Annotated in this window: 65 protein-coding genes and 1 pseudogene (1 of these 66 only partly in view); 21 read left to right on the top strand and 45 right to left on the bottom strand. The window is 57.3% G+C overall.

Features of this window, described 5'->3' with window-relative positions; translation table 11 throughout:
- Positions 1-496 (top strand): GNAT family N-acetyltransferase (locus DCC24_RS03390; RefSeq protein ID WP_146206266.1); only part of this gene is annotated, 496 nt, incomplete at its 5' end.
- Positions 497-677: 181 nt separating this feature from the next.
- On the opposite strand, the gene dtd is transcribed toward DCC24_RS03390, so the two are convergent.
- Positions 678-1,130, bottom strand: coding sequence for a D-aminoacyl-tRNA deacylase (dtd, locus tag DCC24_RS03385; RefSeq protein WP_110098485.1), 453 nt, complete (start codon positions 1,128-1,130; stop codon positions 678-680).
- 49 nt (positions 1,131-1,179) lie between these two features.
- Between dtd and DCC24_RS03380 the strand changes: the two genes are divergently transcribed.
- The 6 genes from DCC24_RS03380 (at position 1,180) to DCC24_RS03355 (ending at position 5,472) form a co-directional block, all read left to right on the top strand.
- A complete protein-coding gene (locus tag DCC24_RS03380; protein ID WP_110098484.1) occupies positions 1,180-2,733 on the top strand; it encodes a replication-associated recombination protein A in 1,554 nt (517 codons plus the stop codon).
- Positions 2,734-3,026: 293 nt separating this feature from the next.
- Positions 3,027-3,653: a 30S ribosomal protein S4 gene (rpsD, locus tag DCC24_RS03375; RefSeq protein WP_110098483.1), complete on the top strand. Its 627-nt coding sequence runs from the start codon at positions 3,027-3,029 to the stop codon at positions 3,651-3,653.
- A gap of 367 nt (positions 3,654-4,020) precedes the next feature.
- A complete protein-coding gene (locus DCC24_RS03370; RefSeq protein ID WP_110098482.1) occupies positions 4,021-4,266 on the top strand; it encodes a hypothetical protein in 246 nt (81 codons plus the stop codon).
- Between the two features lie 83 nt (positions 4,267-4,349).
- Positions 4,350-4,742 (top strand): helix-turn-helix transcriptional regulator, encoded by a 393-nt coding sequence (locus DCC24_RS03365; RefSeq protein WP_110098481.1) that lies wholly within the window; start codon positions 4,350-4,352, stop codon positions 4,740-4,742.
- Positions 4,739-4,936 (top strand): helix-turn-helix domain-containing protein, encoded by a 198-nt coding sequence (locus DCC24_RS12600; RefSeq protein ID WP_110098480.1) that lies wholly within the window; start codon positions 4,739-4,741, stop codon positions 4,934-4,936. Before DCC24_RS03365 ends, DCC24_RS12600 begins: the two co-directional genes overlap by 4 nt.
- 110 nt (positions 4,937-5,046) lie before the next feature.
- Positions 5,047-5,472 (top strand): hypothetical protein, encoded by a 426-nt coding sequence (locus tag DCC24_RS03355; protein ID WP_110098479.1) that lies wholly within the window; start codon positions 5,047-5,049, stop codon positions 5,470-5,472.
- Positions 5,473-5,540: 68 nt separating this feature from the next.
- Here the strand turns inward: DCC24_RS03355 and DCC24_RS03350 are convergent, their stop codons facing one another.
- From DCC24_RS03350 to DCC24_RS03215, 28 genes are all read right to left on the bottom strand, one after another.
- Positions 5,541-5,891, bottom strand: coding sequence for a hypothetical protein (locus tag DCC24_RS03350; RefSeq protein ID WP_110098478.1), 351 nt, complete (start codon positions 5,889-5,891; stop codon positions 5,541-5,543).
- A complete protein-coding gene (locus tag DCC24_RS03345; RefSeq protein ID WP_110098477.1) occupies positions 5,891-6,886 on the bottom strand; it encodes a peptidoglycan recognition family protein in 996 nt (331 codons plus the stop codon). The genes DCC24_RS03350 and DCC24_RS03345 overlap by 1 nt, the downstream gene beginning before the upstream one ends.
- A gap of 85 nt (positions 6,887-6,971) precedes the next feature.
- Positions 6,972-7,247 carry a hypothetical protein gene (locus tag DCC24_RS03340; RefSeq protein WP_110098476.1) on the bottom strand — a complete coding sequence of 92 codons (276 nt, stop codon included), beginning with the start codon at positions 7,245-7,247 and terminating at the stop codon, positions 6,972-6,974.
- 15 nt (positions 7,248-7,262) lie between these two features.
- Positions 7,263-7,727, bottom strand: coding sequence for a hypothetical protein (locus tag DCC24_RS03335; RefSeq protein ID WP_110098475.1), 465 nt, complete (start codon positions 7,725-7,727; stop codon positions 7,263-7,265).
- Positions 7,724-7,933, bottom strand: coding sequence for a hypothetical protein (locus DCC24_RS03330; RefSeq protein ID WP_146206265.1), 210 nt, complete (start codon positions 7,931-7,933; stop codon positions 7,724-7,726). Before DCC24_RS03330 ends, DCC24_RS03335 begins: the two co-directional genes overlap by 4 nt.
- A gap of 95 nt (positions 7,934-8,028) precedes the next feature.
- Positions 8,029-10,152, bottom strand: coding sequence for a hypothetical protein (locus DCC24_RS03325; RefSeq protein WP_110098473.1), 2,124 nt, complete (start codon positions 10,150-10,152; stop codon positions 8,029-8,031).
- Positions 10,133-11,647, bottom strand: a complete 1,515-nt coding sequence (locus DCC24_RS03320) for a hypothetical protein (RefSeq protein ID WP_110098472.1) — start codon at positions 11,645-11,647, stop codon at positions 10,133-10,135. The genes DCC24_RS03325 and DCC24_RS03320 overlap by 20 nt, the downstream gene beginning before the upstream one ends.
- A complete protein-coding gene (locus DCC24_RS03315; protein ID WP_110098471.1) occupies positions 11,647-12,642 on the bottom strand; it encodes a hypothetical protein in 996 nt (331 codons plus the stop codon). Before DCC24_RS03315 ends, DCC24_RS03320 begins: the two co-directional genes overlap by 1 nt.
- A gap of 993 nt (positions 12,643-13,635) precedes the next feature.
- Positions 13,636-19,104: a tape measure protein gene (locus DCC24_RS03305; RefSeq protein ID WP_110098469.1), complete on the bottom strand. Its 5,469-nt coding sequence runs from the start codon at positions 19,102-19,104 to the stop codon at positions 13,636-13,638.
- Between the two features lie 194 nt (positions 19,105-19,298).
- Positions 19,299-19,904 (bottom strand): hypothetical protein, encoded by a 606-nt coding sequence (locus tag DCC24_RS03300; protein ID WP_110098468.1) that lies wholly within the window; start codon positions 19,902-19,904, stop codon positions 19,299-19,301.
- A gap of 226 nt (positions 19,905-20,130) precedes the next feature.
- Entirely contained in the window at positions 20,131-20,631 is a 501-nt protein-coding gene (locus DCC24_RS03295) for a phage tail tube protein (protein ID WP_110098467.1), read from the bottom strand.
- A gap of 30 nt (positions 20,632-20,661) precedes the next feature.
- Positions 20,662-21,099 (bottom strand): minor capsid protein, encoded by a 438-nt coding sequence (locus DCC24_RS03290; protein ID WP_110098466.1) that lies wholly within the window; start codon positions 21,097-21,099, stop codon positions 20,662-20,664.
- A gap of 2 nt (positions 21,100-21,101) precedes the next feature.
- On the bottom strand, positions 21,102-21,440 hold the full coding sequence (locus tag DCC24_RS11950) for a hypothetical protein (protein WP_146206263.1): 339 nt from the start codon (positions 21,438-21,440) through the stop codon (positions 21,102-21,104).
- A gap of 350 nt (positions 21,441-21,790) precedes the next feature.
- Positions 21,791-22,165 carry a hypothetical protein gene (locus DCC24_RS03285; protein ID WP_110098465.1) on the bottom strand — a complete coding sequence of 125 codons (375 nt, stop codon included), beginning with the start codon at positions 22,163-22,165 and terminating at the stop codon, positions 21,791-21,793.
- A gap of 209 nt (positions 22,166-22,374) precedes the next feature.
- On the bottom strand, positions 22,375-23,340 hold the full coding sequence (locus tag DCC24_RS03280) for a P22 phage major capsid protein family protein (RefSeq protein WP_110098464.1): 966 nt from the start codon (positions 23,338-23,340) through the stop codon (positions 22,375-22,377).
- A 20-nt stretch (positions 23,341-23,360) separates the two neighbouring features.
- On the bottom strand, positions 23,361-24,026 hold the full coding sequence (locus DCC24_RS03275) for a hypothetical protein (RefSeq protein WP_110098463.1): 666 nt from the start codon (positions 24,024-24,026) through the stop codon (positions 23,361-23,363).
- A gap of 6 nt (positions 24,027-24,032) precedes the next feature.
- Entirely contained in the window at positions 24,033-25,190 is a 1,158-nt protein-coding gene (locus DCC24_RS03270; protein WP_110098462.1) for a phage minor capsid protein, read from the bottom strand.
- A gap of 30 nt (positions 25,191-25,220) precedes the next feature.
- On the bottom strand, positions 25,221-26,759 hold the full coding sequence (locus DCC24_RS03265) for a phage portal protein (protein ID WP_110098461.1): 1,539 nt from the start codon (positions 26,757-26,759) through the stop codon (positions 25,221-25,223).
- A complete protein-coding gene (locus tag DCC24_RS03260) occupies positions 26,746-28,047 on the bottom strand; it encodes a PBSX family phage terminase large subunit (RefSeq protein WP_110098460.1) in 1,302 nt (433 codons plus the stop codon). Before DCC24_RS03260 ends, DCC24_RS03265 begins: the two co-directional genes overlap by 14 nt.
- A 25-nt stretch (positions 28,048-28,072) precedes the next feature.
- Positions 28,073-28,522, bottom strand: a complete 450-nt coding sequence (locus DCC24_RS03255) for a hypothetical protein (protein WP_110098459.1) — start codon at positions 28,520-28,522, stop codon at positions 28,073-28,075.
- Positions 28,523-28,544: 22 nt separating this feature from the next.
- On the bottom strand, positions 28,545-28,955 hold the full coding sequence (locus DCC24_RS03250) for a DUF732 domain-containing protein (protein ID WP_110098458.1): 411 nt from the start codon (positions 28,953-28,955) through the stop codon (positions 28,545-28,547).
- Positions 28,956-29,033: 78 nt separating this feature from the next.
- Entirely contained in the window at positions 29,034-29,651 is a 618-nt protein-coding gene (locus tag DCC24_RS03245; protein ID WP_110098457.1) for a hypothetical protein, read from the bottom strand.
- Positions 29,652-29,750: 99 nt separating this feature from the next.
- On the bottom strand, positions 29,751-29,936 hold the full coding sequence (locus tag DCC24_RS03240; protein ID WP_110098456.1) for a hypothetical protein: 186 nt from the start codon (positions 29,934-29,936) through the stop codon (positions 29,751-29,753).
- Positions 29,937-30,274: 338 nt separating this feature from the next.
- Positions 30,275-30,940, bottom strand: coding sequence for a helix-turn-helix domain-containing protein (locus DCC24_RS03235; protein WP_110098455.1), 666 nt, complete (start codon positions 30,938-30,940; stop codon positions 30,275-30,277).
- On the bottom strand, positions 30,937-31,290 hold the full coding sequence (locus tag DCC24_RS03230) for a helix-turn-helix domain-containing protein (protein ID WP_110098454.1): 354 nt from the start codon (positions 31,288-31,290) through the stop codon (positions 30,937-30,939). The genes DCC24_RS03235 and DCC24_RS03230 overlap by 4 nt, the downstream gene beginning before the upstream one ends.
- 2 nt (positions 31,291-31,292) lie before the next feature.
- A complete protein-coding gene (locus DCC24_RS03225) occupies positions 31,293-31,679 on the bottom strand; it encodes a helix-turn-helix domain-containing protein (protein ID WP_110098453.1) in 387 nt (128 codons plus the stop codon).
- 53 nt (positions 31,680-31,732) lie between these two features.
- Positions 31,733-32,218 carry a hypothetical protein gene (locus DCC24_RS03220; RefSeq protein WP_110098452.1) on the bottom strand — a complete coding sequence of 162 codons (486 nt, stop codon included), beginning with the start codon at positions 32,216-32,218 and terminating at the stop codon, positions 31,733-31,735.
- Positions 32,219-32,494: 276 nt separating this feature from the next.
- Positions 32,495-32,905, bottom strand: coding sequence for a hypothetical protein (locus DCC24_RS03215; protein ID WP_110098451.1), 411 nt, complete (start codon positions 32,903-32,905; stop codon positions 32,495-32,497).
- Positions 32,906-33,031: 126 nt separating this feature from the next.
- On the opposite strand from DCC24_RS03215, the gene DCC24_RS03210 reads away from it, so the two are divergent.
- Positions 33,032-33,616: a hypothetical protein gene (locus tag DCC24_RS03210; RefSeq protein ID WP_110098450.1), complete on the top strand. Its 585-nt coding sequence runs from the start codon at positions 33,032-33,034 to the stop codon at positions 33,614-33,616.
- A gap of 4 nt (positions 33,617-33,620) precedes the next feature.
- On the opposite strand, the gene DCC24_RS03205 is transcribed toward DCC24_RS03210, so the two are convergent.
- From DCC24_RS03205 to DCC24_RS03130, 16 genes and pseudogenes are all read right to left on the bottom strand, one after another.
- A complete protein-coding gene (locus DCC24_RS03205; RefSeq protein WP_110098449.1) occupies positions 33,621-34,148 on the bottom strand; it encodes a TFIIB-type zinc finger domain-containing protein in 528 nt (175 codons plus the stop codon).
- On the bottom strand, positions 34,145-34,504 hold the full coding sequence (locus tag DCC24_RS03200; protein ID WP_110098448.1) for a hypothetical protein: 360 nt from the start codon (positions 34,502-34,504) through the stop codon (positions 34,145-34,147). Before DCC24_RS03200 ends, DCC24_RS03205 begins: the two co-directional genes overlap by 4 nt.
- A 3-nt stretch (positions 34,505-34,507) precedes the next feature.
- Positions 34,508-34,927, bottom strand: coding sequence for a hypothetical protein (locus tag DCC24_RS03195; RefSeq protein WP_110098447.1), 420 nt, complete (start codon positions 34,925-34,927; stop codon positions 34,508-34,510).
- Between the two features lie 20 nt (positions 34,928-34,947).
- Complete coding sequence (locus tag DCC24_RS03190; protein ID WP_110098446.1) at positions 34,948-35,565, bottom strand: hypothetical protein; 618 nt, start codon at positions 35,563-35,565, stop codon at positions 34,948-34,950.
- A gap of 461 nt (positions 35,566-36,026) precedes the next feature.
- A complete protein-coding gene (locus tag DCC24_RS03185; RefSeq protein ID WP_110098445.1) occupies positions 36,027-36,251 on the bottom strand; it encodes a hypothetical protein in 225 nt (74 codons plus the stop codon).
- Positions 36,252-36,279: 28 nt separating this feature from the next.
- Positions 36,280-36,723, bottom strand: a complete 444-nt coding sequence (locus DCC24_RS03180) for a hypothetical protein (RefSeq protein WP_110098444.1) — start codon at positions 36,721-36,723, stop codon at positions 36,280-36,282.
- Between the two features lie 88 nt (positions 36,724-36,811).
- A complete protein-coding gene (gene ssb / locus DCC24_RS03175) occupies positions 36,812-37,333 on the bottom strand; it encodes a single-stranded DNA-binding protein (RefSeq protein WP_110098443.1) in 522 nt (173 codons plus the stop codon).
- A 3-nt stretch (positions 37,334-37,336) separates the two neighbouring features.
- Positions 37,337-38,117 (bottom strand): annotated as a pseudogene (gene bet, locus DCC24_RS12595) (phage recombination protein Bet).
- A gap of 55 nt (positions 38,118-38,172) precedes the next feature.
- Positions 38,173-38,298, bottom strand: coding sequence for a hypothetical protein (locus DCC24_RS12490; protein ID WP_255410791.1), 126 nt, complete (start codon positions 38,296-38,298; stop codon positions 38,173-38,175).
- Positions 38,299-38,314: 16 nt separating this feature from the next.
- Positions 38,315-38,695 carry a hypothetical protein gene (locus tag DCC24_RS03160; protein WP_146206262.1) on the bottom strand — a complete coding sequence of 127 codons (381 nt, stop codon included), beginning with the start codon at positions 38,693-38,695 and terminating at the stop codon, positions 38,315-38,317.
- 24 nt (positions 38,696-38,719) lie between these two features.
- A complete protein-coding gene (locus tag DCC24_RS03155) occupies positions 38,720-39,001 on the bottom strand; it encodes a hypothetical protein (protein ID WP_110098439.1) in 282 nt (93 codons plus the stop codon).
- 16 nt (positions 39,002-39,017) lie between these two features.
- Positions 39,018-40,037, bottom strand: a complete 1,020-nt coding sequence (locus DCC24_RS03150; protein WP_110098438.1) for a YqaJ viral recombinase family protein — start codon at positions 40,035-40,037, stop codon at positions 39,018-39,020.
- A 19-nt stretch (positions 40,038-40,056) separates the two neighbouring features.
- The gene (locus tag DCC24_RS03145) at positions 40,057-40,263 is read right to left on the bottom strand and encodes a hypothetical protein (RefSeq protein ID WP_110098437.1); all 207 of its coding nucleotides are present in this window, start codon (positions 40,261-40,263) and stop codon (positions 40,057-40,059) included.
- On the bottom strand, positions 40,260-40,442 hold the full coding sequence (locus tag DCC24_RS12590; RefSeq protein WP_110098436.1) for a helix-turn-helix domain-containing protein: 183 nt from the start codon (positions 40,440-40,442) through the stop codon (positions 40,260-40,262). Before DCC24_RS12590 ends, DCC24_RS03145 begins: the two co-directional genes overlap by 4 nt.
- Positions 40,443-40,558: 116 nt before the next feature.
- On the bottom strand, positions 40,559-40,837 hold the full coding sequence (locus DCC24_RS03135; RefSeq protein ID WP_110098435.1) for a hypothetical protein: 279 nt from the start codon (positions 40,835-40,837) through the stop codon (positions 40,559-40,561).
- Between the two features lie 3 nt (positions 40,838-40,840).
- A complete protein-coding gene (locus tag DCC24_RS03130; RefSeq protein ID WP_110098434.1) occupies positions 40,841-41,092 on the bottom strand; it encodes a helix-turn-helix transcriptional regulator in 252 nt (83 codons plus the stop codon).
- Positions 41,093-41,289: 197 nt separating this feature from the next.
- Here DCC24_RS03130 and DCC24_RS03125 point away from each other — a divergent pair, with 197 nt between their 5' ends.
- The 13 genes from DCC24_RS03125 to efp all read left to right on the top strand — a co-directional run.
- The gene (locus tag DCC24_RS03125) at positions 41,290-41,754 is read left to right on the top strand and encodes a helix-turn-helix transcriptional regulator (protein WP_110098433.1); all 465 of its coding nucleotides are present in this window, start codon (positions 41,290-41,292) and stop codon (positions 41,752-41,754) included.
- A 26-nt stretch (positions 41,755-41,780) separates the two neighbouring features.
- On the top strand, positions 41,781-42,176 hold the full coding sequence (locus DCC24_RS12585; RefSeq protein WP_110098523.1) for an ImmA/IrrE family metallo-endopeptidase: 396 nt from the start codon (positions 41,781-41,783) through the stop codon (positions 42,174-42,176).
- Positions 42,169-42,510 (top strand): helix-turn-helix domain-containing protein, encoded by a 342-nt coding sequence (locus DCC24_RS03115; protein ID WP_158524581.1) that lies wholly within the window; start codon positions 42,169-42,171, stop codon positions 42,508-42,510. The genes DCC24_RS12585 and DCC24_RS03115 overlap by 8 nt, the downstream gene beginning before the upstream one ends.
- 305 nt (positions 42,511-42,815) lie before the next feature.
- Entirely contained in the window at positions 42,816-43,580 is a 765-nt protein-coding gene (locus DCC24_RS03110) for a site-specific integrase (protein ID WP_146206261.1), read from the top strand.
- Positions 43,581-43,869: 289 nt separating this feature from the next.
- Positions 43,870-44,217: a hypothetical protein gene (locus DCC24_RS03105; RefSeq protein WP_146206260.1), complete on the top strand. Its 348-nt coding sequence runs from the start codon at positions 43,870-43,872 to the stop codon at positions 44,215-44,217.
- Between the two features lie 130 nt (positions 44,218-44,347).
- Positions 44,348-47,035 (top strand): alanine--tRNA ligase, encoded by a 2,688-nt coding sequence (gene alaS / locus DCC24_RS03100; RefSeq protein ID WP_110098429.1) that lies wholly within the window; start codon positions 44,348-44,350, stop codon positions 47,033-47,035.
- 19 nt (positions 47,036-47,054) lie between these two features.
- Positions 47,055-47,624, top strand: a complete 570-nt coding sequence (gene ruvX / locus DCC24_RS03095) for a Holliday junction resolvase RuvX (protein WP_233491956.1) — start codon at positions 47,055-47,057, stop codon at positions 47,622-47,624.
- Positions 47,621-49,339, top strand: coding sequence for an endolytic transglycosylase MltG (gene mltG / locus DCC24_RS03090; protein ID WP_110098427.1), 1,719 nt, complete (start codon positions 47,621-47,623; stop codon positions 49,337-49,339). The genes ruvX and mltG overlap by 4 nt, the downstream gene beginning before the upstream one ends.
- On the top strand, positions 49,336-50,268 hold the full coding sequence (locus DCC24_RS03085) for a shikimate dehydrogenase (protein ID WP_110098426.1): 933 nt from the start codon (positions 49,336-49,338) through the stop codon (positions 50,266-50,268). Before mltG ends, DCC24_RS03085 begins: the two co-directional genes overlap by 4 nt.
- 97 nt (positions 50,269-50,365) lie before the next feature.
- Positions 50,366-51,610: a chorismate synthase gene (aroC, locus tag DCC24_RS03080; protein WP_110098425.1), complete on the top strand. Its 1,245-nt coding sequence runs from the start codon at positions 50,366-50,368 to the stop codon at positions 51,608-51,610.
- Positions 51,607-52,149, top strand: coding sequence for a shikimate kinase (locus tag DCC24_RS03075; protein WP_110098424.1), 543 nt, complete (start codon positions 51,607-51,609; stop codon positions 52,147-52,149). Before aroC ends, DCC24_RS03075 begins: the two co-directional genes overlap by 4 nt.
- A 68-nt stretch (positions 52,150-52,217) precedes the next feature.
- Positions 52,218-53,438 carry a 3-dehydroquinate synthase gene (gene aroB / locus DCC24_RS03070; RefSeq protein ID WP_110098423.1) on the top strand — a complete coding sequence of 407 codons (1,221 nt, stop codon included), beginning with the start codon at positions 52,218-52,220 and terminating at the stop codon, positions 53,436-53,438.
- A 112-nt stretch (positions 53,439-53,550) separates the two neighbouring features.
- Positions 53,551-53,642, top strand: partial view of an elongation factor P gene (gene efp, locus DCC24_RS03065; RefSeq protein ID WP_110098522.1) — the beginning only. The gene runs 472 nt beyond the window's last position; only the first 92 of its 564 coding nucleotides appear in the window; the start codon lies at positions 53,551-53,553; its stop codon lies off the right edge, out of view.

Below are 53,642 nucleotides of genomic sequence, written 5' to 3'. Positions count from 1 at the left end.
AAGCGCTGAGCGGTGGCTCGTCAGCACCGCAGTCGCCTACCGGTCAGCGCAGGAAGGTGGCAAGGTCATGACCGATGACTTCATCGTCGAACAGCCTCAGAAGAGTGACTTTGACGCTCTCCGTGGCTTGTTCGTCAGCACTCTGGAACCTCACTACGACGGCGATCACGACGCGCATCTCACTCGCCTGATCAACGCCCACCGCGCAAATGGACAAGACGCCAACGGCTTCAACTCTCTCGCCCAACTGGGATATGTCGCCAGACAAGAGCCTGGAGGCCGCCCGATCGGCTACATCAACCTCGTGATCAAGCGTCACGGCACTGCCAAGATCAGCCCCCTGATCGTCGACCCTTCAGCTCGGCGCCGTGGCGCAGGAGAGGCACTATTGAATGTGGCTCCCCATGACGTCCGGACCTTATTCTCTTGGCAGGGATTCGTACAGGTCGGGACAACACCGGACCAGTACGGTCGGGGAAAGACGGAACTGATCTGACAGCGACCACGATTGCGTGCAGGCGCGAAATCCGACGATCCGTTCAATTTGGTCCGTGTCCAAGATTCAGCACAGTGGCGACGGTTTAGGGGGCTCGCCCACTCCGCGCACGTGAACCACCCGGCTACCTACACCGCACATCCTGCCGAAAACCAGTGACACCTAAAAGGTAACGGGGGGCTTACCCACGGCGGGGGCGCTTGAGGTCATCAGAGTCAATCACGATCGTGAACGGCCCGGAATTGGTTAAGGAGACCTCCATCTTCGCCCCGAACTCACCGGTCTGCACATCGGCCCCCAGGTCCCGTAGCGTCGAGACAAAATACTCATACAGTGGTTTGGATACCTCGGGGCGGGCTGCCGCCGACCAGGAGGGGCGACGGCCCTTGCGGACGTCCCCGTAGAGGGTGAATTGAGAAATGACCAACAAGGGTGCACCGGTTGATTCCGCCGACGTTTCCCCCTCCAAGATCCGTAGCCCGAAGAGCTTTGTCGCGACAGCGGTCGCGTCCTGCTCGGTGTCTGTGGTGTTGATACCGAGCAGGACTACCAGCCCTGGTTGGTGCAACTGTCCAATAACCTCCTCGCCGACGGTGACCTGGGCCTGTGAAGCAACTTGAACCACTGCGCGCATAGCGCACAGTGTACCCAGTCGTTGGCGGGCGCTTACTAGAATGAAGACCATGGCTGATTTGTTTAGTTCGATGCACGATGATGCCGGTGATCAGGCTCCGGCAGGAATCGACACTCATCGAGCTGGGGGAGCCCAAGCGCCACTGGCGGTGCGGATGCGACCGCGAACCATCGACGAAGTCGTTGGACAACAGCACCTGTTGACCCCGGGCTCGCCACTACGGAATCTGGCCGGGGGAGAACCCAGCACCGGGGGACGTGCCGCCGGACCAGCCTCGGTGATTCTCTACGGTCCTCCTGGAACCGGCAAAACCACGCTGGCGCATGTCATTGCCCGGGGCGAAGGACGGAAGTTCGTGGAGTTATCGGCGATTTCTTCGGGTGTCAAAGACGTGCGGCGGGTCATGGACCAAGCTCTGAACGATCGAGATCTCTACGGTCGGACCACAGTGTTGTTTCTCGACGAGATTCACCGGTTCAATAAGGCCCAACAAGATGCGTTGCTACCGGGGGTCGAGAACCGCTGGGTGGTGCTGGTGGCAGCAACCACCGAGAACCCCTCCTTCTCCGTGGTTGCCCCCTTATTATCTCGGTCCCTGTTATTGACCTTGCAGCCGTTGACTGACGACGATATCTCCGGGCTGATCACCCGAGCCGTCAGCGATGAACGCGGTCTGAATTCCGCCGTGTCACTGTCCGACCAAGCCCTGGACTACCTGGTGCGTATGGCGTCCGGGGACGCCCGTCGCGCACTGACCACACTGGAGGCTTCCGCCGGGGTGGCACTCGACCACGCCCCGGAGTCCTCTGCCACCTCCGAACAGGGTGAGCAACCCAGCGTGCCGGTGATCACCGAAGAAGATGCAGCCCAGGCGATGGACCGGGCGGTGCTACGTTACGACAAAGACGGTGACCAGCACTACGACGTGATCTCGGCGTTCATTAAATCCATTCGGGGCTCGGATGTGGATGCGGGGCTACATTATCTGGCGCGCATGATTGAAGCCGGTGAGGACCCCCGATTCATTGCCCGCCGGCTGATTATTCTGGCTTCCGAGGACGTTGGGATGGCTGACCCTACCGCTTTGCAAACTGCGGTCGCAGCCGCTCAAGCGGTGCAGTTAATCGGGATGCCCGAAGGGCGGATCATCCTGGCTGAAGCCGTCGTCCATCTGGCGACCGCGCCCAAATCCAATCGGGCCTATCAAGGCATTAACGAGGCCATCGCCGATGTCCGCGCGGGTCGCTCCGGGGTCGTGCCAACCCACCTGCGCGATAGTCACTACCCCGGAGCCAAGGCACTCGGACACGGTGTTGGCTACCGGTACGCCCACGAGGCCCCGCACAGCATCGCCACCCAGCAGTACCTGCCCGACACGTTGAGAAACCGGGAGTACTACCATCCAACAACCAACGGCGTGGAACGTTCCCTCTCCGAACGGCTACCGGTGCTCCGCGATATTCTTCGCGGTCATCCCAGTGCGCCACGACAAGCTGAGACTTCCACAACGACCACGAGGGACAAGACTGTACCGACCGCGCAGTCGGAACAAAACGACCACGAGAACCACGACAAGCGCGACGACGTCACGAGTCAGGACTAAGCAAGGGCCAGAAGCGTCCACGAGACCAACACCACCGTCAGGATGCTCGGTGAGGTTCGGTGCCGGCGACGATCTCTGATAAGGTAGACAAGTCTGGCACATTCACCGCAGGACCCGCGTTTGCACCGGGCCCACGATGCAATGGTAGTGATGACGGGTGACGGCAAACCCCTCAGCTCTCCCGAAGATGATATGGGAGGCCAGGAACGCTCGCTGTGTATCCCGGAAACCTCCGGTTCTTGTCGAGCGAGTGGAACAAACATGACATTGCCGTATGACAAGAAAGTTGATTCATGACTAAGAACTTGCGTTCTCGCCGCACGGTGCGCCACTCACGCGCACTCGGCATTGCCCTGACTCCTAAAGCCGAAAAGTACATGGAGCGCCGTCCCTACGGCCCCGGTCAGCACGGTCGCGCTCGTCGTCGCGCCGACTCAGACTACTCGGTTCGTCTGAAGGAAAAGCAACGGTTGCGCGCACTGTACAACGTGCGTGAGGCCCAGATGCGCCGTTACTTCGCCGAAGCGAAGCGGCGTAGCGGTCAGGCCGGTGAAAACCTCATTACCCTGCTGGAATCCCGTCTAGATGCCCTGGTGTTACGTGCCGGTTTCGCACGCACCATCGCTCAGGCTCGTCAGTTGGTGGTCCACCGCCACATCCTGGTTGACGGTCAGCGTGTGGACCGCCCCTCCTTCCAGGTCAAAGAAGGCCAGCTGATCCACGTTCACGAGCGCTCGGAAACCATGGTGCCCTTCCAGATTGCTGCCACCGGCGCTCACCAGGAAGTGCTTCCCGACGTTCCCGGCTACCTCGACGTGGAAATCGACAAGTTGCGTGCTCGCCTGGTTCGGACCCCGGAACGCTCTGAAGTTCCCGTCAGCATCCAGGAAAATCTCGTGGTTGAACATTACTCGCGCTAATTTTTGGGTGTTTTTGTGGGGGCTCGCCGGATTGGTGTTATCTGGCGGGTCCCCTTTTTTTGTGCGGGTTTTGCTGGTGTTTCGGGTGTGGCCTGGTGGTGTGTGATGTGGGGGCGTGTTGGGTCTTGACCGCCACAGGACAGCCACAAATTGTGTGGCGGTTTTTGGTGGTTGTCCTCGACCGCCACAAGCCCAGTCCCATTAGTCCTACTTGAGTCCCAGCCACGTAGCGATGGGTAGCGATGAGATGCGATGGGAAATAATTTTGTCTTTACCACTTGCACACCTTATGACACATGTAGTATAGTGAAGGTATAAGGAAGAAAGCAACAAGGCTAGGTTCCTTACCTGTAGAGAGGACTAAACAATGACTGCAAAAGCTTTAGACAACGCTTGCCAGCATGTTAACGCACTCATGCAAATTGACGAGTTCGGCCACCCATACTATGCGGGCGAACAGCTCTCAATGATGGTATTTGAGGACCAATACGAGCTAGGTTGTGCTTGCGGATGCCGGTGGACAGCACAGAACCTGGCCGAGAAAACCTACTGGACGAAGATTACCAATGCCCGTCAAAAAATGATCGCTGATCGTGAGCGGTGGGGCTGGTAATCGTATATAACGATGATTGATCGCTCGGCCCGTCGTTCCCCACGAAGGGGGAGGCGAACGGGCCGGTTTTCTTTGGAGGAAAGATGAACTCAGCTACCTACCGTGTGCTGAGAATGAGTCTAGGTTTAACACCGGAAGATGTGGCTAAACATTTGGGTGTTCGTCCTGTGTCTGCTCAGCGGTGGGAATCATCGCACCAGCCACCAGGCATCGCATCAGAGTACGTTACCGGTTTGTACGAGCGTTACCAGCAGATCATCGACGAGGTTTTAGCTGGTGTAGATGAGCTAGAAGCCGGGTATGGCCAGGCTGAGAGCGTGGATTTAGCGGTGTACGGTAGCGCTGAAACTGCTCGTCGCGTTCTTGGTGACGATATGACGGTAAGGCAACATACCGCGCTGGTTGGTCATATTTTGTTTGCGTTAGGTGACCTTGATAGGGCGCGATTGTTTTTTGTTCCTGAGGAGGAAACGTGACCGATAGCGACCTGTTACGTGCTGTAGGTGAGGCGCATCAGGCTGTGGCGGACGCTGAGCAGGGCGTGACTAGCGCGGTGGCAAGACGGGCTCAGTTGTTACGCGACGCTTGCGAAAATGGTTATACACAGTGTGATATAGCTGAATTCCTTGGTGTGTCTCAGTCAAGAGTGTCGCGCATGATGAAACAGTAGGGGAGTTTTTGCCTTTACCACTTGCACCCATCATGACACATGTGTTATAGTGGAGGTGTAGGGAGGAAAACACAAGGTTACGCTCCCAACCTAACAGAGAGGAATAAGAAATGACCCTGATCCACACCGCAGTCCAGGACCTTCCCGCCGATATCGATACCGCAATCATTCAAATCTCCGTCGAGCACAAAGAACGGGTTCTGCCCTCGATCGCCTCAAATGGCCAGGAGCCCGAAGTCATTGTATCCGGCACAATCCTCGACAAGGACACCCGCGAGGTCATCGGAGAATTCAACCCTGTGCTCAGCATTGATCCGGCCCAGGACGGCGACGACCTGAAAAAGTACTACCGCACCGTCCACTTTTTGGCAGTGTCCGCAGTCCGCTGGATGATGGGACAGCTGAAAGCGACCGGCGATTGGGACTTCCTCGATGAAGAGCAGGCTTTTTACTCTTTTGAGCCGGGAAGCATTGACTGGTCATACAAGATTGATTCTGAAACTCATGGTTACCCTCTGACGATTATCCGCAAATAATCGAAACAAAAAAAAGGCCCCGCCCGAGCCAATCAAGGCCAGGGCGGGGTCTTACTTTGTGTTGTTGTTTACCGGGTGGGTTCCGCGTCTTCCGGGTCAACCCCCAGGTCAGAGGGGCCATGCGACACTGGTTCAGCATGGTCTACCGGGGGTTCCTCCGGGACGAGAACATCATCTACATCTTCTAGGTCATCGACGGTGACAGGGTCCGCACTATTCACTGTCAGCAGGTGGCGCTTATCTGCGGGTACTAGCCAGCCACCAATGACCGCCAAAACAGCGGTAATAATCACTGTGACCGCTGTCTCCACTGGCTGGAGTGATGGTGCGAAATGCACAATAATTTGCGCGATTGCGGCACCCAGCGACCCACCGACAGCAGACGCGCCGGTGACTGGTCCTACAGTACGTTTTTGCATTATTCGTCCTCCTGCCCGATCGTGAGGGTCACGTCGGCTTCTAGGTCTTTGATAGCTTTCGCGACACCTTCTTGAGCGGCCTTCCGCACTTCTGCCAGATTCACTTTTTTGCCCTCAGAGAGTTGTTCCAGTGCTTTGAGGATGCCTGCAAGCTCGCCCTGAGTTGCTACACTCGCTTTATTGGTCTCCCGGACGTACCCATAGATGTCGCGTTTGGCGTACTGGTTCTTGTAGCCCCACACTTTCTTAGCTACCTTTTTATTGAGGTCTTTGAGTAGCTTGTATGTTTCGCGGTTGTACGCGCACATGTCCCAGTCGTCATTCTTAGGCTTGTACGACCATTTGGCGAGCCGTGTTTCTTCGCGGATAATCTTGCGTAGTTGTGCTTCTGTGGCCATGCTGAGCCAATCCTTCCTGGTGTTGTTTTTCTTCGCGGTTGTTTTGCCTGGTTTTGTGTAGTACCCGCGTTTCACGTACCTGCGGAAATCGTTCATCGACATGCGAGGGTTAATGAAAGCGGGGTCCACTTTTCGGCCCTTGGGTACTGCTGCTTCTTTGTGTCCGACCACATCGGATACTGGTAGACCGAATTCGTCGATGAGCGCCCGACAGAGTTTCACGTACGCGTCAAGCTGTTTATCACTCCAGCGTTCGCCGGCGCCGGTGTTTTCTGCCTCGATCCCGATACTGTGCCTGTTGGTGTACGCGGTTTTGGAGACTTTGCCGGCGTGATAGGCGATCCCGGCCGCGATGACATAGATTGTCCCGTCGCGTCCGATACCGTAGTGTGCTAGTGGTCCGGATAAACCTGGTCTCCCGTTTTTGACGACATTCATGGACGGGTAGTTCCCGCGTGAGCCTCCGGCGGTGTGGTGGCACATCACCGACCGCACAGGGGACATGGTGCCGTTTCCGCGGGTTTTCCATCCGCTGATTTCTTTGACCGGGTAGCCGGTGGTCCGTGCTACCCTCGCGAGTCCTGTGTAGTAGGGCATGTTGTGCTCCTGTTTTTGGGTATAAAAAATCCCCTAACCCGGTCATGGGTGAGGGGGTCGCGTCGTGCTTGCTGTTGTTGTGTTGTTATTCTTCGGGTTTGATGCCGTGCTGGTATATTTTCAGCCGGTACTGGTGTACTTTTTCTTCTGCTTGACGCCTGGACTGGTGGGCACGGTCTTCGGCCTGTCGGATGTCACGGCGTAGCTGGGTGTTTTCTTCTTCTAGCTGGTCTATTTTTTGCTCTAATCGTTTTTCGCGTGAGACCCTGCCTGAGGACCATTTGATGAGGGCTTCCACGATTTTCACTAGCACTGGTGACCCGATTGCGGTGGCTATGAGGGCGATCATTTCTTCTGTCACAATCCGCCCTCCTTTTTAGCGGTGTTTTGGTTCGGTCACGTTCGGGTCTTGCTGGCGTGTGGATACCCTGAGCAATCGGCAGACGAGTAGGCAGATTGCGCACCCAATGATGCCTGCTTGCAGTAGCCTGTTGCCAGGGGATGACACGTGTAGTGTGATGACGATCAGGTAGTACATGAACACGCCAGCAATGAGTGAGACCACGGCCCATCGTTCCAGCCACCACGCACCGTTCAGACAGGTGAGTAACCCCATTGCCCCTCCGATGGTGACTAGGATGGCGATGACGAGCATGGCATAGTCACCGATAGCGCCTTGGATACTGGAGGGTGGCTGAAAAATGCTGTACACGCCGGGGATGAGAGCGTGCCAGTATCCGATCCATGTGGCAAAATTGATGACCCTCGGCTCGGAGATTTTGCCCCAGATTCGTTTCGGTAAATCCCAGCCGGTATGCTGGTTTGGTTGTTCCGCGCTCATTGGTGTTTCTCCCAGTGGTCGTTTGCGCCTGGGGCGCTAATGTTTGCGGGGACTGTAGATTTCCAGGTGTGCCCGTCATGAGTGACCACAGTTCCGTGAGGGTATGCTTCGAGCACGGTCACCGGTTGCGACCATTGCTCGCCGTCAGGGTGTTGTGTGCCCGCGTATTCTTGGTACTGGTCGATGAGCCCGGTCACACGTGTCATGGCGGATTCGATGATGTCTCGGCGTGTGGTTTCATTTGTGATCGCGTGACGTAGATCAGTGAGTTGTTTTTGTGTGTACTGTGTCAGATCGACTGTCATGAGCCCCCCTGCTGTTGGTGTTCGAGCCGTTCGAGTCGTGTTCTCAGGTCTTCGACGGTGGTTTCTAGTTTTTCGATCCGGTCACGTTGTCTGCGCATGAGCGGAAAACACGCCACCGCTAATGCTTCGTATTGGATCGATTCGACTTGACCATCTTCGGTGTATGTCACAAAAGTCGGGTCAATCTGGGCGACGTCTTCCGCGATCAGCCCGGGGATGCGTTCCAGGACAGGGTTAAGGTCAAGCTCGTCCACATGGTCCCAGGTTTCGCCGGAACCGTTGTCGATGCGTTCTTTTTTGGTGCGCGCTTCTTTCTGCCGTTCGATCGCGTGACCATCAAGAAACGTTTTCACGTCCAAGTCAAGTAACGCTTCTGGTGTGTCGTGGACGCGCTGATCGATTTTGTACCGTGCCGACGACGTGGTTTTGTATAAGATCCCGTTACTGTCCATGTGCACGTTCGCACGGTAGTCGGTAGACCGGTTTCGCATGATCGAAAACGCTGGCCCGACAGAAACGTTATTATCGAAGACCGCGTAATTTTGGTTGACAGTCACTGCTCGGCGACCAGTATTGTTGATCACCGCGAGTTCGCCTTGAAAGATGCGTAGATTACTCACGTCGGTGTTCCCGACCCGGGCGTTCAAACGCGAATTGAGATTGATTGCCCCACCGTTTTGCGCGTTAATATACAAATCCTCGGGGCCAGTGTTTGTTGGGTTCTGAATGTACATGCCCGCCGTGTCAAATAGTCTGCCCAGACCTTGGTTGGGTTTTTGTGCAAAATACACGCCAGACCGTCGGGACGAGTTTGGGTCTGACTGATCTTTCCAGTTATCGTTCGACGGTTTAATCACGATACCCGGTGCGCCACGGTGGTTAGCGACAATACGACCAGACAACGTGTTGAGCTTTCCATTCAAAGAAATGGTTTTGTTCCCGTCTTCGTCCCACCCCATGATGCCTTCTGAGGTCCATTTCACGCCCTGCTCTGGTGCGCGCTCAGTCTGAATCAGAGGACCGGTGATGACGGTGCCGTCCAACGCGCCAGCCCGAATATGTGAGGAGGTGATCGCGTTCGCTTCAATCATCCCAGCCTCAATTTTTAGTACCCGGGCGAGGCGTGCCACGAAATCCTGTGTCACCGTCACACGCTCCGACGACAGCTCACGCACCATGCCGGTGTCTATCCACGCGGTCTCAGACTGCAACCGTCGTATCACACCCATTTCAGCCCAGAGCTGTTGAGCAAAAGCAGACGCGAAATTAGCTTTCTCCGTCACCGTGAGGGTTTGCAGGTTCGCGTTGATCGCGGTGATCGCACCAGCCCACAGCCCCTCGTTGGCGATGATCGCGTCCGTCACTACCGGGTCTGACCCGACCAGCCTGGCGATGTCTTCAGGTGTGAGCGTACCGTCCTGTAACGCCTTTACCAGGTCGTCAAGTTTATTTATGTCTTGCTTCGCTGTCTCAATGGACTGTGTGAAGCCTTCAGCTAACCCATTGAGTGCTTCCAAAAACTCCCGACTGCGATCATTAGCTTCGTCGATCTGCGCCTGTGTTTCGTCCAGAGCCTCCTCGATCGTGTCCTCATCCACCAAGGCCGGGACCTCGACCACCACCACCGGCGACGGATCAGACACCACACCAGACCGTGACACAAACTGGACGGCGATGTTCCACACGCCACCCCACAAGGTCACCGTGGCCTGAGTGTCATCCCAGATCGTGCCCACAACAGTTGACGGCCCAACCATAAACCCAGGATCAGTCGAAGCATGAACCAACACCTTCCCCACACCATCGGGTACACCATCGCCCAAGACCACCTGGAAACCACCAGGCACCGCGAACACTTCAGGCATCGACGGTGTTACAGGTTTCACCGTGGACGTGTACCGGAACAAATCACCACCAGACGCAATAACACCCAGCTCCCGGCCGTCCTCGTCAACAACACGAAACCCTGAACCGTCACCCGACACCACGGTTGTCAAACGCGCATCCTGGGCACGCTCAAGACGGGCGACACGGTCCACAATTCGTTTAGATTCCAGGAACAGCCGTTCAAACTCGCGTTGCTCACGACGCGAAAACCCACTATTTGACAATTGGTTCAACCCCTAACTCCATCGTGTCCCCTGTAACATTTGCCGACCAGGTTCGGGTAATTTCCACCACCCGCACCCACACGTTCAACCCGGTACCGTCTGGCATGTCACCGACCACCCGTATTTCGTCACCAAGGTTCAGCAGACGGTTAGGTGCCAGCGGTGAATCCACGACCGTGAGCCGGTCCAGCTGGTACTGGAACCCTGATTTCAACCGTTTCAGCTCCTTATCGGCCCGGGCCCGCACAAGCTGTCGCGTGCCCAAATCCGACTCCGACACGGTCACATGCTTGTCCAACAACCTGGGGTGCTTCCACGCCCGGTCCTCCATGAGTGTGGACTTACCCTCACCCGACCCCGTGACAGTGACGCGAGTGACGAATTCGCCCCGCTGTACCTCTGGTATGTCATGCACGTTCGCGCCCAGCTCGTACCGTAGATCGTGGCGACGGGTGCCGAACCGGCGCGCCACCCTCATAACCGGGTGCGGTGTGTCGTCAACCCACGAACCGGTTTCGACGTACTCGAAACCACCAATGTCTTGGAGTTTTTGTAGCGTGTCCGACAGGTCCCGGTCTTCCCAAGGGCTAATGGTGTAATGTTCTGGGCCTTGTTCTTCCTCGTGGGCTTCTAGCCATTTTTCAAGTTCTTCTGCCCTGGCCACCCGGGACCCGAACCACGTCTTCGAATTCTCTAACGTATTCTTCGCTGCCAGGTAGTCTTTGGCTGCTTGCTTGGATGCCCCATTCGACCGGTAATACCATTCACCGGTCCCGGGGTTTTTGGTGGACCATTTCCAGTGCCACACCCGCAACACGTCGCCGTCTTGATTCTGGTGAATGACGATCTTGTAGCTGGCACCATCGTTAGGGGCGGGCGGGTCGGTGGAGGTCACAATTTCCCCCACACCGGATCGTCCACCACGTTTAGCCAGGACTCGCGCCCGCCGTTGTGTTTCTTTCTCCCAATACGCGGTGCGGTCGTCTTTTCGGCGTGTCAGAAAGTCCTGGATTGTTTTTAGCTCGTCCAGTTTGTCACGGTACGCTGACGTGGGTGCCCGCCCCACAACCTGCCCAGACGACGACAATCCGTCAATGTCTAGCGCGTAAATGCCGGTGTCAATGATGATGCGTGACCAAACATGCTTCCACAGGTGGAGCGCATCAGTCCCTGACCGGCGCATCTCTTCACGAGTCCACGGCATGTCCTGGGCTAACCGGGTCGGCCCGGATGCTTCCACCCGGTAATCGGTTTCTAACGACCCGGAATCCATGACTGCCGGTAGCAATTTGCCGTCGTCGTCCTCCACGAAGAACACGGTGCCCTGCTCCAATAGCACCGGGTGCCCATCACGGTCCGTCCTCGCGTGATAGTCTGCCCGCAAACTCAGGTCTAACACGGTGTGGCCGTCCAAGACTTCGGTGACTGTCACCTCATCGGCGTGGGCTTGTAGCTCCCAATCCAGGACACGACCGGTGCGCGCCTCAACAGCGATGACCCGCATCAGCGCACCTCATGGAACGTGACGCTGATCTTGATAATAGATTTCTCATCAATGGTGACCGTTGACCCGCGAAGCTCATTCGACACCCGCAACACCAGGGTTTGGCTTGTGCCCCGCAATTGTTCGCTCACACTCACACGGCCACCAGTGAACTGGGTAGAACGAGACCCGCCGTCTGATAAATCCATATTCCACTCGGAGGACGGTAAAGCCCGAGACATGGTGTAAGCGCTAATTTTGCCGCGCCCATTATTCCCAGCCAGGTGAAATCCGGCGATAATCACATCAAAAGTAGCCCACCGTGCCCACTCTGGCACATCAAACCGTAGCGGGGCCGACATGTCCTCATAGTAAGAACCGGTTTGTGTGGTCTTGAACCGTTTCGACGGCTTATGAATGATAGGCGGTGGCGTGTATGTGCGGGGCATAATCATGTTCGCCAAAAAGTTTGTTTCATCCACCGCCGACTGGCTGGCACGAATCACCGCCGTACCAATCAGCACAAACGGGTAATCAATCTTTTTGTACGCGCTGATTGCTTCCTCAGTTTTAGCCACCGACCCTGGGATGCCCTCAATCACGTCCACCGACCAGTAGTTATAATCCTGTAATGCTTCCGCGGTGTCCGGGACCGTCGACCCCTCAATGACCGGGTCATGGACACGCAAAATAATTGCGTCAGTCCGCCCGCTAGCCGGTGTCGATGATGCCGGGCGAATCTTCACATCCAGGGCACGTTTTACCCGGAAAGCATAGGATTCATCGACGCGCCCAGGGTACCGGGACCGGGCCACCACAGAGCACGGGTGGACCCGCACATGGTCGCTCTTACCTGGTGTGACCTTCAGGTCGCCACCACCAGAGGCGACAAGACCGGATTCACCGTTCGTACCAATAAAAACCATGGCTCTAGCGTCCGCCGGGTCGTGCCCCACCCCGCCTGTTGAGATTGCCCACACAGAATTTTCTGGTGCAGTCTGGTAATCTTCGCTCATTCCAGCCCCTCCACTTTTCAGTTGTTCCTACATGCTCCATGTCGTTGCCGTTCAGGTCAGTGACCTGTACGTTTCTCGAAAACTAACAGTAGCTTTCGCTGTTCCTGTGGTGTCTGAAGCGTCAAACCACAGTGTTGTTTGCCCTCGCGGGATCACGAGTTTTGATAACCGGGTGTCGCGGGTCAGATCACCGGGAACATGCCGGGTCCGCCCACTACCCGCCCAGTGCACCGCTGACACCGCCAAACCGTCAAGGGTGACCCGTTCGTCCCACAACAGTCGGCCCCGGTACCCGGCCACAAACTCGTCACCCCACACTCTCGGGTTCTCGCACGGCCCAAAGAAAGTCACTTTCGCGGGCGCCGCCAACTCGCCGTCGTTTCTGAGCACTCCGGCCCGCGGGTCGCCGGTGCCAGCAATTGAGGGACTAAAAATGTGTGGGAAAGTCCACCCGGCAGAGGCTCGCATGGTTGGTGCGACCGTGATCGTCGTGTCCTCCCATGCGGTACCAAATGCTCGTGGTTCCAAAAACTGGACCGTGACCCCTAACGTCATAGACACTGGCGTTTCCCACCCTGGAGTTTCTAAACCGCTCTTGTACAGGGCACGGCGTTCACGTGACACACCAGTGACCGGGTCATGCACAGTCACCGTCACCCACCCATCAGCGGGGGATAACACCTCCCGCAACGTTTGGTGCAGTCTGCGAACATGGCCGGTATCATGGCCCCGCACATGCACAGGCAAAAACATTTCCCCGGATTCTGCCCTCATGTGGTCCAGGTGGTCTCCACCAAACCATTTCGGTGTTGTGTGCGTTTCGACCGTGGACGCACCCAAACCTTCAACATCAGCCATAAGGTTAAACCCGGTATGGTCGCCACCGAACCGTAGTGTCGCCTTCTTCCCGGCCCCGACCAATGTCACTGTGCGACGCCCTGTTCCCACCATTAGGTTCACCCTCGTTTCAGCTCGTGTGGTCAATGTGTTTTGTTAGCGGGCCATGATGACCCTGCGACGACGGCTCAAAGCGGTTAACCGTTCAGCGAGCCGGTCAGTATCACCAGCAGTCACCGGTGCATTGAATGTGACCCCGCCGTCCATATGCTTAGCAATACTTCGACCCAACAGATCGGCGTCCCGTTCCGACAACACACCTTGCACGCTCACCTGCTGTCGTGCCGACTGTTGCGCGGTCTTCACCGTTTCACCGCCACGGAACTTCAACAGTTCAGGGCCACGCTCACCAACCCATGCCCAGCCGGGAACCGCTGACATGGTGCCATCCGCATAACCTCGCATGGGTAGAACACCACCGTCCGCGTACCAGCCTCGCCGGTTGTGGTGAGCTAACGCCGACAATGGGTTACCGTACGTGCGTTTGATATAGTCAAAACCCCACTCAGCCTGTCCCGCAGGTGTGGGCTCTACAGGCCCATGAATGGACGTCATTTTCTGGAACAGGCCTCGCGCCGATGATGTGGGATTAGCGGCCCTTAGATTCCACCCGGACTCGCGAGACAAAATTTGGTCAATCGCCCGCCATTGTGCGCCGGAACCCCAACCATACCGGGATGCGACCGCCCGCACCTGATCCTTTATCGACCCGGACCCGGTAGGAAAATCTGTGCCTCCCGTACTGCCAGGGATAGTGCCAGCCATGTTTCCGCCACGACCCGCAGTCGCCCAATATTTAGCCGGGTTAACATCACCCCACGCCCGGTTGCGGTGCACCTCCCAGTGCAAGTGCGCACCGGTCACGTTACCGGTGGTGCCCTGCGCACCGATCCGTTGACCGGGTAGCACCTTGTCGCCGGCCCGCACCCGTACACCACCAATAGGGTTGTGCCCGTGGTAGGTGTGCATCCGGTTCGCGTGCTCAATCAAAATACCCAAACCGGTACGGCCCGGCCCAATGTTCGGCCCAGTTTTTCGGACCACACCCGCCGCATAAGCGAACGTTGGGGTGCCCTGCCCGGCGGCAATGTCAATACCGGAGTGGAAACCACCCCACCGTGGACCGTAACCGGATGTGACACGCCCGGTGGTTGGTTTCGCGGTTCGCCCGTTCGTGACAACCATGCCAGGACCGGCGCCTGCGTCAAGCATGCTGGCAAGGTAGGCCCCGAACCCGTCAATGACCTGTTGGATCACATGCTCACCGATAGGACGCCACGGGCTCACTGGCAACCGGCCCTTGTATTCTTGGCCAATCTTTTTGGCGTCCGCGGAAAACTCGGTCTCAAAAATACCGCCGTCCGCGAACGCCTGCCTACTATCACCGAGGACGCGACGTACACCGGCCACACCGCTACCACGTGCTGTAGCGTTCACTCCGTCAACCCAGCCCCGCCCCATGGCGCGGGTCACTTCGGGGCGCAGGATCGCTTCACCACCGGATAGTTCGAGCCTGCCACCAGTAGGAGAGGTGAAACTGTGCACGTCCCGGCCTGGAGTGTAGCCGGGGAGAACACCACCTGTCGCTAACCGGACAGGTTTTTTCATACTCACACCCATGTCACCGTAGGCCCGGCTAATAGCGTCAGAGAATGAACGTAACACCCCGATGAGATTATTTATTTTCCCGGTGAATGGTTGCCTAGCTAACCCCATTTGGTTGACCACACCCTCACGTAACTGTGAGGTGGTGGCCACACCACGGTCACGCATCCTGGTGAATTCTTCCCCGGCCCGTTCGCGCATGCCAGCAACCTGTGTTGCTGTGGTGGTGCGCATTATCGCCATGTTCTGCCCGGTGGCCCTTGTCATGCCAGCTAACCGGCTCCCGGCAGTGTCCCGCATCGCAGTAAAGGATCGCACCGTGTTATCCAGCATGGCCCGGTTTGCGGTGCTGGTCACCCGCGACTGTTCGCCCTTCTGTGAGCGCGTGTCAGCGGTCATCGACCTATTGCCGGCGGCCGTGCTGTTCACGAGAGAAGCCACCGTTCTTGCCGTGTCCGAGGACATCACATTATGTGCTTTGATAGTATCGGACTGTTGCGCATTCATCGCAGTTTTTGTGTCAGCTGTCATGGCCCGGTTTCCCGCCACGGTCGCTGACTGTTGGGCGAGCATGCTCGCCCAACAGTCAGCGCTCATAGTTTTACCAGCCTTAGATACCGTACCGGTCATGGCCTGATGTGCTGTGGCAGTATCATCGGCCATGGTGTTGAACGCCGATTCTGTGGACTCGGTGAGCTGGTCCATTGCCTCCACCCAGGCCCCGGTTAGTTCGCTGGTGTCTGGTGGTTGCACGTCGTCAACGGTTGCTGGGGTCACCCTGGCGGTCACGCTACCAGAGGCCATACCCTCCGGGGTGAAGCCCGGCATACGGCGCATGGCTTCGAGCAGGATCGCTACTGACCGTTTCGACCCGTCAAGGGGAATCCATGCTTCGTCCACGTCGGACCGGTCACCAGCGAACCGAATGTCACCGGGTTTCACCATTTGTGCCACTTTCATGACGTTATTTCCGGTGATGCCACCGGTGGCCATGCCCTTCACATCAACACCACCGGCGTGACGACCACCAAGACCAAGGGCTTCCGCAAGAGGACCACCACGCCGGGTTTTCTTCACACCCGGCGCAAACGGGACTGTGCCTTCGACGATCGGGCGATATTTGATATCGACCGTCCGATCCTTAGTCAGGTAGTCGAGGGTGTTTTCAACACTGGCTGACCCGGTTTCTGTGATCCGGATTTTTCCATCCGGTAGAGTATCAACCTTGTACCCGAGTTCCTTAAGGCGATTAATGATGCCCGGCGACTTCGGTTCATCAATCGTGATCGTCTTATCCGGTGTAGCATCAATACGCTTTGCCAGCGAATATAGTTTCGCATCCTGAACGTCAATACTTCCACCATCAGTGAGGTGGTACTGAACCTCAGACGGCACCTCGAACAGTTTGTCCGTGAGTTTCTGAACTTCTTCACGTGAGAAACCGGCCTGAATCATCTGCTCTTCAAGCTTGTCACGTTGCTTCGCATAAGCGTCCGCGGCAGCTTCGGCCGCTTCCTTCGCGTTCTGGTCCCCACCGGCTTTGTCGTAGGCGGCGATCGCTGATTCTCTGGCCAATTCTTCGTGACGTACTAACAGCTCGTTGAGCCGGTCACCTTCATCGTTGTAAGCGAGCTGGCCTTCCTTGAGGTTGACCAGGGCTTCACCCTGCTCATTCGTGGCATCAACATACGCTTTCAACTGTTCCGTAATATTACGGGTGGAGGTTTCGGTTTGACGTCGGATCTCATCCGCTGACAGCTCCACCCCGGACAGTTCATCAATGGCTTCCTTGAGAGCACGCGCACGATCAGACCCCGTTTTGGTTTCGTCGTTGACGATCGCCATCTGCTCGGAGTAACGATCCAGTGCACGCTCGGTTTCGTCTAACGATTCTGCCGCCGCCTGTTGTGCGTCTAGTTCGTCACGTTTAGCTTCGGTGGCTTCGCGGGTTTCTTCCTTATACTTTTCGAGTGGCCCAAGGACTGCTTCGACACCGCCGGCTTGTTCGAATCGGCGTTCGATTTCTTTCTCAGTAAGCCCTTGTTCTTCCCACCGGGCTTTCATGAGGTCTTCGACCCGGCTTTTCAGTTCAGCCTCAGCGCCGGCCTGCCCCTCAATGTAGGGGATGACGTCTTGGACGGTGAGCCCGTACGCTTCTAGCGCGTCCATGGCGCGTTCGTTTGCCGACACGTTCTCGTAAATAAGCGCCGTGGACTGTTCAGTCAACGCGCCAGTAGTTTCATCCAGGGAGGCTTTGAACTCTTCCTGACGCTGTTTGGCTTCCTGATTCTTCTGCGACCACAAGGTGAGAGCAATACCTGCCGCACCGAGGGCAACACCCCACGGTCCACCCAACAGGGACATGACGCCACCGAATACGCCACGCAACCCAGATTTAGCGTCCCGACCAACCTGTCCTGCCATCTCAGACAAACCGGACCGGAAGCGTCCAGTGTCAGAATAGGCTTGGTCGAAAGCGCCACGCCAGCCACGGAAAACGTTAAAAATACCGCGCACACCATCGACTGCGATCACAGCACCATCACGGACCGCCCGACCGGTGCGACCCATCAGCACACCAAACGCTTCAACCTTGCCGCGCAAGGCCACCAGGGCGCCCAACCAGATCACACTATTCTGCACCGGCTCCGGTAAAGCCGTGAACGCGTCAATCAACGGTTTCACCGCTGACACGCCCACACCCAGAACGTCTGCGGCCACGCCGATAGCTGTCGTGAAATTATCAGACAGTATGCCGGCCAGGTTCAGCAAGGTGTCGCCCAGTGGTGCGACCGCTTCGAACAGTTGGCCGAGCGCGTCCCGAGCCTCCGGTGACGCAGTGGCGGCCGCGATCAACGCCCCAGGGATGGGGCCAAGTGCTGACGCTAACCCGCCAATGATGGGAATGTTTTTTGACGCCATCAGGGTGATGGCGGTGCCCACACCGGCGATTGCTGGTGCGTGCATCCCCAGTGTTTCCAGGCCGTTGTTCAGGTCGTCAACAGTGATACTGTCGATTGCGTCCCTGGCGTCAAGGAGAACCTCGGACACTTTGCCGATAGCGCCCTGGAATCGTTCCTCCATGAGGCTAGTCAACGGTTCAACCTGGCGTTGTACCGCACGTAGTACGTCCGCGAACTGGTTAGCCCAGGTGACCGCGTAACCGCCACCCTTAGGGTCAACCAGTGGTTTAGCGACCTCTGAACCAATGTCGCGGGTTGCCGCTTTTATCCGGTCGATAGCTCCAGCCCACGTGTTTTTCACATTCGCGGCGGCCCCACCGAACCGGTCCGTTAGCCCTTCAACAAGCGGGTCCCACACTTTATCTACTGGGATTCCGCCTGGTTTGGAGGCCATGGCGCGGATCTCTTCACCGGTTTTTCCCATCTGTTCACCCAGGATGGTGGCCGCGTCGATACCGTACTCACCTAGCCGGTTGAGCGTTTCGCCGGTGAGTTTGCCTTGGCCTTGCATTTTCGACAAGGTGTCGGTGATGCTGGCGATGTCCTCATTTGATCCACCAACTGCGGCGACTGAGTCCTGGATGGATTCCAGGGCCGGAATGACCTTATCAGCTTCGACACCGAACCCCAGCAACTGTTGTTGGGCGTTGATGAACACGTCTTTGGAGAACGGCGAGTTTCGGGCGAACTCGTCGAGTTTGTCCATTTGGGCGTTCGCTTTTTCGGCACCGCCCATGATGGTGTCCAATGCGGCCCGGGATGCTTGTTGCATGCCGTTGTATTCGACACCGGTTTTTCCGACGGCGACCGCTAGCGCACCTGCGGCGGTGCCTGCCACGGTGAGGGTGCCGGCCATGGCCCCGCCCATGTCTTTAGCCCAGTCACGGAATTTTCCGGACGTTGTGCGCATGTGTTTTTCAGCCGACCCGAGTTTGCTGTCAAAGTCGGTTTTATCCATCCGCAGGTAGGCGACAAGTTCGGCGGCGGTTAATGCCATGCTGTAACCTCCTGGGGGTTATTGGTGCCGTGGTCATCCGGTGATGTTTCGTGACCGGGCTTGTGGGTTGAGCGTTCTTGCTAGCGGGTTGTCGCCGGCTAGCAAGTAGTTGACGCGGGTTGAGAACCATCGCCATGTTTTGGTGTGCATGGTGTCTTCTAAATCCACCTGGTACACGTCATGGAAGGCTGCTTCTAGGAGTTTCCATTGGCCGATGATTTGCTGGTAGTCGATTGTCGTTTCTGGCCCTTTTTCGTGCTCCCGGTCGTAGTCTTCTTCCGGGATTTCGTACCACTCGTAGAGGCCCGTTTCTGGGTCGTATTCTCCTCGCCCGTATTTGTGGTGGAGGGCATCGACCCCGCCGGTGTCGCCCTCGCTAACACTTTTGGGTCACCACCTGAGTTCCAGTAGGCTTCGGCGGCTTCTCTGCCTGCGAGGAAGTCCCAGAACGCGGTGTCGGTCATGAGTTGGACGGCTTCTGCGGTGACACCGTCGTCGAGGAGCTGGGCGTGGAGTTTTTCGCCCAATATTTTTTGCGGGGTGGGGGAGTTGTCGTCGGTGAATTCGTAGTCGGGGAGTTCTTCGAGGTCTGGTGTTTCCCCGTCTTTGGTGTTTTTGATTTTTTGTTCGTTGCGTTGGCTGATGGTGACGATCTCGTTGACACGCGACTGGAAGAGCCGCAGTTCGATCCCGGTTTTAGCGTCGATGGGTGGGATCGTGTATTCCTTGAGGTCACCGTCGCGGGTGGGGACGCGGACGGTGATGTTTTCGTTGAATGCTTTGAAGTCTTCGAAGCTCATGGTGGTTCCTTTCGTGGTGGAGGGTGCAGGGGCCGGCCCCTGTTTTTGCGGGCCACCACGCCCCCGCGGGCTGGCCCCTGCACCGGCATAAAAAAGGCCCCTGTGGGCCTGGCTGGTTATTCGGTTGTGGTCTCGTTGTCGAATTCTAGTGTTTCTGTGTCGGGTGCGGTGTCCCCTTCTGAAACCGGTTCCGATCCTGGTTCCGGCGTCTCAGGTTCAGGAGGGGTTACTGTTCCCCCATTTCCCCCGTTTGGCCGGTGTTCTTGGCCGGGTTGTCGATGTGCCGGCGACCGCCGTTACCTTGGAGCGTGACGTTCACGGTGCGCAGGTCGGTTGCGGACCCTCCTTGGGGTTCCCACTGGACGGTGGCTACACCTTCGTAGGCTTCGTCGCCACCGTCACGCTCATACCACCGGCATTCGACCATGGAGTCGGAACCGAACTTGTCGTGGGCGTTCTGTAACACCTGTTGTCCCTTGTCGAGGGCGTTCGATTCGGTGTCCATTTTGGAGATCATCCCCAGCCGGAGGGACCAGCCTTGCATGGTTTTTTCTTGGGAGGTCCACCCGTCGTTGTCGTAGTCGGTGGTGTCTTCGAAATTGGGTTCGAACCCTGGGGTTAGGTTGTTGATTCCGCGGACGCGCACGAATTCTTGTGCCCCGTTCAGGGGTCGCACTTCGACCGCGTAGTCGCGGGCCAGCTTGGAGGCTAGCACGTTTTCTGCCATGATCGTTCATCCTTTCAGACGTGAAGGGGTTTATTTGTCGAGGTAGAAATAGTAGTTGTCGGTGATCTCGTACTGGTTGTTCTGGTCTGCGCCTAGGTCTGCCAACGAGTGGCGCCAGATCAACGGCACATGGTGGCCTCCTAGGTTGATGTTGGATCGCCCGTGAATGTGGTCGTGGAGCCTGTCCACGAGGATGATTAGCGGGCGCGGGTCTGGGCTGGCTGACCGGTACCTGACCTGGATGGCGCGTTCGTCAACGCGGGGTTGTGCGTCCACCCTGGCCACGTAGGGGGTGACGCCGATCAGTTTCGCGGGGGTGTGGGGGAGCCTGCCCACCACGATGCCCCAGTCGTCTGGCTGGTAGAGTCCGTCCTCGTTCCAGGTGCCCACACCGGCTTCTACCATGAGGGCGATGAAACCGGCGGTTGTTTCGAGGGTGATACTGTCGCGGATCGGTCCCGTGTTCACTGTTATCGCGCTTTCTTTGTCGCGTCCCTGATGATTTGGCCCATCACGGTACGTGTCATATTCGCTCCCGTTTCCAGGTATTTTGCTTGACCGTCCCGGTGGTGGTAGCCCAGTTCCTCGTGCTGTCGTACCGCGTACGGCAGGTTGGTGGACACTGACGCCACCAGGCCGTTAGGTGTCGCCTCATTGACGACCAGTGACCCGCGTAGCCTGCTGGTGTCTAATGGGGTGAGTGGGACCGAGGTGGCCCGCAAATGTTCTGCAGCATTGTTTAGCCCACGGGCTGAGGCGTCTTCGATGGCTGAATTGATGGCCCTGCCATTCCATGAAAAGTCGCTCACGTTTCGCCCCTGTTGTGTTGGCTGTTATTCGAGGTGTAGCACCATGTGGGATAGCCCGCCCGGGTGGTCGTAGTGGTCTACGGTGATGACCCGGGACCGTTTCTCGAAAGTGGTGCCCGGGTGGGTGGTGACCATTGACCCTGCCGGGATGTTCGCAGGCTCAGTGTATACGGTGGTGGACGCCACTTGTTCGGTGCCGGAACGGTTAGTGACCAGGTGTGTGCCACCTTCAACTAGGCATCTTGGATGGTGCACTGGTTCGCCCCACCGGTCGCCGTACGCGCCAGCCCCCAAGTGTGGTTCGACCACAATCGTGTGGGGGAGTAGGCGCCCTGGGATGCGTGGTGTTCTCACCTGGCACCACCCACTGTCGGGTTGATGAGTCCCTCTAGTTTGAGTAGCCGTACCACGTTCGGGTTCACTTTCTCTGGCGCCCCAGTGGTGGCCGGCCCGGTGGCGTCGAACTTAAGCGAACCAAGCTGTGATGGTGTGTTCGTGTAGTCGCCGGCCCCGCCGGTAACTTCGTCAGACCACGCCACCTGCATGATGGTTGCCTGCTTGAACGTTTCCGCCACGTCACGATCTGCTGGGTGCCCGTCACGTGTGGTTTGGTAGACGGCTGACCGGGTGAGTTCTGCCACCACCAGGGAGGCTTCAACGATACGGTCCTGCACGTCAGGTAGGCCCGCCAAATCTGCTGGCAGGTCGCCTGGTGTCGCGTACACTCTCACCACGGTTACCGTCACCTACTAACTGTTTGTTTCGCCGGTGGATCGCCCGGATGTGGACCCGCCAGCCTTGTTGTGCGCATCAATGGTTGCCCGGGTTTCGCGGACCGCGTCCGCCAACCTGTTCAGTTTGTCAGTGAAACCCGGTTCACCGGTCTTGAACGATGGCACTTTGTGTTTCCAAGCCATGATCTGACCTCCTGCGGTTACGGTGCCACATCAGGGGTGGTGTCAGGGGTGGTGTCATCGTCAAACACGATCTTCACACCACGCACAAACTCGGTATCACCGGTCGGGTCGGTCGGGTCGGCCAAATCCTCGATGTGGTTGACACCCAAGAAAGTGCCAAGGAATGCACGATCCGAGTCGTTCCTTGAGTCCAAGGACTCCCAGTAGGTCATGGCCACGCCCGCACTGACAGCAGACGAGGAGAACGGCACCGACCGTGCAGGGTTGGGTGCACGGAACACGGCGGGGAACGCGGTCGGGTGGAACACGTACAAAGCGTTCGGGTCGATCACGTCGGAGCCGTACAGGTTGTGGCCGGCGATGCGACCAATCTGTGCGTCACGCAGTGCCGAATCTGAACCGGAACGGTCCACATCCACCAGGGTGGGGTCTTTCAGTGCGCGTGCTTCCACTTCGGAACCAACAACGGCGACACGACCAATACGGGGTACACGGTGCTGGTTGAGGAACTTGTTAGCGTCAACCAGCGAGTTGTACACGGCACGGTCACCAGTGCCGGCGGTAATGGTTTCCTTATATGGGGCTTCGCGAATGGTTTCAGCGATGCGCTGTTCTGCGCCCTCGGCGACAACATTCACCATGGGGGTGAGAACCTGGGCGCCAAAATCGGCAATGTCCAGGGTTTGTTCTTCACGCAACAACTGGACAGCCTTGTACAGGTAGGTGTCCAGCTTCACTTCGTGGTAGCCCTCGACCAGGTCGTCGGTGACAATTTCACGGTTGCTGTCACGCCACGCCAGTTCGCGGGCGGGGGTGAGCTCGGCGGGGCGTCGAATCTTGACCGTGTCGCCACGTGGACCCACGGCGCCCTGGTAGTTGGATTCTGCGTCACGCCACACCAGGTTCGGCAGGATGACCTCTTTGGTCAGCAGGCCGAGTGCGGCGTCCACAAGGGTTTCGGCTTTGACAAGTCGGTTCGCCATCTCCTTGTTCCTTTCTGTGGTTAGAACCGGTTTTTGCCTCTAATGAGGTCGGCTAGTTGTTCTGGGGTTTTCTTTTGGGCTTCTTTTTGCCCGTTGTTGAGTTCCCCGCCGGACCGGTTGGGCACCTGGCCTGCGGACCGTAGTCTGGGGTTGTTGTCCACCGCTTCGGCGATGGTTGTCTCAATGGTTTCGGCGAAGTTTTCGCCCGTCGGGTCGAGTTCTCCTAGTTGGTTGATGAACGCCCGGGAGTCGAGGAGCGCCTCCGGGTCTGCCCCGTGTTTGATGGCTGACCGGTGTACGGCTAGTTCGATGATTGCTTGCCGTTCCCGGTTGCGTGCTTGCTCGACCTGTTCGGTGAGTTTTGCGGGGTCTGGTGCACTGTCGGTGTCGTCGATGATGCCTAGGGCCTTGCCAATTTGTTGGCTGATTTCTTCGCGTGCTTGTTGTGCCGCATTGTCGCGTGAAGTGGTGCGGTCACGGGCGTTTTCGCGTCGTAGCCGTTCAATTTCGGCTTTCGCGGTGTCTGGATTGTCCCACGGGTGGGTTTGGTTCTGGTCGGTGTCAGCGTTGTGGTGTTGCCCGGTGTCCTGTGTCTGGGCTTGTTCTTGTTGCCCGGTAGTGGTGTCCTGGCTGGCATCGTCTGTGGTGGGCTGGTGTTCACCGGTGTTAGTGGTGTTGTCGCTCATGTGTGGTTACCTCCTGGGTAAACGATTGTGTTGTGGTGGTCGTTTTTGTTTTCCTGGTTTGTGTCCGAGGTTTAGATTTTCGCGGTACCGTTTGCGGTTGAGCCCAGTTTTTTCGACATGGTCTTGGATCATGTTGTCTAACTGTTGGATTCTGGTCGCAGTTTCTGGTGACGGTGTGATGAGCATTTCGCGTTTTGCTCTTCGTGTTTCGCGTTCTAGGTGTCGGAGCCGGTCGCGCTCTTTCTCCAGCCCAGCATCGTATGTTGGGGCCTGTACTACTGGTTCGACCCCTGGCAGGTAGGCGACCTGGACGCACCGACAGTTTGGGTGGAATATCCCGCTCGTTCTGGCGTCTTCGATGGTGGCGTCCACGTTGATGGTCACCACACTGTCGTCCACCATGCTGTCCAGGTGGTAGGTGCCTGCCGGTGTGCCGTCCATGGCGAGAACACGGTTCGCCCATGGCCCGCACTGTTCGCACATGTCGTTACCGCCCACGATTTTGCAGAACCGGACACCGTTGTTTTTCATGGTGTGCTCGTGTTGTGCCCGGTAGGCTCGTGCCGTGGCGGTCCGTGACGCCATTTCCACATAGGAGGCCAGGTTCCAGCGACGCCCGGCCCGGTCCGTGTACCCGGTGATACCACGGTTGATGAGTTGCCGCCACGGCCTGACCTGGTCGCGTTTACGGTTACCACCAGCCACCACAGCATGAAGCACACTGTCACCAATCACGCTCCGGTAAATGTCGTCTGGTGCACGCAATATTCTTGCCCGCACATCAGTCAGTGCACTGTGCAGGTCTGAGGCGATGCTGTAGGCGGCCGGCGCCATGCTCCCTGCCATCAGGTCACCGACTGGTAGTGACCGTAGCTGTGCGAGCGCTGACGCTAACCCTTCTTGTTGTGCACGTTCGATCAGGAGTCGGATTTCGTCGTCGGTGATGTTTTCTAAATGTTTGACAAGGGTGTCTGCGGTGGCCCTGCCTTTTTGTAGTGTCCGCCAGTTTTGTGCATCCCACCCGAGTGTTTCCGGTGGCTTGTTTGCTAGTTCTACGATCAGCTGGTGTTCTGCTTGCGCGTACGCGTTGGCCACCCTGTAGGCAATGTCTTCGACTAGTTCGTTCAGTGGTGTGGTGGCCGGTGGTGTCCATTTGATGACCATGCCAGCCCCCGTTGTGTGGTGTTGTGGTGTTTAGTTATCTGCCCGGTACAGTGTCCCAGGGTCAACTATTGGGTAGTCGGTGGCGCGTTCTGCCACAATCTTTTGGACTTCGTCATTGACGGCGTCGCGGTCCCAGTTCGGGTGGAGCATGCGCACCATCGTGTCGGTGGATGCGACCTCTGCGACGCGCAGGTCTTTGGCTGTTTGTGCCAGCTCGTGTTGGTCTTGTTGGATTGTTTCTTGGAATTTCACTTGTGGCGGTGTGTCGTAGCGTTCGCCCCCGTAAATGGTGGCGTCAATGTTCAACACTGTTTGGATGAATGGTCCCAACCGTGACGACCAGTACCTGGTTTTTTTGGCCCTGGTGCGTTTCGACATGTTTTCGCGGGCCTTCACCTCGGTTGCCGTAGTAGATACCGCCATCGGGTCATCGCCGAAAGTTGAGGGCGAATAGCCGGCACTTCGCAGGATTGCGCGCACGAGTTCTAGCACGGTTTGGCGGTGTTCTTCGTGGCGTATCCCAAACTGGTGGGCTTCAATGGTGGGGGCTTGTTGCATGGACCCGAGAAAGTCCATGCCGTCATAGATTTCACGGTCCGTATCAAAGATGGTTCCGTGCCCTGGGCCACGTGTTTCTAGCATAGAATTTGGGACAATCAGTCGGGCCTTAGCCAACCGAATATCGCGCATCCATGACGAATATGTTTCGTCCAGGGCATCGAATAATGGTTCGATCCCCTCATAGTCGGACCGGCCAAGGGGCGCCAGCTGGTGGCTGGTCCGCCACACCCGCGAGGGCATCATGTTCGGTATATAGGTGGCGGTGAGTGTTGTCTCCCCGGTGGGAATACCGGACTCGCTGTCCACCACGTCAGCCAACCATGCCGTGTCGGGGTGGTCGACGAGTGGCACCTGTTGGCCCAAATGTGAGTGGTCGCCCTTGTATAGGCCGTGCAAGATTACGCCCGGTTCGTGTCGTTCGAGGTGACGGTACACCACACGCGTGTCTGTGTCTTCCAGGACGGTCCAGAATGTGACAGCGGTGAGTACACCCCACCTGAATTCTGGGTAAGCCCGGTCCGGGTGGACCACGTCGACCATCACGTGGTCGGTAAAGCTGGTGTCCCACACGGCCCGCAGGTAGACGCCGCAGAGGGCGGCCGCTACTTCGGCTGCTTCTAACAGGGTGGAGTGCATAGTTGGAGTGTTGGCTACCTGGTCGACACGTGTTTTCATGTGTTCTGGTGCGTCCTCGTCTAGCAGGACCCGGGGGGCTTCGGAGAATAGCAGGTCGGCGCTAATGGTAGCTAGGTCTGCGGGGACGGGCACGTGTAGGCGGGTGCGTGGTTCTCCGGCTGGTGCGGGTTTGCCCCAGAACATTCTGGAGACGGCGCCGATCATTCCGCCGGCGTATTGTAATGGGCGGTTGCGTGGCCGTAGGGTGCCCGCATATTCGCTGGACAGGGTGTCGGTGTTTCCGGTGTACCAGGCGTCGTGGACGCGCATGGCCTGGTAGGCGGGTTCGTGTTGTTTGGGTGGCCAGGGTATGGAGGTTTCAGGCAACGGCATGTTGTTCTCCTTCCCCTGGGTGTTGTTTTGCTTGTCTAACGTGTATTGGTTTCCAGTGTTGTTCTGTGGTGACGACCGCGTATCGTAGTGCGTCTATAGCGTGGTCGGCGCGTTTGATGGGTTTGTCTTCACCGTTCTCGGTGGCTTTCGGGTCCCACGCGTAGCCGGGCATTTCTTCGATCAGAGTTTTGCACGTGTCTGCCACATGTAGCCGGCCCTGGGATAGGAGGGACGCTAGGGTTCGGATGCCGTACAGCACGTTGTTGTCTGCTGGTGTGGCGTGCGTGCCCCTGGTGGCCAGTTCGGTGTGGAAGCTGGCCGCGGACGGGTCAATGATGATGTGGCGTGGGGTGCGCGGATCGTCTGGTGCGTGGGGGATGGCCAGCCATGTTTCGAGGTGGTTTGCTAGTTGTGCGTCGGTGAGTGGTTGCCTGGTGTCGCGTCCAGAGTGTGACCATTCGTGGATCGCGTACAGGTCACCGTCTAGCCCTATACCAAGGCTGATTGCTGCGGTGGCGTTGGATGTACCGTAGTCCACTCCGACGGCTAGGAGTTCGGCCATGGGTGGCAGGTCGTCCCAGGGCGTGATGTGGTGTTGTGGGTCCCACATGTTGAAGATGGCGCCTTCGCCGGCAACCCATTTACCTTCGATGAACCGTTCGTACCAGACGCCGGTGAATTCTTTTTTGATTGAGTTCTTGTAGGTTTCTTCTAGGGATGGGTTGTCGTCGATCGTAAACGCCCAGTGCCCCCAGTCTTTGAGGTCGCTACCAATGCGGTCTATGAATTTTGTTTTTGCCCAGTGCGCTGGCCCTTCAGGGTTGGTGGAGGCGAACAGTTTGGCCCCGGGCACGGACATGCGACCTAACAGCTGGGTGAAGAATTGTTCGTCGATGGTGGTGAGTTCGTCAACGTACGCACCGGATACGGTGAGGCCGCGAATTGTTTTTTCTGCTTTGGCGTCGGAGGCGCCAATAATGTGGATGGTTCGCCCTAGCGCGTTGATTGTGGGTGCCCCGTAGTTGCCTTTGACTTGTGTGGCGATGGGTCCGAACAGGTTGGGGTCTTGTAGGACGCTCACACAGTTTCTCCACACACTGTCGCGTGTGCGCCCGACCATGATGAGTTCGCCTCCGCGTGGTGCTCTGATGATGAAGGTTACCCAGCGGATGAGTGTGACGAGGGTTTTTCCGGACCGGATGGCGCCGGTGGTGAGGTTGACGCGGTGCCTGGATCCGGTGAGGTATTGGTGTTGTTTGGGGGAGAGGAGCCCGTTGAGTGTGGGCATGCGGTTCACCCCCCTCTTTGTTTTGTTATTTGGTGTCGTTGGGTATGCCGAGTTTGTCGGCGATCATTTCTATGAGGCTGATAGTATCGCTGATCCCGCCGTCGTCGTCGAAGCGTTCGAGTTGTTGGGATTTGTCGATGGCGATACCGTATGCGGTCATTTGGTCGCGTTTTTGTCTGGAGTCCCAGTCTGAGGTGTCCATTTGTTGGCGTAACCGGACGGCGGTTTCCATGGTGGCGAGGGCTTCTTGTGTTCTGAGTGCACGTATTTTTTCTAGTCGTGCTTTGGTGGCGGCCCGTGTGGTGGTGTTTGGTGTTTTTTGCGCTCCGGCTTGTTTGGCCCACCGGTTGATTGTTGATCGTGCGATGCCGGTTTTTTTGGCTGCTTCGCTGGGGCCTAGGGTAGTCCAGTAGTGGATGGCTTGTTCACGCACTTCTTTGGGGTAGGTGCGTGGCGTTGGTTTGTGTTTTGCCACGGTCACCTCCTGGGCGTGTGGCTTAGTAGAATGTTTTGTTTTTGTATGGGCCGGTTTGGTAGACGTCTGGTTCGAAGTTGTTTTGTACTTCGGGGCAGAGGTAGTCGGTGGAGGCTTCGACGATTCGTCCGGCCGTGTAGGGTTGTATGTCGTTGTTGTCGGCTGTGCTGGTGATGGTGCCTTGGATGACTCGCCCGTTGATGGTTTGTTGTTCTTCGAGGAGGTAGCACACGTGTTCGTAGCCGATGTGGAGTAGTTCTTCCCTGTTGCCGGTGACGTAGTGGTCGCCTAGTTGTTGGATGTAGGCGTTGTCTTGCAGGGTGGTGTCTGGGCTGGTTTGTGGTGTGGTGGGTTCTTCTTGGGTTTGGGTGCACCCTGTGAGGGCGAGTGTGGCGAGGCTGATGGTGGTGAGGGTGCGTGTGGTGGTGTTCATGTTCTCAAGTGTAGTGTGAACGCCCCTGGTTTTTGGGCGCGGTCGTTGACCCACTGTTTCGTATTGTACCAGTTTCAACTAGGTGTTTGGTAGTTGTTTTCGGATCAGGTGCCGGTATAGGGATACGGGTCGTACGGTGACGTGTCCGCCTTTGGTGCGCCGTTCGGGTTCGATAGTGCCGTCTTTGACGAGCTGTTGTATCCGGCGTGCGGTGATGTGGATTCCTAGCTCGTTTTTGAACCATTGTGACAGGTCGGGTGGGGTGCGGGCGTCGAACGCGTGATGCCGCATTTTTTCGGCAACTTCAGCGGGGGTTAGTTTGTCTGTGTTTTCTCCGTACAGGATGGCGTGCGCCTGGTTCATGTCACGGGTGCAACCGGTCACTACTTTGGCGGCATCTTTGCGGGCTGGTAGTGCGTCCATGAGCCCGGGCCAGTGGTGTGTGAGGTTCCACCAGGTTTGCCAGATGTTGAACCTGATGTCGCCGTCGCTGGTCCGGGTGTTTCGTTTTTCTTTGTTGATTGTTGCTGGCTGTTCTTGGCCGATGGCGACTTGGTGGAGGGTGTACAGGTCTTGTGTGGTGATCTGGTCGAACTGGTCACGGACCGTGTTAGCGCAGTGGTAGCAGACGGTGGTGTGGGGTGTTGGCCGGTCGCACCATGGTGTTTCGCATTCGTGGTCACAGGTGTTTTCCAATACTTCCTTCTCCTGTCATACAGTGCTGGCATACCCAGGACCCGGGGCTGGTTTGGATTGTTCCGGGTTGTTGGCATAGCCAGCATGGTGTGCGGGTGGTCATGGGCGACCGGTTTGGGTGAGGTTGCCTGCGATACGGCGTAGTAGTTGGGGTAGTTGTTTGGTGGTGTAGCCGGTGTGGGCTACGTGAAAGTTTTGTGGGTATTTTTTGGTGGCGCCGGTTGGGGTGATAACAATCATTTGGTGGCCGAGGGTTGAGTAGTGGTGTTGGGTGGTGACACGCATCGTATAGCCCTTGATGGTGGGGGGTGTGGTGTTCCTTATCATACCAGGTGCGACTGGTTGTGTCTGGTATTATTGCGTGCGTTTTATCTTAGCCACGGTGTGGTTGTCAATCTTTCGTTTTGTGTATACTGGGTGTTGTAGTGGCTAGCTAGTGATGGTTCCACTGCCCGTAGCGGTAAACGGTATCTACCGCAAGGAGTGCTCAGCGCTAAGTCATTTTTGTGGCGACCATACCTCCAGGTGTGGCCCTTATTTGCTGTGCCTTTTTCTTGTTTGGGTGTGATGCTTTAGGGGGATGGCCCGGGGAGACGTGTTTGTGTGTCTCTCCGGGCTGTTTTTTATTGGGTGTGTTTTTCGTTTTCTTCGAGGATGTCTTTCGTTGCTTTGAGCAGTGGTGTTTCGTGAGAATCTATGAGTCTCTTTAGCTCTTGAGGGTCAGCGGGCAACGGTTCCCGTTTTATGCTCGCTTGTTCCTCCAACTGTGAATAGATACGGTTATGCGCAAATAACTGTTGGTCGCGTAACGCCGACATCAGCTCGTTGTTGTCCTTGCTGGCGCGTTTCACTTCCTCGATAAGGCCCTTATACAGGTCTTGGGTACGCCGTATTGAGCCTAGAATTTGGACGGCTGCATGAAAGATCTTCATGAACAGCTCGGACTCGCCGTCAGTGTGGATCATGTTGAGGTACGAGTCGATAGTTACGTTCCCTACGTGCTCAATCTCGTTTAGTGGCAGGGCCCCTGGTATGTCATAGAGCGCCATGAGGTTTACATTCAGAATGTCAGCTACTGCCAACATCTCATCGGCGGCCATCGCACGTTTGCCAGCTTCCATCATGTAAACCGTTGAAGCCGACCACGGCTTGATAAACGACTTTCCGGTTTTGTCTGTTTTAGGTAGCCGCTCTCCCAGTTGTTTACCGAACTCTTTAGCTGTTAGCCGTCTCTCTTCCCGTAGGGCTTTGATATTCATGCCGATGAGTTGGCTGGTGGTGATGTTCATGGTTGTTCTCCCGTGGTGTCTTGGAGTGCTTGGGTGTATAGGTGTTGGGCTGTTTCGGCGATGTGGCGGAGTCGTTCGCGGTTTTTGTGGTTTTGGTGTTGGGCGATTTCTTGGGGTGTTTCTGGTTCGCCTAGGAGTTGGGTGACTCTTATGTCGAATGCTCGCGTGTAGCCTATGAGTTCGTTGACTGTTATCCGTCGCCCCGCTTTTTCGGTCTTGTGGATTCCACTGGGGTCGATGTGGTGACCGACCTCTTTCATGCGGTTGGCGAGGGCCTGGTATGTCCACCCGCGTGTTAGGCGGAGTTTTTGTATTTTCTTAGCTATCGCTCGTTCTGTGTTGATGCTCATGGTCATTTCCCTTTGTTTCTGTAGAGGTTGACCATGGTTTGTTGGTGGTCGTGTTCGAGTTGGTCGCTGATGTTGTCGAGGAATTGCAGGGCGTTTTGGTGTGCTATGACGTGTGCGTCGGCGTTTGTGGTGGTGTGTTCGGTTTCGCCGAGTAGTTCGCCGATTGTGGCGTTGAGGGTGATGGCATAACTCACGAGTTCATCGACGGTGATACGCCGCTTAGTTATCTCGGTCTTTTGTATGGCGCTGGGGTGGATATCGCAACCGACGGCTTTCATCTGCTCAGCTAGCGCGTGGTACGAAAGCCCCTTGGCTTCTCTTATCTCACGTATTTTTTTGGCTACTCGTTGCTCTACTTCGATTGTTCGTGTCTTGTATTGGATCGGCATTTTTGTTCTCCTGGTTGTTGCTGGTTTCGTCTGTGCGCCGGTCTGAGGTGTTTTTAGAATGGCGGGTGGGTGTCTAGTCGTTTCTGGTCTGTTCGTGGCTCCTGGGCCTGGTTTTGTGCGTCCTCGTGGGTGCCTTGGGTTTCTGAGGGTGTGGTTTTGGCGGGCAGGTGCTTCCCGATCATGTCTCTCGGCCGGTCTCCGACCTTCACGTCGGCATGGCACGCCCGGCACGTGCTGGCCGGCTCCCAGTTATGGTCCACACACCTGGGGCTTGCATCTCGCACCCGGGCTGGCGCGGTTTTGTCCCAGTGCGCTCCGGGCTGGGGGTAGAGGTTCGGGGTCCTCATCCTCGCTTCTGGTGCCGTGTAGGCGATCAGTGCCTGGACGGCGTGGGTGAAGTTTTCGGCCTGGTCGAACGTGTCCTCGCGGAGTTGTTGCCGCCACACTTGACCGGGTTTGTTGTGCGCCCAGTCGGGTCTGAGCGCAAGGGCGAGGTAGTGGAGCGCGTTACCCTCAGCACTGTTGAGCTGGTACGGCATACGGGGTCCTCCTTCCGGTGAATTTTTTGATCATTTTTCGGCGGCGACGTGGCGGGTGGCGAGTGCTGGGGGTAGTCCCGCGGGTCTCACACGCGCACGCACGCGCACGCGGTCTGGTGGTCACCTTTTTCGCCGTCGATGCTTTAACTGTTGTTTTTCAAAAGGTGAGTTAAGTACTTAAGGTGAGTTAAGAGTGTTAACGTTAACGTGCATTGCACGTGCATATGCTTTTGCAGTGCAACTTGGATTCAACTTGCAATGCAATTTGCATCCGTTTCAGCCCGTGTTTTTACTCCTCCGGGCGTTCAAATCTACGACCCCACTAGGGGTTTTGTGTTTTTGTTTCTCCCAACGCTTGTTGGCAGCAGCCCTACGTTTTTCGCTTAGCTGTTCTACGTACTCCTTGGTGGGCTGGTAGGTATCCCAGTTGGTGACCTGCCACCCACCCTGCACCACTTTCCACAGGCGGTGTTTCGCTAGCAGTTTCGCTTCCCGCCGGGTGCTGTGGATAAACGGTAGCGCGCCTGTGGGTATGTGCCCGTACGTGTTGTTCTCACCGCAATAAGCCAACGAGAACATGTACACGGCAGCCGCCCTGTAACCGTTCTGCTCTGACAACAGACCGAGCATCTTCTTATTCCTTGGGATACGTGTATCTAACCGCACCCACTCAAGCCCATCACTCATGGGGCTGGCTCCTTTCTTCAGGTTTTCGCAAACCGGCGACGGCGTATGTTTGAGCAGTCACTTAATTTGCTAAACTAGAAATTAGAAAAGTTAATATTTCTAGTACTTACCCAGGAGGTAAGACTCATGACTGTTATTAATGTGGCTAGTAATCCTGCCCAGAGCATTGGTCAAATGATCGGCCGGAGTTTCGTTAAGCGTTCGGGCTTAGACCAGCTTGGGAAAGCGTTCAAAACTCCAATGGTTGGCCCTATGGAGAACTTACGCGAGTCCTTAATTGCATCGCAGAAGTTCGCTTTCGAGGGTGCAGGTAAGGCGTTCGAATCCTCTGCGTACAACCTTTTCAAAGACGCCACCACAATTTTCAAAGACGCCACCAAAGACCTGACATTGTTTAAAGATCTACAGGTGGTACGCCCGGATCTCTTCGCTGACTTGAATCTGCCAGTACTAGATGCGCTACCAGACACCGATGCTCTAGACAGTCGTCCAAGCGTCGACGTTGACGTTAGAGAAGAAACCCCAACATGGGTTCTCAAAGCTAAAGCTTTTGTGGTCGAAACGCTCCACAAGCTAGTTGCGGCGATGGTGGTTGAAGTAGCCAAAGAACCAGCTTGGGAGTTTTTGTGCTTTATATGGGCTTGGACCTGCAACATTTTTCTCCGTGTGTTCACCCTAGTTTCTGATTGGTTGTCTCAGCTCAACGATTAGTCGCTCATCTAACACGCTCTTTTAATTCAGTGTGGTCTTCCGCTCGTTTCCGTAGCTCCCAGGTCCAACAGGACAGAAGTCGGAAGAATTCTCTTCTGCGGTGTCCCCACACTGTGTCTGCTTTGTCTAGGGCTTCCTGTCGGCCGTCTGGCTGGGTGTAGCCTATGTGTTTCCAGTGGACGTATACGTGCCATGCCAAGGTTTCTTGTTTGCTGCACATGTGCACGACTTGTTCACCGTTGGCAGCGCATTTGGTGACGACAAGGTGGCCTGCTCCTTCCCAAGTGTCGAGGAAGTTGTATAGCCTGGTGTGGCAGTTTTTGCAGTAGTATTTGCCGTCCTGGTAGTACCAGTCGACGTTCTCCCACGGATTGTCGTCTACCCACACGTGTGTCACCCGCCACGGGTTTTTCTCGTATCGTTTTTTTAGGTAGCGGCTCATGGTGTCCCACCCTGCTGGCTTGGTGTCCTTGGTTTGGTTTGGTGCGGCGGGTTGCAGGTAGTCGAAAATGGTTAGCTGCTGGTGGGTCATGGTGTGGTCTCTCGTAGTGTTGCCATTGTGAGTCTGTGGTCTCTAAGGGTTTTCCAGCTATCGACTTCTTGTTTTGCTTCCTCGTATGTGCAGTCGTTTGTTGTGATGGTTTCTTCTATGAGGATTTCGTCGACGAGGTCGTGCAGGTATATGCCGTGGCGGTGGCATTCTCTGATTTCTCGTGCTAGCTCCGTGGCTGGGTCGTTGTTTGTCTCGGCGTGCCTGTCGTAGATCACATCTGATAATAGGTTCGCCCAGTTGTCGTGCTCGAACCGCATTTCTTCTAGGTACCTGTAGTAGTCGCGTTTTCGTGCTTCTACCCGGTCTAGTCGCGTCCGGTATTCCTCAGCGTTCATCGTTTATTCCTTTAATGCTGTGATGTGTAGTGTGATTTTTGGTGTCAGTGTTTTGTTGCCTTGTCTGAGATCCGGTCCGATGAGGTGGTCGTTTGTGTCGTCTGGGATGACGCCTGCTTTCACAATTCCGTCAATGATTGGTTTTAGTGTGGGCATGAGGTTGTGTGCGTCGTATTTTCGGTTGTGTGTTTTGTGCGTGTACGCGAGCACATGTATTTTTTGGTATTTTTCTTTGATGTTCGCTAGGGCGATGATGGTCGCGTCTACCCGTAGTTTTTGTGATGCCCTGTACCTGACTGCCCATTGTGTGCGGTCGTTGCTGTTTAACCATTCGCTGACAGGTATTGTGAGTGTGTGGTCTGGTCCGCCGAGAACGTCGTTGATATATCCGTCTGGTAGTCCAAGTATCTCGTCTGGTGTCATCTAATCCTCCTGTTTCAGGTTCATTGCCGTTCTTCCCAGCCGGTTGGTACTTCCCAGCAGGTGATCTCGTATGGGTCCAGTATGTCGGTGTGCTCGTGTGTTTCGTTCAGGAATCCCTCGTAGTAGCGCTCTTCCCTGTTCGCCACGTACACGACCGGTTTTTCGTTATCTTCTATGTCGTCTGGCCAGTCAGCGTCTAGTACCTTGATGACTGGGTGCTCGTCCGGGTTAGGGTGATTTACTGGCTTGCGTTTGACATATATTTGTTCTCTATCGTCGATGTCATCACCGATGTAGAATATGTATCCAATTTCAGTAAAGACGGAGTTCTCTTTTTGGAAAGTCACTGCGTCTTGTCGAAATTGGTAGTGCCTGTAGTCGCTGTCTCTGTAGTCAAGGACTGCGCGTATCATGTCGCCGGGTTTGAATTGCACATTCCCAGGTTCCACCTGTTCCCAGCCGTCCTGTTCTAGTGTGGGATCGTCTAGCGTGACGCTCTGGTCGAATGCTTGATAGATCCGGTGTCGCTCCTGCTCGGTCAACAGCGCCCAGACAGGCGGTTTGCGATCGATATCGATTTGATACCAAAAGATCTGGTATAGCTTGACGATTTCGTCTTGAGTGAGCTTTCGTCCCATTAGCGTATTCTCCGTTTCGTGTAGTTTCGTGTGTTGTTGTTGAGATCCCAGATGGTGCCACACCTGCACCGCGCCCAGTCGCAGTCGTGGTCGCAGTGTGGTGCGCAGAAGCTGGCGGGACAATTACAGTTAGGGCAGACTGGTTCTGTCGTGGTCATTTCAATCCCCCTACACCTCGTGCACGACGTGCCATGATGTAGTCGTATAACCCCGGTTCAATCGTGTGTATGTGTTGTAGTTCGGCGCCGGTGAAGGGTGTCATTGACGTGACCTGGATAATCTGTCGTGGCGGTTTGCCGTTGTTGTGTTTGTATAGTCGCCGGTGGCAGGACACGCAGAGGCCGGTCTTGTATCCGCTGACGGTGCCGGGGTGGTCTTTTGCCCGCCACCATTGGGGCCTGATGTCCCGGTCACAGTTTTTGCACTTCTTATAGGTCGTCAAATCGTCCCCTTGGTGGTGTTTAGTTGCAGTCTTGCTCGATGGTGGTCACGGCTTCGGACGGTGCATACCCGGTGGTTGTTGTTTGCTCCCGCTCGATGGCGTGCAACCTGGTGTACAGGTGCCTGATGTCTCGGTCGAGGTGTCGTATCGCCCGTGCGTGCTGGTCTGCTACCAAACAAAGAATGATCGCCACTCCCGCGAAACAGGTGGTGGCTACTGCGAATGCGATGATTGCCCAGTCCATTGGTTCTCCTTCCAAGGTGTGTTTGTGTTTATGCTGTTTCTCGTAGCCTGTTTGTGGTCCGGTGTGCCCGCGCCTGGGCTGACAGCAGGCGTTGATGTAGTTTCCGGTTCTCCGTCTGTAAAAGGTCGATCAGGTCTGCTTGGTATGGGCCGGTGGGTTTTGTTTTCAGCGCGTCCACCTGGTCGGTGAGTCTCTGGTTTTGTTCTTCGAGTTTTTGCATTTCCCGTGCGTCCCGCCGGTACCGGTTCATGTGCTTCCGCTTCAACTGGTCAACCTGTTGTTGTAGTTCCGCTTTGTCTTTGTCTGCTAGGTCGTAGGCTTTTTTGGCTTTCGCTTCGGCCCGGCGTGCTCTGGTCTCGTATTCACGCAGTTTCTGCTCGGCCACCTGCCTGGTGTGCTGTAATTCGCGCTGTAATCGTTGGATATGGTGTCGCTCCGGGCTGTTCCGCGACGCCCCGTACACGTAGTTCATTGGTGTCTCCTGCTCCGTTGTGTTGTGTCTGCTTGGCGGGCTTGCACACCGTGCCCGGCTTAGTTCCGGTGCAGACTGCCGAGGGTGGTTAGAATGGTGCTTCCCCTGCCTGGGTGTTACCAGCCCACGGCCCCTGCTGTTGCTGTTGCGGTGGTGAGGTCGGGAATTGTCCCTGCGCTGGCGCGCTCGACTGTGCCTGCTGTGGTGGCTGTTGTGCTTGTGGTGGTGGTGCTGGTTGTGACCATCCGTTGCCACCAGACCGGTAGGCCGGCTTAAACCACAAGCTCAGGCCCACGTCAGAGGCCCTAATACCCAGGGACGAACGGTATTCGCCTTGTTTGGTCTGGTATTCGCGGTACCCCAAGGCACCGGTCACGGTGACACGGTCACCCTTCCGCACCGATTCGGCTACGGGTTCGGCCGGTTTACCGAACACCGTCACCCGGTAGAACGTTGCGTCCCCGTCCACCCACTGCTGGGTGTTCTTATCGAAGGTCCGCGTGTTATGTGCGACCGTGAAGTTCGCGACCGAGTCACCGGATTTGGTGAATCGCAGTTCAGCGTCACCTGTCGTGTGCCCGGTGACCGTGACCTGTGTTTCTCCTGCCATCAGCTACCCCTCCTGTTCGACGATTTCGCCGGTGTCTTCTGGTGCCTGTGCCGGCAGGTTCCGCCACGCCTCACGGGCGACCCGCATCGCCGGATCATCCGACGGGACGCCTTCCTGTTTCATCAGCGACACCAGGTGGGCCACCTCCGGCTGTGACGTGGCCGTAGATAACGCATCCTCCCAATCAATGCCCGAACCGGTCGCCTCGGACTGATCTGGCGTCTGCTGTCCACCGCCACGGGCCGGTTGCGCCACACGCCGGGGACTGTGCTGTGCTGCAGGGTTGTCCGCCTGTTCCATTTCCTCCGACGTGTACAGTCCAGACAACGAGTCCGGGAACGCTTTACGGATCGCCAACGCTTCAGCGCATTTAGCGATCATCCGTGCCGGCATTTTCTGCCACAGTGCCCCCCCCCGGCCCCTCCGCCTGGTACTCCGAGAACACGGCGACCGTCGTGAACTTCGCCCCATTACGTTCCACAGTGACTTTGGCTGCAGAGGGCGGCCCGGACTGTAACCAAACGTCCACCCATTGGCCGTCGGGACCGCACCACAGGGTTTCGGTGATACCCCAGGTGCCACCGGTGGCGCGTGATACCCGGTCCGCGATCTTGTAAAAACCGTCGATGCCGGTTTGGATGGTGGGCCGGCCCTTGCGGGTAATCATGTAGATTTCACGCTTGAACGGGTCCAGGCCGGTCGCTTTGGCTTGGTGGAAGAACACCTGGATATCTGCCGGATTGTTGGCCTGCACCCCCAGTTGCTTGAGTGCAGCGACTTGCATGTCGTTGAAGCCGTGCTGGTCTTGTCGAATAGATAGGTCAGTGGTGGTGGTTTCTTCAGTCATTGTGTTGTTTCTCCTCGTAGGCTAGGTCGCGCCAGTAGTCGGGGTCGGGTTCGGGTTTTTCGTGGCATGGTGGCTCATCGTCGGAGAACCAAATATCAGGTGGGCCGGATAGTCGCATGATGGTTTTTCCTTTCTTATGGTGTGGTGCGTTTTTGTTTCATGGATTCCTCCATGAGTTCGCACTGTTTCTTGAGTGATTCGACTGCGGTGTCAATGTCATCTCGTGTCCAACACAAGTCCCACGCTGGTGTGTATTTGAGGTACCATGGTTTTTCTTGAAATTCCGGGAACTTGATTCTTTGATAATCCAGATCATGGAGCCTTTCTTCAGCTTTTAGAGACCATGTGGCGATGATTCGTAGGTTCCATGGATTGTAGAGGTCTCTGAGAATGCGTGCCTCATATGATCCGATAATGTGTGGGTATTCATCGAGTACGCTGTCGAGTTTTTCGAGTGCGTAGTTTGCTAGTTCTGTGTAGTAGTCGCGTTGCCTCGCATCGTATCTGTCCATCACGGTGTGTTTTTCCTTTCAGATGGTTTATAGGTGTTCGCTAATTTCGAGTTCTAACTCGCTGATAAAGTCGTTTACTTCGCTGGGTGTCTCGCATGCTTGGCCCATCACAATTGGGGGGTATTTATAGAATGCTTCTCGTGAGTATCGCCACGAAACCAGAACATTGAAGATGATGTAACCGTCATATTCGACGTCAATCGTTAGGCGGTATGAAATCGGCAACGGATCGTATTTGTCTTGCAGTTCTTGCAAAAAGTTGTGCGCGTATGGTGCGAGCTTTTCTGTACACTTTTTGAAATCAATCATGATGGTGTTGTTCCTTTTAGTTGGTTTGGATGATAGTGAATCGTCGTGACGGTTTACCGGTTTTCGTGTACCGGTCCACCAGGTCCTGGTATTCGTCGTCAGTGCTATCGACGCCGGCATATTCTGCAAGGTCAGATAGTGCACGGTCTTTATCGAAACTGGCCCTCGGTTTCACTGACTGCCAGCGTGCAACCGGATCCCCATTCACGGTCAGGTACTCGTGGTCACCAATTTGGGCTTTGAGCTTGGATTCGTACTCTCGGATCGCGGATTCTGCGGTGGCTTTTTCCTGTTTCGCTTCAGCCAGCCAGGTGAGTATCATTTCTGTTTCAAAACTGTCTGCTGCTTCCACGTGCGATCCCGCGTCCGCTTCTGGCCAGCGCTGGAGTGCTTCTGTGCCGGTGATGGTGTCGGGGTCTAACGGTGGTGGTATCCTGGCTTCGACGTGCTCCCAGAACTTTTGTCCGGCCTGCACAAGCTGTTCGGCGTAGTCGTGGTCGTAGGCCACGTCGAGGATGACCGGTTCGCGGTCTACGAGGGCGATAATGTGGCCGGTGTGTCGGCCGGTGACCATCATGTACCAGGTGAGCTGTTGCCGGTGCGCTTCTGGTACCTGCCCGGCAAGATATGTTTTGCCGTTGTCCGTGTACCGGGTGGTGGTTTTGATTTCGAGAACACCACAGTCGGAGGTGTACCGGTCCGGGTTGGCTAGCATCCAGGGGTGATTTTTGTTCCGCCACATGCCGGTGTTGCGTGTTTGGATTCCGGTTTCGCTGGTGAAACGTTCGGCGAGGATGGGCTCGACTTTGTGCCCAAACCAGAACAGGTTATTTGTTGTTGGTTCTGGTGTTTTGGTGGCGGTCTTTTCGAGCCACAGTTCGTAGGGTGTCTGGTAGCTGTGTGCTCTGGTGATGGTGGGGATTTCTGATCCTCCGATACCGTGGGTGCGGGCTTCGAGCCACAGTTCTTCTGGTGCTGTTACTGGGAGTACTTGGCGTGCTTCCGGGGTGCCCCAGCGTGTTGTCGTGGTGGTCATGTGTGTTTCCTTTCTGTGCTTATAGGTCGTAGTCGTTCGTGTCCCAAAGCAGGACCAGTGGTAGGGACGCGATGACACCGGTGAGGATGATGTAAGAGAGCACTGTCTCTGGTACCCACCCGTACGAGGTTTGTGAGATTAGGGCGTGCATGATTGCTAGGGCCAGTAGTGGGCTGGCGATCAGGACGCCCACTGTTTTCAAGACTTTTTTCGTCACTGGTTTCATGGTGTGGTCTCGTTTCGCTTTGCCCATGCTTCGACGGCGCGGAGGGTGAATAGCCACCGGCCTCGGGGTCCTGGCTGGATTCCTTTGATTTCTCGGCGTCGCCCCATTTGGCGGACCGTGTATTCACTGCGGTGGATGAGTTCTGCGACCTGCCTGGTTGTCAGGTACTGTGTTGGCATTGGTGCTCCTAGGGTGTTTTCCTGGTACACTGGTTGGTGTGCACCATGTTTGGTTATGGTGTGTTTTCCTTTTTATGGTTGAACCGTCCCGCGCTTGTGGGGCGGTTCTTCTTTTGTCAGTGTTTGGTGTTGATCGCCCAGACACCGATGACCCCTCCGGCCCTGGTTTTGTCCCTGCTGGGCCGGTACCCGGTGCGTTGTAGACCTTCAGCCCGTGCGATGGTGAAACATGCCCCCACCCAGTTGGGGTGGTCGGGTTTGGTGTAGTTAGCTCGGAGATCTTCGGCGGTGACTTGGCCGGTGCGGCGTGCTTCCTGCAGGAGGTATTGGACGGCCCCGTCTATCCAGGTGGCGCGGTTTTGTTCGAGGACGGCTGGTTTTATCGTTTTTCTCACCTGCTATGCGGCGGTAGTGGTAATGGTGCACACCTTGGGTATAAAAATAATTCTGGGTGGCGCCCCAAGGGCTCGCTCTATTTTCACGGCGGTGCCTAGTTGTACGGTGCTTGGTGATTTCACGTTGAGTAGTTGCTGGACCCGGGTGTGGGATATACCGGCCCTGCGTGCTAGTTCTCGCTGACTCATGCCCATGGCATCTAGGTATTGGCTGAGGTTTTCGGCGTTTACCGCCATGATCGTGCGTTCTCTCATATGCTCACCTCCTTACTGTGTGCGTGCAGTGATAACAGTACACGACTTGCCAGTTGGTGGCAAGTCCGTAAAGACCCCAGCGTGTCAGATACCCTATAAATACTGGGATATACGCAAATTACAGGCCTGTAATTGCTTGCCACTCGTGGCAAGTGTGCTAGTTGTGTGGTCTGTGAAAAACCGTCAAGGTGGGTGCCGTGACCGATTTAGCGAAAATCATCGTGCAAGTGATGGACGACAAAGACATCGGCGTGAACGAGCTGTCCAGGCTTGCAAACGCCCGGGGATTCAAATTATCGCCCTCCACGGTGAGCTCATACCGGCGGGGCCGAATCCCTAAGCACGTTCCTGCGGGCACGCTCGACGCTTTCGCCGTTCTCCTCGGGATACCTAAGGCTGACCTTTACGAGGCCGCTTATGGTGAACGGAATGTTGCTGGTGTTAGAGAGCGGGCTAGCTTCGAGGAATCGCTCATCGGGCTCACGGATACACAACAGAAACTAGTCCGTCAGCTTGTCATCGAATTGGCGGGCGCAAACCAGAAGGGGACACACCATGACACCACACAACCAGCTGATGATACCGGCGAACAATGGACACTTGCAGCACACCCTGAGAGGGACATGGACATACCTTTGGACGCTGATTTGCAAGACCCGTGACCGCTATCCTGTCCCCGCGCCAGCTGATGCTGGGGGGCATGGATTTAATGATGATTGCCGACAGTATTGGGGTAAGTGTACGTCGCGCCCACACGGTCACTGGCGCGTTGGGAGAATACGATCACACAGAGCGGACCATACGGTTACATCCGGGCCTGTCTGGGGTTCGTTGCACGGCGGTGTTGGCTCACGAGATTGGTCATGCGGTGTACGGGCACACATCGTCTACGCCCGTATCGGAGCGGGAAGCCGACTATTTCGCCCATTGGCTCCTGGTGTGCCCGTGCCGTTTTCTGACTGCTTGCCGTGTGTATCGCACGGTGCAGGGTGTGGCGTACGACCTGGAGGTCACCCCGTCGATGGTGGCCTCTTACGCGTCCAGGTGGTGGCCTGATGGGGGAGAGGGTGTCGCCGTTGTCTAAAGCTGTCCGTGATGGTCGCGCCCGGCTCGGGTGGGCGCAATCTGATCTTTCGCACGCGTCAGGTGTGTCTGAGGCGACGGTCGCAAAAATTGAGCAGGGGGTTCGGTCTAAGCCTCACGCTTCCACCCTATCCGCGCTGGAGTCTGCCTTACAGTTCGCCCCGGGGGTGCTGGCCGATGTGGTGCGCCGTGACGAATGTGTGCCGGTCAGCGCGCTTTTGGCCTCCGATTCTCCGCTGTCCATGGTGTCTACGCACGATCTGATCCTGGAGTTGTCCCACCGTGTGCACGTGCTGGAAGCGGAAAACCGGTTATTACGTGGCGGTGATAACTAGTGTCGCGGGTCGTGGATTTGTGGCACCGCAAGGATCGAACCCGAACAGCGAGGTACGGTAAGGGGAAGCGGTGGCAGGCTGTTTACACTGACGGGGCCGGGCGTGAACGGAAAACATCGCATGATACGAAGGATTCTGCGCAGGCCTGGCTGGTAGCGCAATCGCACCGGCCGGTTAGGACCAGGGTCACCTTTGATGATTATGCTCAAGCCCACAGGGGTGCGCAAGTGCACCAGGCTCCTACCACCAGGGAGACGCTCGGGAATGTGATTAAACGGTCGTCTCCGCATATTGGTGGACTCATCATGGAAGACATTACCCGTGCTGACATTCAAGCGATGGTGCTCGACTGGGCGGAAACTTTAGCGCCGTCCACCATGCAAACGTACCTGCGACATTTATCCAGTATTTTCAATACGGCTTTAGATGATGAGGTGATCCGCAGGTCCCCAACATCAAGGGTGCGGTTACCTAGGGCGCGTGAGCGTGGTGATGCGGAGTTTTTGACTACTGAGACGGTAGAGCGGGTGCGGGACTTTTTTGGTGACACTATTTGGGCTGACGCGGTGACAGTTGCTGCAGGCACTGGTTTACGCCCGTCTGAGTGGGCTGGTGTCACCGTGGATAGGGTGGACGTGAAGGCGAGGACGATCAGGGTTGATCGGCAACTGGAGGCGACTAGGGGTGCCAGGGTGCACCGTCCGTTGAAGACTGTGGCGTCTCGTCGCACGGTTGATTATGGTGGGCGTGTTGTTGATGTGATGGATCGTTTGGTGGGGTGTGCGAATCATCAGGGTCTGGTTTTTCATGATGATGGGCGGATGTTGATTGAGTCGGCACGGTTGTCGGCGTGGCATCGTATGCGGTCGGTGGTGCCTGAGGCTGGGCCTGGGTGGCACCAGTTGAGGCATTTTCATGCGTCGTTTTTGTTGTCGCACGGGGCGTCGGTGGTGGCGGTTGCTCGGAGGCTTGGGCATAAGGATGCGACGGAGACGTTGCGTACGTATGCTCATGTGATGCCGTCTGATGGTGTGGCGTTGGCGTCGATTATGGCTGATGGCGGTTTTTGATCCGCCACAGAGCCGACACGGTTGTGGTGGTGTGGCGTGTTTGTGGGGTGGCGGGGTTTACTCGCGCTAAGCCCGGACTTACCGGAGCGTACCCCGTTGGATGATGGGATCCAGCGGGGTACCGCTGGTTAAGGACCGGTTCAAACCGAGGTATCTGGTGTGACAAGCGTACGTCCGGTGATGCCACGGCAGCGTGCTGACAAGGTAAAGTGGAGATTGATATCATTTCGTGACCATGTCGGAAACGAGTGTTTGCTCGGCGAACTCGTGAGAAAGGTTGGAAACCTCCGTGATCAACAAGGTCCTGACGTTGGGTGTGGGAGTTGCACTCGGATGGGTTGGGCACACGCTCATCTGCAAAGGCCGTGATGAGGCTGTGGTGCGTGCAGAGGAGTCCCTGAGAACCACGTTGAGCCCTGAAAACATCGGACGCCAGGCCGGCAGTGCCACCGCAACGGTGGTGACCGAAGGTGCTAAAGCCTTCTTCTCCCAGTTGCGTGAAGAAGTTCCCGCCTTCCGGTCCCAAGATGAACACGACCAACCAACCACCACGCAGACCGCTCCGCGACGGACCCTGCGGGCCCAGCAGATGACCACGATTCAAGGGACCGCTACGGTCAACTCCCCGAAGCAGTAAGCCCGGTCCCAGTCTCCGTGACAATCGGTGCACGGGCGACGGTGACGGCGTCGGGGAGCGTTCGGCAAGCCCATGGTAGTCGCCACGCGTCTGTGGCGAGACAGAAAATACAGTACAAGGAACACGTTGCATGAAATCGCATGAAATTGCCCGCCGTTGGAATGCTTTCTTTGAATCCAAGAACCATACGGTGGTGCCTTCAGCCTCGTTGGTGTCTCCTGACCCCTCCTTGCTGTTTACCATCGCCGGCATGGTGCCCTTCATCCCGTATTTCCTCGGCCAGGAAACCCCCTCATTCACCCGCGCTACCAGTGTGCAGAAATGTATTCGCACCGCCGACATTGAAGAAGTTGGAAAAACCGTCCGCCACGGAACCTTCTTTCAGATGTGCGGGAATTTCTCCTTTGGCGATTACTTTAAAAAAGATGCCATCCAATTTGCGTGGGAACTACTGACTACTCCCCAAGACCAGGGGGGATACGGACTGGACCCAGAACGCCTGTGGGTCACCGTCTATGAAGAGGATGAGGAAGCAGCTAGCATTTGGCGTGATGTCGTTGGCCTGCCCGAAGAGCGTATTCAGCGGTTTGGAAAAGCTGATAACTACTGGAATACCGGTCAGCCCGGCCCGGGCGGACCCTGCTCCGAGATTTACTACGACCGTGGTCCGGCCTATGGCGTGGACGGGGGACCGGCCGCGGATGAAACCCGGTTCATGGAGATCTGGAACCTGGTGTTCATGCAGTATCAGCTCTCCGAGGTCCGGACCAAAGAAGACTTTGACATTGCCGGAGAACTGGCGAATAAGAACATCGACACCGGTCTGGGACTAGAACGGTTGGCCATGCTCTTGCAGGGCGTGGAGAACATGTACGAGACCGACCAGGTGCGTCCGGTCCTCGACCGGGCCGCAGAACTCGCCCAGGTCACCTACACCTCCAGCGAGAACCCTGCGGACCCCACGTTCGAAAATGACGTGCGGTTGCGCTACATTGCCGACCATATCCGGTCCTCACTGATGTTGATTTCCGACGGCGTGGTCCCCGGTAACGAAGGCGGGGGATATGTGTTGCGCCGGCTGATTCGCCGGGCTGTACGCGCGATGCGACTGATGGGGGTCACCAAGCCGGTGTTGCCCGAGTTGCTACCGGTCTCCCGGGACGCCATGAAAGGAACCTATCCTGAGGTTGAGACCGACTTCGACCGGATTTCCCGCATTGCATATGCCGAAGAAAAAGCCTTCTTGCGCACCATTGCGGCAGGAACCACTCGGTTGGAACACTCAGTGGCCGCTGCCAAGAGCGCTGGCACCCCGCTATCGGGCCAGGATGCTTTCGAGCTGCACGACACCTACGGATTCCCCATCGACCTGACCCTGGAAATGGCCGAAGAAGCTGGGGTGAGCGTCGATGAAGAGAAATTCCGGGCCTTGATGGCCGAGCAACGTGACCGGGCCCGCCGAGATGCGAAGTCCAAAAAGTCCGGTCATGCGGATGCTGCGGTGTATCACCAGCTACATCAGGGCCACGACACGGTCTTTACCGGATATACCGAGCACACCACCGAATCCCGGATTCGCGGACTGCTGGTCGACGGCCACGAGGCGAGCTATGCTGAGCAAGGCCAAGAAATCGAAGTAGTGCTGGATGCCACCCCGTTCTACGCCGAAGCCGGTGGCCAGGCCGCCGACACCGGTGTGATCACCGGTGACGGTTTCGTCCTGAAGATTACTGACGTGCAGTCTCCGGTCAAGGGGCTCAGTGTCCACTCCGCGGTGGTGACCGAAGGTGAAGTACCCGCCGGCGCCGAAGCCGTGGGTGCGATCGATGTGCAACGCAGGTTGGACGCCCAGAAAGCGCACTCGGCCACCCATATTATCCATGCCGCCCTGCACGATATTCTCGGACATGACGCAGTTCAGGCCGGGTCGTTCAATAAAGAGGGTTACCTGCGGTTCGACTTCACGTGGCGGGATGCCATTTCACCCAACGCTCTGGCCGAGATCGAAGGCCTGGCCAACACCACGATTCGCGATAACTTCCCGGTGTTGACCATGGAGACTTCACTGGATGAGGCCAAGGCCATGGGCGCCATGAGCCTGTTCGGGGAAAAATACGGCGAACGGGTGCGCGTGGTGGAAATGAACGGCGCCTGGTCCCGCGAACTCTGCGGTGGGACTCACGTGACGACCACCTCGGAAATTGGCACCCTGGCGTTGCTGGGCGAACAGTCAGTGGGCTCCGGTAACCGTCGCGTGGAGGCGCTGGTCGGTTACGATGCGTTCGAGCATTTCGCTGCCGAGCGCACCCTGATGAATCAGCTCACCGAAATGCTCAAGGCCCCGGCCGAGGATGTGCCCGGCCGTGTGGAAGCCACCCTGGCCAAATTGCGCGAGGTTGAAAAAGAACTCGCCGCCCTGAAATCCGCCCAGCTGCAGGCAGTAGCTTCCGGGCTGATCAATCAGGCTGAAACCATCGGCAACACCACCGTGGTGGCCGCCTCGCTGGGGCACGTTCCCGGTGCAGATGATCTGCGTCAGTCCGTGCTGGATCTCAAGGCCCGACTGGAACAGGCCGGACATGCCAGTGTGGTGGTGGCTCTGATTGGTGAGGCGGGATCCCGTCCGCTGGTAGCCGTGGCAGCTAACCACCAGGCCCAGGAACAGGGGCTGAAAGCCGGCACGCTCGTCAAAACCGCTACCGGTGTCCTCGGTGGCGGCGGTGGTGGTAAGCCCGATATCGCTCAGGGTGGTGGCCAAGATGCCAGCCAGGTTGACGCCGCGTTACAAGCCATTCGGGACGAGGTCGTCCAGCACTAGGCAGCTGACCCATCCCGTTATGACCCCTGCCCCTCACGGAGAGTCCACCCCACCGATGTCCGACACGCACAGCACCGTTACCCGCGGAGTTCGCCTCGCGGTCGACGTCGGGCGCGCCCGCGTCGGACTGGCCGCCAGCGATCCCGACGGGATTATGGCTCACCCGGTGAAGACCCTGCGTCGAGATCTCAACGGTTCCGGGGGTGATCAGCGCTACATATACTCGGTCGCCAGAGACCGGGAAGCGACCGTGGTGTATGTGGGAGACCCGATCAACTTACACGGTCAATCCACTGCCTCCACCGCTGACGCTGAAGACTACGCTCAGGGACTTGCTGATACACTTGCCGCGAGCGCCGAATGTGCCCACGTGCAGGTTTTCCTGGTTGACGAGCGGCTTTCCACGGTCCTTGCCTCCCAATCACTCCATCAGGCGGGACGCTCCGCCCGCTCTCAGCGGTCGGTTATTGACCAGGCCGCAGCTGTGGAAATCCTGGAACACGCCCTGACCGTGGAGAAACGCGATGGACAACGGGCAGGACGTCGCGTGGTTCCGGCACCCGAACAAGCAACGGAAGGACAGTCATGACGGATGAACAATCCGCCGGTACCGGCTCACCTTCCGAACAGCGACCGATGACGCGTCGGGAGCGTCGCGAACGGGAGCAAGCAGCCGAGCTGGCACGACGTGCGCAACAGGTACGCGCTGATGCCTCGGAAGACGGTGTCGCCACCACTCCGGAACAGACCACTCAAACCGCCCAGGCTTATAACCAGGCTGAGGGTGGTACACAGACTGACGAGCCAGCGCCGATGACGCGACGGCAACGCTGGGCCGCTCTCAGAGCCGCCTCGGTGGCCGATGAGGACCTCTCCGGGAACGCTCCGGCCCCGGTCCCGGCCACCGAGCACGCCTCCGAGCCTGACCATGACCGAGCAGAGCCCGAGCACAATACCTCCCAACCCACCCACTACGAGGCAGATCAGAACCAAGACCTGGGCGACTTGGACCCGTTGCCACAGGACGGACGGCAATATCCCGGCTTCGACGCTGAGGAATCCGACCATGATCATGCCGATGATGACGAAGACGAGGAACTCGAGGCACTGGGGTATCTCACCGTGGCCGACGGCTCCGGAAAGTACACCGTGGTGAACGAAGAAAAAGCCGCCGAGCGTGCCAAGCGCCGGCGTCGCCGATACCTCGTGCTGGCGGCAAGTTTCGTGGTATTTGTGGGACTGCTGGCCGTGGTCGGTATCGGACTGCGTCAGCTGATCCCTGGCACCAATGCCGACTACGAGGGACCCGGAGGAGAACCGGTGACCTTTACCGTGAACCCCGGTGAGGGTCCCATTGTGATCGGAGACCGACTGGTGGAAGAAGACATCGTCGCCTCCACCGGGGCCTTTACCGACGCGCTCGACGAAGCCCAAAGCGTTCAAGATATTCAGCCCGGCGACTACCAGATGAAACGCCAAATGTCAGCCTCCGAGGCAGCAGACACGCTGTTAGGCATTGGAGACCCCGGGGTGAACTATGTCGCAGTCAATTCCGGGACCCGCATCGATGCGGTCTATGAATCCATCGCCGATGCCACCCAGTACTCGGTGGAAGAGGTTGAAGAAGCCGCTACTGACCCCACCGCTTACGGGCTACCCGAACAGGCCGAGAGCCTGGAAGGTTATATCGCCACCGGCGAGTACCGTTTTGACGTGGATTCTAGCCCCGAAGAAATCTTGCAATTGATGATCGAGCCCACCATGGAAGAGTTCGACCGGCTGGGCATCACCGATGAGGACGACCAATTCGACCTGGTCACCATCGCCTCGATCCTGCAGGCAGAAGCTCGCACCGATGACTTCCAGACCGTCTCGGGCATCATCCGTAACCGGCTGGATCCATCCAATCCCGAAACCGCCGGCTACCTGCAGATTGATGCCACGGTGATCTACGGGCTGGGCACCCAGTCTCTGCAGTTTACGGCAGAAGACCGTGAGGACGCGTCCAACGAGTACAACACCTACGCCCACCGCGGGTTGCCACCGGGGCCGATTGGTTCCCCGTCGCTGGAAGCTCTCGATGCGGCGGCAGAGCCAGAGGACAACGACTACTACTACTGGGTGACCGTCAACATTGAGACTGGGGAAACCAAATTCGCCACCACTCTGGAAGAACACAACGAGAACGTCGACGAATACCGCCAGTACTGTCAGGACAACCCCGAGATGTGTGGTGGCGGATCCAACGACGACCCCAGTGCCCCGAGCACAGACGGCGAATCAGTCGATAACGGTGCGCAGTGACCACTCGTAGCGCACCGAGCCAGGCCGCCGTACTGGGGCACCCGATAGACCATTCGCTCTCCCCGGTCCTGCACCAGGCCGCCTACCGCGCCCTGGGGCTAGCAATTGAGTACACCCGGGCCGATGTCGACCTCGACCAGGTGGAGACCTTCTACCGAGACCGGCGCCACGAATTGACGACCGGCCACACCCGCTGGCTGGGGTTTTCGGTGACGATGCCGCTGAAACCGGCCCTCGTGCCACTGATGGATCAGCTCTCTGATCGGGTGCGGCGCTTGGGCGTGCTGAACACGGTGGTACTCGACGCCAGCGGACAGGCAACCGGATATAACACCGACTGCGACGGCATCGTCCGGGCTCTGATGCGGGCAGAGACGCCGGCCTCGTCGACGCTGGGCATTATTGGTGGCGGAGGCACCGCCGCGGCGGCCATTGAAGCTGCACAGCTCATGGGCGTCACCGGGGTGGACCTCTTGGTCCGCAACCAGGCCAAAACTGAACCCCAACGCAAGCTCGCTACCGATCTGGGATTGGCCGCTGAGATAGACTCGATCGCCTCCGGGCTGACGAAACTGGACCGCTACCGCTACGTGATCTCCACCCTCCCACCCGGAGCAGCTAGCGAATTTGCTCACAGCCTGTCGGGTTACACCTGGTTGCCACCCCTGTTGGATGTAGCTTATGACCCCTGGCCCTCCCAGCTGGCCCTCGTTTGGCATCGCAATGGTGGACAGGTGATCTCCGGTGTGGAGATGTTACTCTACCAAGCCGTCGAACAAGTCAAGCTGTTGACTGCCGAGCTCCGTGCCGAACATGAGGCAAGCCAAGCTACCAGATCCCACCAGGCAGAACCCGACTGGGGTGCGGTCACTGTGGCCATGGCCGAAGCGATCGGTTTAACATCACGACCGCCGAAAGACTCGGGGTGATTTAGGCTGGTAGGTAGTCCGCACCGGCGTGAGGTGACCTGGGGCACCACCAAGGTTCCTCGCGTTGCACCCCCTGAATTTGAAGGACGTTAAAGATATGTTGCGTTGGCTCACCGCAGGTGAATCCCATGGTTCGGGACTGGTTGGCATTATCGACGGCCTGCCGGCAGGTATTGAGATCACCACCGCCGATATCCAGGATGCCCTGGCACGGCGTCGACTGGGATACGGCCGTGGCGCCCGCATGAAATTTGAAAAGGACCAGGTCACCCTCATCGGCGGTGTCCGTCACGGCCTCACCCTCGGTTCCCCGGTGGCCATTCACATTGCCAACACCGAATGGCCGAAATGGGAAAAAGTCATGAACCCCGATCCGGTGGACCCTGCCGAGCTCGACGGTCTGGCCCGCAACGCCGCGCTGACCCGGCCGCGTCCGGGACACGCCGATATGGCTGGAATGCAGAAGTACGGATTTGACGAATCCCGCCCGCTACTGGAACGTGCCTCGGCGCGCGAAACCGCCACCCGGGTCGCCCTGGGGCGCGTTGCCCAACACTTCTTGGCCCAGCTGGGCATTCGCACCGTCTCCCACACCGTCTCCATCTCCACGGTCTTTGTGCCCGAGGACGCCGAACTCCCGACCCCCGACGACGTGCACCGGTTGGACGAGGACCCGTTGCGTTGCACCGACCCGCAAACCTCCCAGCGCATGGTGGAGATCATCGACTCGGCCAAAAAGGACGGTCAAACCCTGGGCGGGACCGTGGAGGTGTTGGTCTACCATGCCCCGGTCGGGCTGGGTAGCCACGTGCACTGGGATCGCCGACTGGATACCAAACTTTCAGCGGCGCTGATGGGCATTCAAGCCATCAAAGGTGTCGAAGTTGGCGATGGTTTCACCACCGCCACCCGCCTAGGTGGTCAAGCCCACGACGAAATCATCCGCACCGAGGACAACACCGTGGCACGTCGCACCAACCGTGCCGGTGGTATTGAAGCCGGAATGTCCAACGGAGAGATCATTCGCGTCCGGGCCGCGATGAAACCAATCTCCACGGTTCCCCGGGCCCTGGCCACCGTGGATGTGGCCACCGGAGAAACCACCAAGGCCCATCACCAGCGCTCCGATGTCGCTGCGGTACCGGCCGCCGGTGTGGTCGCAGAAGCCATGGTGGCCCTGGTCTTGGCCGAAGCGGTGCTGGAGAAATTCGGCGGTGACTCGATCGCTGAAGTCCAGCGGAACCTCAACGCCTATCTGGACTCCCTGGCCCCGCTACCCACCCTGCAGACCAATACCGGCGGGGCTACGTCAGCTGACCACATGGGAGATCCGATCCAGTGAGTTCACACACCCGCAGTCAACCCATTGCCCTGGTGGGCCCGATGGGATCGGGAAAATCCTCCCTTGCCCCAGTATTAGCCGCAGAACTGGGCTATGACCACGTCGATACCGATGAGCTGTTCGCTCACCAGCACGGCCCCATCCCCGAGTTTTTCCGTGTCCACGGTGAACCCGGTTTTCGCGACGCCGAAGCGCAGGTGGTCGCCGAAGCCCTCACCGGAAAACAACAAACAGTGATCTCTTTGGGTGGGGGAGCGGTGTTGCGAGACACCACCCGCGACTTGCTGGTCGTGCACTGCTACGTGATCTATCTGCAGGTCTCCACCCGGGAGGCCCTGCGTCGGCTCGATGACGGGCAGGGTCGACCGATGCTAGAGAATAACCCGGCCGAGACGTGGGAACAGATCGCCACCGAACGCGACCCGCTCTACCGCAGCGTCGCAGATCAGGTAGTTGATACCACTGCAGATAGTCCTCGTCAACTCGCCGGAAAGATCGCCCGGCGGTATCGTCGAGCAGAAAAAACCCACGACCATTAGACTCGATAAAACAGTACTCAATGGCCCGGACAAGAACCCCGGGCCGCACGTGAGGATGAATATCGATCATGACCGATCAACAACCACAGACTGATCCCACCACCGAGCGAACTCCACAGACACCACCCGCGTCGGCACCGGCTGGCGCCGACGCGGGTGTGGTGGCCGAGGACGTTCAGGCCCGCGAAGAGCACGACGAGCCCAGCGTGATACCGGTCGCCGGGGGCTCGGAATACCTCAGCGAAGGTGGTTATGACGTCGTGGTGGGTCGTGGTTTGCTCTCGCAATTACCCGAGATGTTGGGCACCCAGGTCCGCAAGGTACTAGTGGTCCACCCACGGGCCCTGCGCGCCACCGGAGATGTGGTCAAAGAAGATCTTGATCAGGCCGGGTTTAACGCCATCACCGCCGAAATCCCCGACGCCGAAGAAGGCAAGCACATCCAGGTTGCGGCCTTTTGCTGGCAGGTGCTCGGCCAAAACGACTTTACGCGCTCGGATGCGATCGTCTCCGTCGGCGGGGGAGCGGTCTCCGATGTGGCCGGATTTATCGCCGCCACCTGGTTACGTGGCGTGAACGTGGTGCACATGCCCACCACGCTGTTGGGAATGGTCGATGCCGCCGTGGGCGGTAAGACTGGCATTAACACTGCCGAGGGTAAAAACCTGGTGGGTGCCTTCCACCCCCCGGTGGGCGTCCTGGCCGACCTCGACACGTTGCTCACCCTGCCCAAGAATGAGCTCATCTCCGGTCTGGCTGAAGTGGTCAAGTGCGGGTTCATTGCCGATGAACACATTCTGGATCTGATCGAAGCCGAACCTGAACAAGCCACCAATCCGCACTCGGCGGCGCTGCGGGAACTGATTGAACGCGCCATCCGCGTGAAATCCGTGGTGGTTTCCCAGGACTTGAAGGAATCCGGAATCCGCGAGATTCTCAACTACGGCCATACCCTAGGCCACGCCATTGAGCTGGCCGAACGTTACCAGTACCGCCACGGTGCTGCGGTGTCGATCGGGATGGCATTCGCTGCCGAGCTGGCCCGCTCGGTGGGCAAACTCGATGACGCCACCGCCGAACGACACTTCAGCGTTCTTGGTGCTCTGGGGCTGCCGACCTCCTACCGCGGCGACCGCTGGGCGGCCCTGCTGGATGGCATCAAACGCGATAAGAAGAACCGTGGCGATCAGCTACGCTTCGTGCTTCTGGAAGGCCAAGGTCGGCCCATCACCTACGATGTTCCCGATGAGTCACTATTGTTCGCCGCCTATCAGGAAATCGCCGACTAAGGTACCGGAGCCGACGAACAGCACGAACAGGCCTGCGCAAAGGCGTTACACTGTTAGAGGTCATCTTTCCCAACGTTCATCAACCGAAGTGAGGTTATAACGGCGCATGGTCATGCTCACCAGTAACGATATTAAAAACGGCTCGGTGATCTCCCTGGACGGACAACTGTGGAACGTCCAAGAGTTCCAGCACGTCAAACCCGG

This window comes from Auritidibacter sp. NML100628 (assembly GCF_003185985.1).
Lineage (GTDB): Bacteria > Actinomycetota > Actinomycetes > Actinomycetales > Micrococcaceae > Auritidibacter > Auritidibacter ignavus.
Note: the sequence above shows the minus strand (reverse complement) of the source record. Positions and strands in the feature narration are given on the sequence as shown.

Bases quoted from the DNA above. Each gene is read 5' to 3' on its own strand.
- dtd (WP_110098485.1), bottom strand. From the start codon at position 1,130: ATGCGCGCAGTGGTTCAAGTTGCTTCACAGGCCCAGGTCACCGTCGGC.
- DCC24_RS03380 (WP_110098484.1), top strand. From the start codon at position 1,180: ATGGCTGATTTGTTTAGTTCGATGCACGATGATGCCGGTGATCAGGCT.
- rpsD (WP_110098483.1), top strand. From the start codon at position 3,027: ATGACTAAGAACTTGCGTTCTCGCCGCACGGTGCGCCACTCACGCGCA.
- DCC24_RS03370 (WP_110098482.1), top strand. From the start codon at position 4,021: ATGACTGCAAAAGCTTTAGACAACGCTTGCCAGCATGTTAACGCACTC.
- DCC24_RS03365 (WP_110098481.1), top strand. From the start codon at position 4,350: ATGAACTCAGCTACCTACCGTGTGCTGAGAATGAGTCTAGGTTTAACA.
- DCC24_RS03355 (WP_110098479.1), top strand. From the start codon at position 5,047: ATGACCCTGATCCACACCGCAGTCCAGGACCTTCCCGCCGATATCGAT.
- DCC24_RS03350 (WP_110098478.1), bottom strand. From the start codon at position 5,891: ATGCAAAAACGTACTGTAGGACCAGTCACCGGCGCGTCTGCTGTCGGT.
- DCC24_RS03345 (WP_110098477.1), bottom strand. From the start codon at position 6,886: ATGCCCTACTACACAGGACTCGCGAGGGTAGCACGGACCACCGGCTAC.
- DCC24_RS03335 (WP_110098475.1), bottom strand. From the start codon at position 7,727: ATGAGCGCGGAACAACCAAACCAGCATACCGGCTGGGATTTACCGAAA.
- DCC24_RS03330 (WP_146206265.1), bottom strand. From the start codon at position 7,933: ATGACACGTGTGACCGGGCTCATCGACCAGTACCAAGAATACGCGGGC.
- DCC24_RS03320 (WP_110098472.1), bottom strand. From the start codon at position 11,647: ATGCGGGTCATCGCTGTTGAGGCGCGCACCGGTCGTGTCCTGGATTGG.
- DCC24_RS03315 (WP_110098471.1), bottom strand. From the start codon at position 12,642: ATGAGCGAAGATTACCAGACTGCACCAGAAAATTCTGTGTGGGCAATC.
- DCC24_RS03305 (WP_110098469.1), bottom strand. From the start codon at position 19,104: ATGGCATTAACCGCCGCCGAACTTGTCGCCTACCTGCGGATGGATAAA.
- DCC24_RS03300 (WP_110098468.1), bottom strand. From the start codon at position 19,904: ATGAGCTTCGAAGACTTCAAAGCATTCAACGAAAACATCACCGTCCGC.
- DCC24_RS03295 (WP_110098467.1), bottom strand. From the start codon at position 20,631: ATGGCAGAAAACGTGCTAGCCTCCAAGCTGGCCCGCGACTACGCGGTC.
- DCC24_RS03280 (WP_110098464.1), bottom strand. From the start codon at position 23,340: ATGGCGAACCGACTTGTCAAAGCCGAAACCCTTGTGGACGCCGCACTC.
- DCC24_RS03275 (WP_110098463.1), bottom strand. From the start codon at position 24,026: ATGAGCGACAACACCACTAACACCGGTGAACACCAGCCCACCACAGAC.
- DCC24_RS03270 (WP_110098462.1), bottom strand. From the start codon at position 25,190: ATGGTCATCAAATGGACACCACCGGCCACCACACCACTGAACGAACTA.
- DCC24_RS03265 (WP_110098461.1), bottom strand. From the start codon at position 26,759: ATGCCGTTGCCTGAAACCTCCATACCCTGGCCACCCAAACAACACGAA.
- DCC24_RS03260 (WP_110098460.1), bottom strand. From the start codon at position 28,047: ATGCCCACACTCAACGGGCTCCTCTCCCCCAAACAACACCAATACCTC.
- DCC24_RS03250 (WP_110098458.1), bottom strand. From the start codon at position 28,955: ATGAACACCACCACACGCACCCTCACCACCATCAGCCTCGCCACACTC.
- DCC24_RS03240 (WP_110098456.1), bottom strand. From the start codon at position 29,936: ATGCGTGTCACCACCCAACACCACTACTCAACCCTCGGCCACCAAATG.
- DCC24_RS03235 (WP_110098455.1), bottom strand. From the start codon at position 30,940: ATGAACATCACCACCAGCCAACTCATCGGCATGAATATCAAAGCCCTA.
- DCC24_RS03230 (WP_110098454.1), bottom strand. From the start codon at position 31,290: ATGAGCATCAACACAGAACGAGCGATAGCTAAGAAAATACAAAAACTC.
- DCC24_RS03225 (WP_110098453.1), bottom strand. From the start codon at position 31,679: ATGCCGATCCAATACAAGACACGAACAATCGAAGTAGAGCAACGAGTA.
- DCC24_RS03220 (WP_110098452.1), bottom strand. From the start codon at position 32,218: ATGCCGTACCAGCTCAACAGTGCTGAGGGTAACGCGCTCCACTACCTC.
- DCC24_RS03215 (WP_110098451.1), bottom strand. From the start codon at position 32,905: ATGAGTGATGGGCTTGAGTGGGTGCGGTTAGATACACGTATCCCAAGG.
- DCC24_RS03210 (WP_110098450.1), top strand. From the start codon at position 33,032: ATGACTGTTATTAATGTGGCTAGTAATCCTGCCCAGAGCATTGGTCAA.
- DCC24_RS03205 (WP_110098449.1), bottom strand. From the start codon at position 34,148: ATGACCCACCAGCAGCTAACCATTTTCGACTACCTGCAACCCGCCGCA.
- DCC24_RS03200 (WP_110098448.1), bottom strand. From the start codon at position 34,504: ATGAACGCTGAGGAATACCGGACGCGACTAGACCGGGTAGAAGCACGA.
- DCC24_RS03195 (WP_110098447.1), bottom strand. From the start codon at position 34,927: ATGACACCAGACGAGATACTTGGACTACCAGACGGATATATCAACGAC.
- DCC24_RS03190 (WP_110098446.1), bottom strand. From the start codon at position 35,565: ATGGGACGAAAGCTCACTCAAGACGAAATCGTCAAGCTATACCAGATC.
- DCC24_RS03185 (WP_110098445.1), bottom strand. From the start codon at position 36,251: ATGGACTGGGCAATCATCGCATTCGCAGTAGCCACCACCTGTTTCGCG.
- DCC24_RS03180 (WP_110098444.1), bottom strand. From the start codon at position 36,723: ATGAACTACGTGTACGGGGCGTCGCGGAACAGCCCGGAGCGACACCAT.
- ssb (WP_110098443.1), bottom strand. From the start codon at position 37,333: ATGGCAGGAGAAACACAGGTCACGGTCACCGGGCACACGACAGGTGAC.
- DCC24_RS12490 (WP_255410791.1), bottom strand. From the start codon at position 38,298: ATGCGACTATCCGGCCCACCTGATATTTGGTTCTCCGACGATGAGCCA.
- DCC24_RS03155 (WP_110098439.1), bottom strand. From the start codon at position 39,001: ATGATTGATTTCAAAAAGTGTACAGAAAAGCTCGCACCATACGCGCAC.
- DCC24_RS03150 (WP_110098438.1), bottom strand. From the start codon at position 40,037: ATGACCACCACGACAACACGCTGGGGCACCCCGGAAGCACGCCAAGTA.
- DCC24_RS03145 (WP_110098437.1), bottom strand. From the start codon at position 40,263: ATGAAACCAGTGACGAAAAAAGTCTTGAAAACAGTGGGCGTCCTGATC.
- DCC24_RS12590 (WP_110098436.1), bottom strand. From the start codon at position 40,442: ATGCCAACACAGTACCTGACAACCAGGCAGGTCGCAGAACTCATCCAC.
- DCC24_RS03130 (WP_110098434.1), bottom strand. From the start codon at position 41,092: ATGAGAGAACGCACGATCATGGCGGTAAACGCCGAAAACCTCAGCCAA.
- DCC24_RS12585 (WP_110098523.1), top strand. From the start codon at position 41,781: ATGCTGGGGGGCATGGATTTAATGATGATTGCCGACAGTATTGGGGTA.
- DCC24_RS03110 (WP_146206261.1), top strand. From the start codon at position 42,816: ATGGAAGACATTACCCGTGCTGACATTCAAGCGATGGTGCTCGACTGG.
- alaS (WP_110098429.1), top strand. From the start codon at position 44,348: ATGAAATCGCATGAAATTGCCCGCCGTTGGAATGCTTTCTTTGAATCC.
- ruvX (WP_233491956.1), top strand. From the start codon at position 47,055: ATGACCCCTGCCCCTCACGGAGAGTCCACCCCACCGATGTCCGACACG.
- mltG (WP_110098427.1), top strand. From the start codon at position 47,621: ATGACGGATGAACAATCCGCCGGTACCGGCTCACCTTCCGAACAGCGA.
- aroC (WP_110098425.1), top strand. From the start codon at position 50,366: ATGTTGCGTTGGCTCACCGCAGGTGAATCCCATGGTTCGGGACTGGTT.
- aroB (WP_110098423.1), top strand. From the start codon at position 52,218: ATGACCGATCAACAACCACAGACTGATCCCACCACCGAGCGAACTCCA.